The 57,671-nt window shown below is 41.7% G+C and carries 55 protein-coding genes (2 of these 55 only partly in view); 26 read left to right on the top strand and 29 right to left on the bottom strand.

Annotated elements, in window-relative coordinates; all coding sequences use genetic code 11:
- Together CLV32_RS12215 and CLV32_RS12210 are read left to right on the top strand one after the other, a co-directional pair.
- On the top strand, positions 1-826 hold the 3' portion of the coding sequence (locus CLV32_RS12215) for a hypothetical protein (protein ID WP_133555909.1). Its footprint begins 188 nt before the window's first position; only the last 826 of its 1,014 coding nucleotides appear in the window; its start codon lies beyond the left edge, outside the window; it ends in the stop codon at positions 824-826.
- A complete protein-coding gene (locus CLV32_RS12210) occupies positions 826-1,899 on the top strand; it encodes an acyltransferase family protein (protein ID WP_133555907.1) in 1,074 nt (357 codons plus the stop codon). Before CLV32_RS12215 ends, CLV32_RS12210 begins: the two co-directional genes overlap by 1 nt.
- 82 nt (positions 1,900-1,981) lie before the next feature.
- On the opposite strand, the gene infB is transcribed toward CLV32_RS12210, so the two are convergent.
- The 3 genes from infB to rimP all read right to left on the bottom strand — a co-directional run bounded on the left by infB (position 1,982) and on the right by rimP (position 6,872).
- A complete protein-coding gene (infB, locus tag CLV32_RS12205; RefSeq protein WP_133555905.1) occupies positions 1,982-5,020 on the bottom strand; it encodes a translation initiation factor IF-2 in 3,039 nt (1,012 codons plus the stop codon).
- Positions 5,021-5,169: 149 nt separating this feature from the next.
- Positions 5,170-6,405, bottom strand: coding sequence for a transcription termination factor NusA (nusA, locus tag CLV32_RS12200; RefSeq protein WP_133555904.1), 1,236 nt, complete (start codon positions 6,403-6,405; stop codon positions 5,170-5,172).
- Positions 6,406-6,407: 2 nt separating this feature from the next.
- On the bottom strand, positions 6,408-6,872 hold the full coding sequence (gene rimP / locus CLV32_RS12195) for a ribosome assembly cofactor RimP (protein WP_133555902.1): 465 nt from the start codon (positions 6,870-6,872) through the stop codon (positions 6,408-6,410).
- A 490-nt stretch (positions 6,873-7,362) separates the two neighbouring features.
- Between rimP and CLV32_RS12190 the strand changes: the two genes are divergently transcribed.
- The gene (locus CLV32_RS12190) at positions 7,363-8,205 is read left to right on the top strand and encodes a hypothetical protein (protein ID WP_133555900.1); all 843 of its coding nucleotides are present in this window, start codon (positions 7,363-7,365) and stop codon (positions 8,203-8,205) included.
- Here CLV32_RS12190 and CLV32_RS12185 read toward each other — a convergent pair.
- Positions 8,191-8,625: a hypothetical protein gene (locus CLV32_RS12185; protein WP_133555898.1), complete on the bottom strand. Its 435-nt coding sequence runs from the start codon at positions 8,623-8,625 to the stop codon at positions 8,191-8,193. The genes CLV32_RS12190 and CLV32_RS12185 overlap by 15 nt on opposite strands.
- Positions 8,626-8,642: 17 nt before the next feature.
- Here CLV32_RS12185 and CLV32_RS12180 point away from each other — a divergent pair, with 17 nt between their 5' ends.
- Positions 8,643-8,993 carry a phage holin family protein gene (locus CLV32_RS12180; RefSeq protein ID WP_133555896.1) on the top strand — a complete coding sequence of 117 codons (351 nt, stop codon included), beginning with the start codon at positions 8,643-8,645 and terminating at the stop codon, positions 8,991-8,993.
- Between the two features lie 40 nt (positions 8,994-9,033).
- Here CLV32_RS12180 and CLV32_RS12175 read toward each other — a convergent pair whose 3' ends face one another.
- The 3 genes from CLV32_RS12175 to panC all read right to left on the bottom strand — a co-directional run bounded on the left by CLV32_RS12175 (position 9,034) and on the right by panC (position 11,524).
- Complete coding sequence (locus CLV32_RS12175) at positions 9,034-10,173, bottom strand: acyl-CoA dehydrogenase (protein ID WP_133555894.1); 1,140 nt, start codon at positions 10,171-10,173, stop codon at positions 9,034-9,036.
- A 116-nt stretch (positions 10,174-10,289) separates the two neighbouring features.
- Positions 10,290-10,640, bottom strand: a complete 351-nt coding sequence (gene panD / locus CLV32_RS12170) for an aspartate 1-decarboxylase (RefSeq protein ID WP_133555892.1) — start codon at positions 10,638-10,640, stop codon at positions 10,290-10,292.
- 44 nt (positions 10,641-10,684) lie between these two features.
- Complete coding sequence (gene panC / locus CLV32_RS12165; protein WP_133555889.1) at positions 10,685-11,524, bottom strand: pantoate--beta-alanine ligase; 840 nt, start codon at positions 11,522-11,524, stop codon at positions 10,685-10,687.
- A 151-nt stretch (positions 11,525-11,675) separates the two neighbouring features.
- Here panC and CLV32_RS12160 point away from each other — a divergent pair, with 151 nt between their 5' ends.
- The 3 genes from CLV32_RS12160 (at position 11,676) to glmS (ending at position 15,880) form a co-directional block, all read left to right on the top strand.
- Positions 11,676-12,500, top strand: a complete 825-nt coding sequence (locus CLV32_RS12160; protein ID WP_243732299.1) for a glycogen/starch synthase — start codon at positions 11,676-11,678, stop codon at positions 12,498-12,500.
- A gap of 20 nt (positions 12,501-12,520) precedes the next feature.
- The gene (locus CLV32_RS12155; protein WP_133555885.1) at positions 12,521-13,972 is read left to right on the top strand and encodes a DUF4270 domain-containing protein; all 1,452 of its coding nucleotides are present in this window, start codon (positions 12,521-12,523) and stop codon (positions 13,970-13,972) included.
- A 69-nt stretch (positions 13,973-14,041) separates the two neighbouring features.
- Positions 14,042-15,880 (top strand): glutamine--fructose-6-phosphate transaminase (isomerizing), encoded by a 1,839-nt coding sequence (gene glmS, locus CLV32_RS12150; RefSeq protein WP_133555883.1) that lies wholly within the window; start codon positions 14,042-14,044, stop codon positions 15,878-15,880.
- A 91-nt stretch (positions 15,881-15,971) separates the two neighbouring features.
- On the opposite strand, the gene CLV32_RS12145 is transcribed toward glmS, so the two are convergent.
- Positions 15,972-16,394: a single-stranded DNA-binding protein gene (locus CLV32_RS12145; protein WP_133555881.1), complete on the bottom strand. Its 423-nt coding sequence runs from the start codon at positions 16,392-16,394 to the stop codon at positions 15,972-15,974.
- A gap of 4 nt (positions 16,395-16,398) precedes the next feature.
- Complete coding sequence (mutY, locus tag CLV32_RS12140) at positions 16,399-17,451, bottom strand: A/G-specific adenine glycosylase (protein WP_133555879.1); 1,053 nt, start codon at positions 17,449-17,451, stop codon at positions 16,399-16,401.
- A gap of 170 nt (positions 17,452-17,621) precedes the next feature.
- Here mutY and CLV32_RS12135 point away from each other — a divergent pair, with 170 nt between their 5' ends.
- The 4 genes from CLV32_RS12135 to radA all read left to right on the top strand — a co-directional run bounded on the left by CLV32_RS12135 (position 17,622) and on the right by radA (position 22,104).
- Entirely contained in the window at positions 17,622-17,924 is a 303-nt protein-coding gene (locus CLV32_RS12135; RefSeq protein WP_133555877.1) for an HU family DNA-binding protein, read from the top strand.
- A gap of 6 nt (positions 17,925-17,930) precedes the next feature.
- Positions 17,931-18,797 carry a tetratricopeptide repeat protein gene (locus tag CLV32_RS12130; RefSeq protein ID WP_133555875.1) on the top strand — a complete coding sequence of 289 codons (867 nt, stop codon included), beginning with the start codon at positions 17,931-17,933 and terminating at the stop codon, positions 18,795-18,797.
- Between the two features lie 257 nt (positions 18,798-19,054).
- Positions 19,055-20,605 (top strand): Rne/Rng family ribonuclease, encoded by a 1,551-nt coding sequence (locus CLV32_RS12125; RefSeq protein WP_133555874.1) that lies wholly within the window; start codon positions 19,055-19,057, stop codon positions 20,603-20,605.
- A 122-nt stretch (positions 20,606-20,727) separates the two neighbouring features.
- Complete coding sequence (gene radA, locus CLV32_RS12120; RefSeq protein WP_133555872.1) at positions 20,728-22,104, top strand: DNA repair protein RadA; 1,377 nt, start codon at positions 20,728-20,730, stop codon at positions 22,102-22,104.
- 321 nt (positions 22,105-22,425) lie between these two features.
- Here radA and carB read toward each other — a convergent pair whose 3' ends face one another.
- Both carB and CLV32_RS12110 read right to left on the bottom strand, forming a co-directional pair.
- Positions 22,426-25,242 carry a carbamoyl-phosphate synthase large subunit gene (carB, locus tag CLV32_RS12115; protein ID WP_133555870.1) on the bottom strand — a complete coding sequence of 939 codons (2,817 nt, stop codon included), beginning with the start codon at positions 25,240-25,242 and terminating at the stop codon, positions 22,426-22,428.
- A 190-nt stretch (positions 25,243-25,432) separates the two neighbouring features.
- Entirely contained in the window at positions 25,433-25,750 is a 318-nt protein-coding gene (locus CLV32_RS12110; RefSeq protein WP_133555868.1) for a carboxypeptidase-like regulatory domain-containing protein, read from the bottom strand.
- A gap of 291 nt (positions 25,751-26,041) precedes the next feature.
- On the opposite strand from CLV32_RS12110, the gene pnuC reads away from it, so the two are divergent.
- The 5 genes from pnuC (at position 26,042) to CLV32_RS12085 (ending at position 31,796) form a co-directional block, all read left to right on the top strand.
- A complete protein-coding gene (pnuC, locus tag CLV32_RS12105) occupies positions 26,042-26,665 on the top strand; it encodes a nicotinamide riboside transporter PnuC (protein ID WP_133555866.1) in 624 nt (207 codons plus the stop codon).
- A complete protein-coding gene (locus CLV32_RS12100) occupies positions 26,658-27,179 on the top strand; it encodes an AAA family ATPase (protein WP_133555864.1) in 522 nt (173 codons plus the stop codon). Before pnuC ends, CLV32_RS12100 begins: the two co-directional genes overlap by 8 nt.
- A gap of 241 nt (positions 27,180-27,420) precedes the next feature.
- Positions 27,421-29,808 carry a TonB-dependent receptor gene (locus tag CLV32_RS12095; protein ID WP_133555862.1) on the top strand — a complete coding sequence of 796 codons (2,388 nt, stop codon included), beginning with the start codon at positions 27,421-27,423 and terminating at the stop codon, positions 29,806-29,808.
- A gap of 11 nt (positions 29,809-29,819) precedes the next feature.
- Positions 29,820-30,452 (top strand): thiamine phosphate synthase, encoded by a 633-nt coding sequence (locus CLV32_RS12090; protein WP_133555860.1) that lies wholly within the window; start codon positions 29,820-29,822, stop codon positions 30,450-30,452.
- 66 nt (positions 30,453-30,518) lie between these two features.
- Positions 30,519-31,796, top strand: a complete 1,278-nt coding sequence (locus CLV32_RS12085; RefSeq protein WP_133555858.1) for an MFS transporter — start codon at positions 30,519-30,521, stop codon at positions 31,794-31,796.
- Here CLV32_RS12085 and CLV32_RS12080 read toward each other — a convergent pair.
- The 9 genes from CLV32_RS12080 to CLV32_RS12040 all read right to left on the bottom strand — a co-directional run bounded on the left by CLV32_RS12080 (position 31,793) and on the right by CLV32_RS12040 (position 39,226).
- On the bottom strand, positions 31,793-33,541 hold the full coding sequence (locus CLV32_RS12080) for an ABC transporter ATP-binding protein (protein WP_133555856.1): 1,749 nt from the start codon (positions 33,539-33,541) through the stop codon (positions 31,793-31,795). The two genes, CLV32_RS12085 and CLV32_RS12080, sit on opposite strands and share 4 nt — an antisense overlap.
- A 90-nt stretch (positions 33,542-33,631) precedes the next feature.
- Positions 33,632-34,195: a ribosome recycling factor gene (frr, locus tag CLV32_RS12075; protein ID WP_133555854.1), complete on the bottom strand. Its 564-nt coding sequence runs from the start codon at positions 34,193-34,195 to the stop codon at positions 33,632-33,634.
- A gap of 23 nt (positions 34,196-34,218) precedes the next feature.
- Positions 34,219-34,935, bottom strand: a complete 717-nt coding sequence (gene pyrH, locus CLV32_RS12070) for a UMP kinase (RefSeq protein ID WP_133555852.1) — start codon at positions 34,933-34,935, stop codon at positions 34,219-34,221.
- Positions 34,936-34,958: 23 nt separating this feature from the next.
- A complete protein-coding gene (gene nagA / locus CLV32_RS12065) occupies positions 34,959-36,080 on the bottom strand; it encodes an N-acetylglucosamine-6-phosphate deacetylase (RefSeq protein ID WP_133555850.1) in 1,122 nt (373 codons plus the stop codon).
- A gap of 64 nt (positions 36,081-36,144) precedes the next feature.
- On the bottom strand, positions 36,145-36,981 hold the full coding sequence (gene tsf, locus CLV32_RS12060; RefSeq protein ID WP_133555848.1) for a translation elongation factor Ts: 837 nt from the start codon (positions 36,979-36,981) through the stop codon (positions 36,145-36,147).
- Between the two features lie 101 nt (positions 36,982-37,082).
- On the bottom strand, positions 37,083-37,904 hold the full coding sequence (rpsB, locus tag CLV32_RS12055; protein ID WP_133555846.1) for a 30S ribosomal protein S2: 822 nt from the start codon (positions 37,902-37,904) through the stop codon (positions 37,083-37,085).
- 18 nt (positions 37,905-37,922) lie between these two features.
- A complete protein-coding gene (rpsI, locus tag CLV32_RS12050) occupies positions 37,923-38,309 on the bottom strand; it encodes a 30S ribosomal protein S9 (RefSeq protein ID WP_133555844.1) in 387 nt (128 codons plus the stop codon).
- Positions 38,310-38,325: 16 nt separating this feature from the next.
- Positions 38,326-38,769: a 50S ribosomal protein L13 gene (gene rplM / locus CLV32_RS12045; RefSeq protein ID WP_133555842.1), complete on the bottom strand. Its 444-nt coding sequence runs from the start codon at positions 38,767-38,769 to the stop codon at positions 38,326-38,328.
- 94 nt (positions 38,770-38,863) lie between these two features.
- The gene (locus CLV32_RS12040) at positions 38,864-39,226 is read right to left on the bottom strand and encodes a hypothetical protein (protein WP_133555840.1); all 363 of its coding nucleotides are present in this window, start codon (positions 39,224-39,226) and stop codon (positions 38,864-38,866) included.
- A gap of 72 nt (positions 39,227-39,298) precedes the next feature.
- Between CLV32_RS12040 and CLV32_RS12035 the strand changes: the two genes are divergently transcribed.
- From CLV32_RS12035 to CLV32_RS12020, 4 genes are read left to right on the top strand one after another with little or no spacing between them, the layout of a single operon-like run.
- Positions 39,299-39,505, top strand: coding sequence for a YtxH domain-containing protein (locus tag CLV32_RS12035; protein ID WP_133555838.1), 207 nt, complete (start codon positions 39,299-39,301; stop codon positions 39,503-39,505).
- 7 nt (positions 39,506-39,512) lie between these two features.
- Positions 39,513-40,907, top strand: coding sequence for an MBL fold metallo-hydrolase RNA specificity domain-containing protein (locus CLV32_RS12030; protein WP_133555836.1), 1,395 nt, complete (start codon positions 39,513-39,515; stop codon positions 40,905-40,907).
- Between the two features lie 9 nt (positions 40,908-40,916).
- Positions 40,917-41,984 (top strand): mechanosensitive ion channel family protein, encoded by a 1,068-nt coding sequence (locus CLV32_RS12025; protein WP_133555834.1) that lies wholly within the window; start codon positions 40,917-40,919, stop codon positions 41,982-41,984.
- The gene (locus tag CLV32_RS12020) at positions 41,926-42,717 is read left to right on the top strand and encodes a class I SAM-dependent methyltransferase (RefSeq protein WP_317130249.1); all 792 of its coding nucleotides are present in this window, start codon (positions 41,926-41,928) and stop codon (positions 42,715-42,717) included. The genes CLV32_RS12025 and CLV32_RS12020 overlap by 59 nt, the downstream gene beginning before the upstream one ends.
- Here the strand turns inward: CLV32_RS12020 and pepT are convergent.
- Entirely contained in the window at positions 42,714-43,967 is a 1,254-nt protein-coding gene (gene pepT / locus CLV32_RS12015) for a peptidase T (protein ID WP_133555833.1), read from the bottom strand. The two genes, CLV32_RS12020 and pepT, sit on opposite strands and share 4 nt — an antisense overlap.
- Before the next feature lie 33 nt (positions 43,968-44,000).
- On the opposite strand from pepT, the gene CLV32_RS12010 reads away from it, so the two are divergent.
- From CLV32_RS12010 to CLV32_RS12000, 3 genes are read left to right on the top strand one after another with little or no spacing between them, the layout of a single operon-like run.
- Positions 44,001-44,711, top strand: coding sequence for a hypothetical protein (locus CLV32_RS12010; protein ID WP_133555831.1), 711 nt, complete (start codon positions 44,001-44,003; stop codon positions 44,709-44,711).
- 6 nt (positions 44,712-44,717) lie between these two features.
- Complete coding sequence (locus CLV32_RS12005) at positions 44,718-46,466, top strand: M14 family metallopeptidase (RefSeq protein WP_166641940.1); 1,749 nt, start codon at positions 44,718-44,720, stop codon at positions 46,464-46,466.
- Between the two features lie 2 nt (positions 46,467-46,468).
- Positions 46,469-47,086 carry a rhomboid family intramembrane serine protease gene (locus CLV32_RS12000; RefSeq protein WP_133555828.1) on the top strand — a complete coding sequence of 206 codons (618 nt, stop codon included), beginning with the start codon at positions 46,469-46,471 and terminating at the stop codon, positions 47,084-47,086.
- Here the strand turns inward: CLV32_RS12000 and CLV32_RS11995 are convergent.
- On the bottom strand, positions 47,069-48,034 hold the full coding sequence (locus tag CLV32_RS11995; RefSeq protein ID WP_133555826.1) for a hypothetical protein: 966 nt from the start codon (positions 48,032-48,034) through the stop codon (positions 47,069-47,071). The genes CLV32_RS12000 and CLV32_RS11995 overlap by 18 nt on opposite strands.
- Before the next feature lie 79 nt (positions 48,035-48,113).
- Between CLV32_RS11995 and CLV32_RS11990 the strand changes: the two genes are divergently transcribed.
- Entirely contained in the window at positions 48,114-49,148 is a 1,035-nt protein-coding gene (locus tag CLV32_RS11990; protein ID WP_133555824.1) for a dipeptide epimerase, read from the top strand.
- Here CLV32_RS11990 and CLV32_RS11985 read toward each other — a convergent pair.
- On the bottom strand, positions 49,129-49,323 hold the full coding sequence (locus tag CLV32_RS11985; protein ID WP_133555822.1) for a DUF6358 family protein: 195 nt from the start codon (positions 49,321-49,323) through the stop codon (positions 49,129-49,131). The two genes, CLV32_RS11990 and CLV32_RS11985, sit on opposite strands and share 20 nt — an antisense overlap.
- 8 nt (positions 49,324-49,331) lie before the next feature.
- Complete coding sequence (locus tag CLV32_RS11980; protein WP_133555820.1) at positions 49,332-49,646, bottom strand: rhodanese-like domain-containing protein; 315 nt, start codon at positions 49,644-49,646, stop codon at positions 49,332-49,334.
- A gap of 186 nt (positions 49,647-49,832) precedes the next feature.
- Here CLV32_RS11980 and CLV32_RS11975 point away from each other — a divergent pair, with 186 nt between their 5' ends.
- Positions 49,833-50,918, top strand: a complete 1,086-nt coding sequence (locus CLV32_RS11975; protein WP_133555818.1) for a DUF4407 domain-containing protein — start codon at positions 49,833-49,835, stop codon at positions 50,916-50,918.
- A 16-nt stretch (positions 50,919-50,934) separates the two neighbouring features.
- The gene (locus CLV32_RS11970; RefSeq protein WP_243732298.1) at positions 50,935-52,251 is read left to right on the top strand and encodes a M20/M25/M40 family metallo-hydrolase; all 1,317 of its coding nucleotides are present in this window, start codon (positions 50,935-50,937) and stop codon (positions 52,249-52,251) included.
- On the opposite strand, the gene CLV32_RS11965 is transcribed toward CLV32_RS11970, so the two are convergent.
- The 5 genes from CLV32_RS11965 to CLV32_RS11945 all read right to left on the bottom strand — a co-directional run.
- Positions 52,235-52,738 carry a GNAT family N-acetyltransferase gene (locus CLV32_RS11965; RefSeq protein WP_133555816.1) on the bottom strand — a complete coding sequence of 168 codons (504 nt, stop codon included), beginning with the start codon at positions 52,736-52,738 and terminating at the stop codon, positions 52,235-52,237. The genes CLV32_RS11970 and CLV32_RS11965 overlap by 17 nt on opposite strands.
- Positions 52,735-53,298, bottom strand: a complete 564-nt coding sequence (locus CLV32_RS11960) for a thiamine pyrophosphokinase (protein WP_133555814.1) — start codon at positions 53,296-53,298, stop codon at positions 52,735-52,737. The genes CLV32_RS11965 and CLV32_RS11960 overlap by 4 nt, the downstream gene beginning before the upstream one ends.
- A 12-nt stretch (positions 53,299-53,310) precedes the next feature.
- Complete coding sequence (locus CLV32_RS11955) at positions 53,311-54,432, bottom strand: multiheme c-type cytochrome (RefSeq protein WP_133555812.1); 1,122 nt, start codon at positions 54,430-54,432, stop codon at positions 53,311-53,313.
- 91 nt (positions 54,433-54,523) lie between these two features.
- Entirely contained in the window at positions 54,524-56,308 is a 1,785-nt protein-coding gene (locus tag CLV32_RS11950) for a cellulase family glycosylhydrolase (RefSeq protein ID WP_133555810.1), read from the bottom strand.
- A 25-nt stretch (positions 56,309-56,333) separates the two neighbouring features.
- Positions 56,334-57,671, bottom strand: the final stretch of a protein-coding gene (locus tag CLV32_RS11945) for a glycosyl hydrolase family 28-related protein (protein ID WP_133555808.1). 1,650 nt of this gene lie beyond the right edge of the window; the window shows 1,338 of its 2,988 coding nt (coding positions 1,651-2,988); the start codon falls outside the window, past its right edge; it ends in the stop codon at positions 56,334-56,336.

Here is a 57,671-nt window from a genome sequence, read left to right as displayed (position 1 = left end):
CTATACCACTCATCTAGAGAATCAAGAAAAGAATGTAGTTGTAATGCCTGAGACTTTCCTCCCGCCACTATATCAAAAGGAATTCTCCAGGATGCAGAAAGTAATCTGGTGGCTAAGTGTACCCTATTACTTTGAGTGCCTTGAGCCCTGGAAAGCAAGAATCAGCAAGAAAAAGTTTTACGGCATCAAGTCGTTTCTCAGTCCCTCGAAATACCCACCTTTACCAACACTCGGGCGCATCAGCAAAATGCCGGTTTATAACATCAGACATTCCTTTTTTTCAGAAAGCTTTCTGAAGGAAAACCATGTTCCTATAGCAGGAAAGATTTCTGATTATATGAATCAGTCTTTTTTCGACAAGTTTAAACCTGACACGAAAAGAGAAAATCAGGTATTATATAACCCTAAAAAAAACGGTGAATTCTTAAACCAGATCATGGATGCCAGTCCCGATATCAATTGGGTTGCTGTAGAAAACCTGAGTCCCACAGGTGTAGCAGAGCTCATGAACACGAGTAAGGTCTATGTTGACTTCGGATTCCATCCTGGAAAAGAACGCATGCCAAGGGAAGCCTGTATTATGAAATGCTGTATGATTATCGGTAAAGACGGATCAGCAAAATACGCAGAAGATATGCCTATCCCGGAACTGTACCGCTTCGAAAAAGATCAAAATAAAATCCCGGAGATTATAAACCTAATCAGGAATTGCTTGTCCAACTACGATGAGCATATTAAAGCCTTTGAGCCCTATCAACAGGAATTAGCCGAAGAAGAGACAACTTTTAAGGCCGATATTGCCGCCCTGTTTTTAAAAACCCAATAATGACTGAATTAAAAAAACAAAAAAACTACGATTTCATAGATAGCATACGCTTCATATCCATGATTGGTATTGTAATGGAGCATAGTACCCTATTCTGGGGGAAACACTACACGATACTGCACGATCAGATCATCCAGACGGTCAGTCTTCAAGTGTTTAAATTTGGAACAATTATCTTCTTCTTACTGTCGGGTTTCCTCATCGGAGATAAATTTGCAACCTATAATTCCAAAGAGTACATGAAGCGCCGGTTCGACAATACGTTCAAGCCCTGGTTATTCTGGTGTTTCATGATGTTATTTCTTACTTATCTGGATATGTATGTCCGGTATGCCAAGTTTGGAGATCCGGATCTTATTACAAATCCTGTTCCTGTATTCTTTGAGAATATCGTGCATATTACCATGTTTACGGCATACTGGTTTATCCTGAACTTTATGATCTGTATCGGTACCTTACTTTTATTCCGTAAATATATCCACTCAAACATTTTTGGCGCTATATTGGGCCTCTTATCCTTATTGTACTCACTTAACCTATATGTACACTGGTTCCCTACGGCTCATACTATTGCCTTCCTCGGCTTCATATTCTACCTTTGGCTTGGGTTCAAGATCAACGTTCACTATGATAAATTCGTTGCCTTTATAAACCGCATCAGGTTATTGCCAATACTGCTGCTTGTAGTCCTCACCTTTACCGCCGCATGCTGGGAAAGTGTCCACTTAATGGATAGCATACCGGATGACCCGTTCAATACCTTGCGTTTATCCAATATTATCTATTCTCTTGTTGCCTTCGTTTTCCTGTTTAAATATGCAAATCTGCCCTTTATTTCAAGATTAAAACCACGTCAAACCACTTTTGGTATCTATCTTATACATCAACTTCTTGTATTCTATCTGCTACCTTTGATCTTTAAGCCATTGGGCATTAGTAATGAACAGGACTCTATCTGGTTTCTCGTTGCACTGCAGTTTATCCGATTTTTCATCGTGTATGCCGGAGCCTATGTTCTTGCCTTGGCGATAAGCAAATTACCAAAAGGCGCCAGGTGGGTTATCGGTCAATAGTTACCGTTTCTCATAAACATATCGCAAAAAAAAGGGGCTTAAGTTTATCACTTAAGCCCCTTATATTTTAACGCTGTTTATTTTACAGCTTACGTTTTACTTCAACCTGTTCGTAGGCTTCAACGATATCGCCAACCTCAATGTTATTGAAGTTCTGGATATTCAATCCACACTCATAACCTCTGGTTACTTCTTTCACATCATCTTTATAACGTTTCAGTGAAGCAAGCTCTCCAGTGTAGATAACCACACCATCTCTTACGATGCGAATCTTACTATTACGGGTGATCGTTCCGTCAAGGACCATACAACCTGCAATGGTACCCACCTTAGTAATTTTAAAGGTATCGCGGATCTCCACGTTAGCCGTGATTTTCTCTTCGAATTCTGGAGCAAGCATACCTTCCATCGCCGCTTTGATCTCATTGATCGCATCGTAGATGATGGAATACAGACGGATGTCAATTTGTTCCGCTTCTGCAAGCTTACGCGCTCCTGGCGAAGGACGTACCTGGAAACCAATAATAATCGCATCAGATGCCGAAGCCAGCAATACATCAGATTCTGAGATCTGACCAACCGCTTTACTGATGATATTGATCTGGATCTCTTCAGTAGACAGTTTCAATAATGAATCCGATAGGGCTTCAATTGATCCATCCACGTCACCTTTCACAATCAGGTTCAGTTCCTTGAAGTTTCCGATAGCCAAACGACGACCGATCTCATCAAGGGTAATATGTTTCTGTGTACGCAGACCCTGCTCACGCATTAACTGCAGACGTTTATTAGCAATCTCTCTGGCCTCAACCTCATTCTCCATCGCATTGAACTTATCACCTGCTGTTGGAGCGCCTTGCATACCCAATACCTGTACTGGTACCGAAGGACCTGCTTCTTCTACTTTCTGACCACGCTCATTGAACAATGCCTTAACACGTCCGCTGTAGCTACCGGCAAGGATAGGATCTCCTACTCTTAATGTACCGGCCTGAACAAGTACTGTAGTAACAATACCGCGTCCTTTATCCAATGTAGCCTCAATTACGCTACCTGTAGCACGTTTATCAGGATTTGCTTTTAAGTCTAATAACTCAGCTTCAAGCAATACTTTTTCTAATAACAGATCAACGTTCAATCCGCTTTTACCTGAGATTTCCTGCGACTGGAATTTACCACCCCAATCCTCTACCAGGATATTCATGATAGACAGCTGTTCGCGGATTTTATCAGAGTTTGCACCCGGTTTGTCAATTTTAGTAAAGGCAAATACCAAAGGTACACCTGCAGCCTGTGCGTGGTTGATGGCTTCTTTTGTTTGAGGCATCACCGCATCATCCGCTGCAACAACAATGATTGCAATATCGGCTACCTTGGCACCCCTTGCACGCATCGCCGTAAAGGCTTCGTGACCCGGTGTATCCAGGAAGGTTACCTGTTTGCCTGTTGGCGTTGTTACCATATAGGCACCAATGTGCTGGGTAATACCCCCGGCTTCACCAGCTACCACATTTGCTTTACGGATATAATCCAGCAATGAGGTCTTTCCGTGATCGACGTGACCCATAATGGTTACTACAGGAGCACGAGGTAACAAATCGTCGGCATCATCTTCCTGCTCAATAATACTATCGCTTTCATCATCTGGTTTAACGAATTGAATTTCGTAACCAAACTCATCAGCAACAATCGTTAACGTTTCCGCATCCAGACGCTGGTTGATGGAAACAAACATACCAAGGCTCATACAGGTACCAATAATTTTGGTAACTGGTACATCCATCATGCTGGCCAATTCGTTGGCCGTTACAAATTCAGTAACCTTAAGTACTTTGGATTGCAGTTCATGCTCCATTGCAGCCTCTTCAGCTGTCATGGCTACATCGTCACGTTTCTGACGACGTAATTTAGCACGCTGTGCAAATTTACCAGATTTACCAGCACCACTTAAACGTGCAAGCGTTGCTTTGATCTGATCTTGTATTTCTTTTTCCGTAGGCTCTTCCTTAGGTCCTCCAGGCGTGTTCGGCTTGGCATTTCTGAAGTTAGGTCTGTTGGCAGTATTGTTTGTATTGTTTCTGAAATCCGGACGGTTGGTGAATGTTGGTGCACCAGCTGGTCTGGCTGGGGCAGCCTGACCTGGCGTTTGTGTTCCCGAAGGGGCACTCTGTCCAGGATTTCCCTGACCTGGCATTCCAGGAGTCTTTTTGCGTTTACGCTTACGTTTCGCTTCAGCACTTTCGCCAGAAGAGGCTACCGGAGATGACTTACGTTCAGGTGTTACCGGCAAAGTAATTTTACCAATAATGTTTGGACCTGACAGTTTTACAGAACGTGCTTTGATAACCTCAGTTTCCTCAGGTTTATCAACTTTAGGCGTTTCAGCTACAGGAGCTGGAGTTACCGGTGTAATTGGCACGGTTACCGGAGGTGTTACAGCCGCTGGGGCAGGCACAACAGGTTTTGGTGCTTCTTCAACCGGTTTCGGTGCTTCAGCTACAGGAGCTTCAACAACCGGAGCTTTTTCTACAACAGGTTCTGGTGCAGGAGCTGGTTTAGGAGCTTCTACCACTACTGGTGCAGGCGTAGCTTCCTGCTGTACCACTGGAGCAGCTGCAGGCTCCTCTTTTTTAACATGACGCCCTTTATTCAGATCGTTCAGGTCTATCTTACCCACGATTTTCACGCCTGGTAAAACACCTTCTTCAACCTTTTCTTCTTCCTGTTTAGGTGCTGCCACCGGCTCAGCAGGTGCTGGCTTTGGAGCCACCACTTCTTCTTTTGCCTTTTCTACAGGAGCAGAATGTGCGTTCAGGTTTTTGACCAGAATGCCTTCATTCTCAAAATCAACGTTTTTTCTAGGCGCTTCAGCAACTCTCTCAGTTACTTCAGGTTCATCACGACGAATTTTACCTATTACAATTTGATTGGCTTCCTCTTTTACGATTTTATCTCCCTGAAACTCTTTCAACAATGCATCATACATGTCTCTTGAGAGTTTAGTATTGGGTTTATTCTCCACAGAAAAGCCTTTCTTCCCTAAAAACTCTACGGCCGTAGCTATCCCGACGTTAAGTTCCTTAACTGCTTTAAATAAAATTATTGGTTTGTCGTCTGACATTGATATCCTATTTTTTTCTTAATTCTTATACAAAAGTAACGTTTATTCTTGTTTATTTCATGTGTATGTCATTTGTTTTTAAATCCCACATGCATCCGTGATTTTCATAATCTCTATGATATTTTAATCAGGTTCAACTCAATATACGCTTATTCAAATTCTGACTGCAAGATACTCACCACTTCTTTAATGGTTTCTTCTTCCAGGTCAGTACGTTTTACCAGCTCATCAATTGACAAGGCAAGTACGCTTTTTGCTGTATCACATCCAATGGCTTTAAGCTCATCAATGATCCAGCTATCGATCTCATCCGAGAATTCTTCGATATCCACATCTTCATCTTCTTCACCAGCTTCGCGGTATACATCAATTTCATAGCCAGTCAATTTACCTGCCAATTTAATGTTATGTCCGCCTCTACCGATAGCCAAAGAAACCTGATCTGGTTTCAGATACACCGAAGCATGCTTGGTTACATCATCTAATTTAATAGATGTGATTTTAGCAGGGCTCAATGCACGTGTTATATATAAAGACACATTGTTTGTGAAATTGATCACATCAATGTTCTCATTTTTCAATTCTCTAACGATACCGTGGATACGTGATCCTTTCATACCTACACAGGCACCTACAGGATCAATTCTGTCGTCATAAGATTCAACAGCCACTTTAGCACGCTCTCCTGGCTCACGAACAATTTTCTTGATCGTAATCAGTCCGTCAAAAATCTCAGGAACCTCGATTTCGAACAAACGTTGTAAGAACTCTGGGGCAATCCTTGAAATGATGATCTTAGGCGTAGCGTTAACCATATCAACTTTGGAAATTACCGCACGAACGGTATCCCCTTTTTTGAAATAATCAGCTGGGATCTGCTCTGTTTTAGGCATCATCAGCTCGTTGCCCTCATCATCAAGTACTAAAGTTTCCTTTTTCCATACCTGATAAACTTCGCCGGTAACGATCTCTCCAACTCTGTCTTTGTATTTTTTAAAGATCTCGTCTTTCTCTAATTCCAATACTTTGGAAACTAAAGTCTGACGGGCAGCAAGGATTGCCCTGCGGCCAAAACTCTCTAAAGTAATCTGCTCGATGTGCTCATCGCCAACTTCCAGATCAGGATCGATTTTTTTGGCTTCTGCCAATTCAATCTCCAGATCATCATCCTCAGAGAAACCATCTTCCATTACTGTTCTTGTACGCCAGATCTCCAAATCCCCGTTATCCGGGTTGACAATTACGTCGCAGTTCTCATCAGTACCATATTTTTTACGCAACATACTGCGAAATACCTCTTCCAGGACACTAATCACTGTAGGACGGTCGATATTCTTGAAGTCTTTAAACTCCTGAAATGAATCGATTAAGTTAATATTGCTCATTTTTATTTAAATGAAATTAAAACCTTTGTTTCTGTTATCTGATCAAAATTCAGACTGGTTTCTACCAGCTCTGCCTTTTTACCCTTTTCTTTTTTACTCTCCTGGATCACAATAGCATTGTCATCCACCGACAGCAATTTGCCTTCTTTTTGTGTCCCGTCTTTCAGTTTGATACCCAGATCGCGACCAACATTCTTGCGGTATTGACGCGTTAACTTTAAAGGCTCGCCCACACCAGGTGAAGACACCTCCAAGTTATAAGCCTTTTCTATGGTATTTTCTTCCTCGAGATGAAATCCAACATGCCTGCTTATTGCTGCACAATCCTGGATACTAATGCCCTCATCACCATCAACGTGAATAATAAGTTTATTGTTTGGCAGCATTTTTACTTCCACCAAAAACAATTCCGGCCTATCCGAGATCTTTTCTTCAATTAACTCCTTTACTCTATTTTCTACCTGCATAACCAAATGAGAATAAAAGCAAAGAGGGGACATCTGTCCCCTCCTAACCGCTATTACACTGCAAATCTACAAATTATTTTTGAAAATTAAAAATGATGCCCGAGAAGTTATGATCAGAAGACACTGATTGTGTTACGGTTTAAGTAAGGGAGACCAAATTTATCCCACTATACAGTAAATACGCGAACAGAATTGATATAAAGGGAAATCTGCAGTTACAGTTGGTTGAAAATCCACGAAAAACGCACAAAGCCCTATAAGGGAACTACGCGGGGAAATCTGACGGATAATTCTGGCAGGCGAAATTTATGCAGGTCCACACTGAGTCCACAGTAAGTCCACAGTGAGTCCACCGATTTATATAAAAAACGTGGACTTACCCTGGAGTCATATAGCAATCAGTATGGATTTAATAAAACTTGTACCCGAACTAAAAAATACGTATATTGATCTCATAATTAACTAAATAGAGCATGTAAAACACATTACCATGGCAAAATTTGACGGAAAGCACTTACGTGGATTATTGGGTCCATTTATCTTTAAAAAAACTAAAAAGGGTAGCGTAGTAAGTACAAAAGCAGAAAAAGTAAGGCAAACAGAAGAGACAAAAAAAAGTGCCAGCTTTTTCGGCGGCGTAGCTTCTTTTGCCAGAGTGCTCCGAACAATGATGAAACCGGTAGGAGTTCAGGATACTGGTCTGATGAACCGACTCAACAAAGAACTTCTGTCTGTACTTTTGCAATGCTATAATAAGCCAACTAAAACTTTTAATTTTACGAACACGCACTTCAAAAGATTAGAGGGCATGGACCTGAACAGCAATTCTTTGCTAAAAGAAAATCTATGGGACTTGCCCGGTTACAGTAAAAATGAAGACCAGCTCATCATCAGTGTACCAAATATCACACCTGGAAAAAACTTGAGCTTTCCGAACGATGCCCTATTTTGTGAACTCTATATCCAACCCATACAGATTGACCTGAACGGCGGATATTTTAAGAAAATGGATGCTATACGGATTGAGATTTCCTTTTTTGATGAAGTTGTTTCCGCGCAGGAATTTAATGTCGAGCTATTTCCAGGGACGTTATGCATAGTTGCTGTTGGGCTTAATTATTTCAAGAAAAATGTTGACAGGTATATTGACTTGAACAACCTGGATTTTTCACCTGCAGCATTTGCCTATGCCGCAATGCATGATGGTGTATTTGCAGAGGTAGTACATGAGCGGGTTACCACAGAACTGGAAGAGGGTTCGTCAGTCACTAATACAGTATTCTGGAGCAAGGAACATCAAGGTTTCCCCATACAGCAATTACCTGTGCAATAACTGTTCTGAGGGTTTTACCGCATAATTCATCCGCCCTTTCAGCACATTTCCAACACCGGCAAAGCGGCTGTTCAGGTAAGTGCTGACCAGATAATCGCGACCTTTAACAAAGGCGTGTTCCGGCATAAATACGACCGAACTGTCCGTTACCAACACTCGCCCTGCTATCGGGGTTTCCATAATCGTACTGTCGGATTCCGAAGGAGTCTGTACAACAGAGATTAACTGATTCTTTAAAGAGTCCGTGGTCGTATCACTTTTAAGTTGATAAAGTCCGTCCTGATCAATGTTAGTTACAACGATCGCAGTACTGTCAGAAGAAAACTTGATTAAAACCGGCTTATTATTTGCTGAGAAACAAGAAGACAAGCTATATGATATAGCAAGGAGACACACATATTTCTTCAGATTACTAAGCATAAACAAAATTAAACATTATGAGATTGATTATCGAAATTTTATTGATGGGCCTAGCGGTATTTCTCGGCGCAAGACTGGTTCCCGGCGTACACATAGACGGCTACGGAACGGCTATCATTGCGGCCATCCTTATTGCGCTTGCAAATGCAACGATCGGATTTATTCTGCGGATCCTGACCTTCCCGATTAATTTTCTAACCCTCGGACTGGTTTCCTTTATCATTACCGTGTTGATGATTTTATTGGTTGATAACCTGATGAGCGGGTTTTCTACAACGGGATTCTGGGCAGCAGCATTCCTGGCAATTGTTGTGGCATTAATCAAGGCACTATTTAATGCGATTGCCGGATCGCCGGAAGACCGTTAGAAGTAACGGGTGCATTTAATAAATATGCACCCGTTAAATTTTATTTAAGGACCTCTCTAGAGATTACCATCTTCTGGATCTCTGAAGTACCTTCATAGATTTGTGTGATTTTAGCATCGCGCATTAACCTTTCTACATGATATTCTTTTACAAAACCGTATCCGCCATGAATCTGAACAGCTTCAACAGTTACGTCCATTGCGACTTTAGAAGCATATAATTTTGCCATAGAGCCCGCAAGCGTATAGGGCAAGCCTTGGTCTTTAAGCCATGCGGCCTTGTACACCAGCATCCTGGCTGCTTCAATCTGTGTAGCCATATCGGCCAGCTTAAAGGCTATAGCCTGATGCTCTGCAATAGCTTTGCCGAATGATTTACGTTGTTGCGCGTAGGCAAGTGCAATTTCATAGGCACCAGCAGCAATTCCAAGTGCTTGTGCTGCAATTCCGATACGCCCGCCTTCAAGCGTCTTCATCGCGAATTTGAATCCAAAACCGTCTTCACCGATACGATTTTCCTTAGGTACCTTCACATCGTTAAACATCAATGAGTGTGTGTCTGATCCGCGGATACCGAGTTTATTTTCTTTCGGCCCTATAGTAAAACCGGGTGTACCCTTTTCTACAATAAAAGCGTTGATTCCCCTGTGTTTAAGTGATTTGTCTGTTTGCGCAATAACAAGATAAGTAGAGGCTGTGCTGCCGTTGGTAATCCAGTTCTTAGTTCCATTAAGCAGGTAGTAATCGCCTTTATCTTCAGCTGTTGTTTGTTGTGATGTTGCATCAGAACCAGCTTCAGGCTCTGATAAACAGAAAGCGCCGATCTGCTGACCGGAAGCCAAAGGTTTCAGGTATTTTTCTTTTTGGGCTTCGGTACCATAGGCCTCTAAACCGTAACATACCAAAGAATTATTTACAGAAACAACCACGGACGCTGAGGCATCAATTTTGGATAGCTCCTCCATTACCAATACATAGGAAAGCGCATCAAGTCCGCTTCCATTGTATTTTTCGTTCACCATCATACCCAGAAAACCCAGTTCACCGAGTTTCTTAACCTGTTCTGCAGGGAACTTCTGATGTTCATCGCGCTCAATTACACCAGGCTTCAATTCGGTCTGTGCGAAATCACGCGCAGCCTGCTGGATCATCAATTGTTCTTCACTTAGTTGAAATTGCATAATATAAGTATCTATAAAATCCGTTTTGCCAAATTTAGTATTTCTGATTGGAAATACTATGGATGCATAGCAATTTTATAGAATAACTTCCCTGCAGCTAAACTGAGTACGTTAAATTACTTCAAGAGGTGGTTATTATCGTCTGGGAATACCAGAATTGGATGGTACGCTTTTGCTTCTTCTATTGGAAGAGAACCATAAGACATGATGATCAGAATATCGCCAACCTGAACTTTCCGTGCAGTAGCACCGTTCAGACAAACTGTTCCTGTGCCTCTTTCACCTTTGATCACATAGGTTTCAAAGCGTTCGCCATTATTATTATTTACGATTTGAACTTTCTCATTAGCAATGATTTGTGCGGCATCCATCAGATCTTCATCAATGGTAATGCTACCCACATAGTTCAATTCTGCCTGCGTTACTCTAACGCGGTGTATTTTCGATTTTAAGATCTCGATAATCATTTGGCAAAGTTAGGTAAAGTTTTAACTGATTATTGTAAAAAAGTTCAGCTCAACAAGATGTTGTCGATCAGCCTGGTCTGTCCCACCTTCGCGGCAACGAGTGCAACAATGTTTTGAGCGTTTTTATCCGACTCAGGCAGTAAAGTTTCTCCATTCGCAATCGTGAAATAATCCAGTTCAACACCGGGAGTAGCAGAAATCATCGTTTCTGCATCAATCAGCAATTCTGCGATCGGTTTAGTGTCGAAATTTTCATGCACATAATTTAAGGCCTTGCTTAAAATTAACGCATGCTGCCGGTCGGCCGCAGAAAGGTGAATATTTCTGGAGCTCATAGCCAACCCATCATCCTCACGTATGATAGGACATGAGAGGATCTCGAGTTTTAAGTCGAAGTGTGCTACCATCTGGCGGATCATGAGGATTTGCTGAAAGTCTTTTTGTCCGAAGCAAGCGATATCAGGATCTACGGCATCAAATAGTTTTTTTACAATTTGCGTTACTCCCTGATAATGTCCTTTTCTGAATGCCCCTTCAAGCAGGAACTCAGCCGGACCAAGATCTATATGCCAAGTTTCGGGTGTCGGGTACATTTCAGCTACTGCTGGCATGAATACGATATCACAACCAGCAGCCTCAAGCATCTGAATATCGTGCTCAAGTGGTCGGGGATATTTTTCCAGATCTTTTGGATCTGTAAATTGGGTGGGGTTTACAAAGATGCTGCAGACTACCACATCGGCTTTCTGCTGGGCAAGTTCGAGCAAAGAAATATGTCCCTTATGCAGTGCGCCCATAGTTGGCACCAATGCAATTTTCTGCGCAGCGGATTTAACCGGTTTGAGCAGCATCTGTAATGCCGCTATCGTGTTTATAACTTTCAATCTAACGTATAAAGTTTACTGCCCCAAAGTTGGGTATTTATCTATTCCCAACAAAACATCTTGCGCAAGATATTGATAAATGTTATAATTTTGCTTATCTTTGCCCCTTGATTATCTTTTCTTTAACATAATTTTATTTACGAATATGGAGATGGCAAAAACGAAGCTACTGATTGTTACACACGAGATGTCGCCTTTCCTCGAACTCACCAAAATTTCAGAAATTACCCGTCAATTACCACAGGCGATGCAAGATAAAGGATTTGAAATCCGCATCCTGATGCCTAAATTCGGAAACATTAATGAGAGAAGGAATAGATTACACGAAGTTATCCGCTTATCGGGGATGAACATTGTAATTGACGACAACGACAATCCATTAATCATTAAAGTTGCTTCAATTCCTGCCGCACGTATGCAGGTTTACTTTTTGGATAATGAAGATTATTTTCACCGTAAATATGTTTTCAGAGACAAGGAAAATAAGTTTTACGAGGATAATGATGAAAGGACTATTTTCTTCTGCAAAGGCGCATTAGAGACTGTTAAAAAATTAGGTTGGGCTCCAGATATCATACATTGCCATGGCTGGATGACTTCACTTGTACCTGCTTACATTAAAACTTCTTACAAAAACGACCCTACTTTTAAAAACTCAAAGGTTGTTTATTCCGTGTATGAGGATTGCTTTTCAGAAACCCTGAATGCAGATCTGCACAAGAAAGCCGTAATGAACGCGATGACTGCTGACGACACTAAAATGTTCGAAAATGCAAACTGCAGTACGATGCACATCGGTGCAATTACTTACTCTGACGCCGTTGTTTTAGCAGACGAAAACATCAGTGATGATGTGTTAAAATTTGTTAAAGATTCCAATAAGCCAACTTTAGCTTTTAATTTAACCGAAAATTTCGAGAACTTCTATTCATTATATGAAGAGATCTCGGACGAAGAATTGATTTCTATAGCTTAAACTGGTATTATTAATAACATATGAAATTTAAAAGACTAGACTTATTAACCCTGTTGATAAGTCTTTTTATTTTTGCTTCCTGCAAAAACTCAAGCACAATTGGTTTAGATCTTGACCCCGCAACTGCTATTCAAGGCAAACTGATTGACTCAGTTACGGTAACAACAAGAACTGTAGCTGATCAACCAGCAACATCTGCCGGACTAACAACTTACCCTTTTGGTTACATAACCGATCCAACATTCGGAACTTCTGAAGCATCAATAGCTATGTCGGTTGGATTGCCGTCTTCAGCAGCGTATGATTTCGGTACAAATGCAGTGGTAGATTCTGCCATATTAGTACTCCCTTATGCGACTTCGGGTTTTTATGGCGACTCAACATCGACCTATAGCATCGATGTACATCAATTAAAATCTGACATTACTGATGCTGGTGCAGCAGCTTTCAAGACCGACAAAAGTTTTGCGTACAATACTACGCTTTCAGGATATCCTGATGGTGTATTCGGAAATTATACCGGCTCGGTTAAACCAAATACTCCATTCAAAGTTACGGCTATAGTATCTGGCGGTATAGACACATTAGTAGCTGTACCTGCGCAGATTCGCGTTAAACTTGACAAGGCATTCATTCAAAACAATATTGTGAATCTGGGTACAGCATCGCTGATTAATAATGCAACTTTCACCAATAACTTTAAGGGGTTGCACCTGAGTCTGAATAAAAGTAAGTCGACAGGTAAAGGCGGCATCATGTATTTCAATTTCTCTGGTGGAACTTCTCAACTGGAAGTTTATTTCAAACGTCAGAATTCGACTACCGCAACTGTTGTTGATACTGTTCTTGCCAGTTTCCCAATCTCATCTTCGACAGCGCCTGTTGCAGCTACAGTGAGTCATAATTACACAGGTACTGATATTGCCAAACAATTAAGTACGCCAACAGTACAATACCAGTCAACCTATATCCAGGGTCTTACTGGAGTGAGGAACAAAATAAGTTTCCCTTACCTGGCCAGTTTCATTAAGAATCTGGGTGGTAAAGTTGTGATCAATAAAGCTGAACTCGTTTTAGATCTAAGCTCAGGCACTGATATTGCCCCATTTTATCCGGCAACAGTTCTGGCTCTGTACACAACAGATCTTGCCGGCGCGCGGGTAAACATCCTTGATAACCAGGCACCAACAACATCGGTAGCAAATCCAAACTATCTCTCTAATTTTGGTGGTGGTTACGATGCAACCAATAAGAATTACACGTTCGTCATAACAAGCTACCTGCAGAGTTTATTAGATGGGAAGACCGTGGATTATGGCACTTATATCGGCGCCTCATCAACGAGTATTCTGCCGTCTTCAACAACCTACCTTCAGCCTCCGGTTACTTCTGCTGATCGATCCGTAATTGGTGCTTTCGGAAATGCGACCAATAAGGTTAAACTAAATATTTACTACACTAAGATTAATTAGTGAATTAATTTTACTTTTACAGACCCCTGGTATTAATTTCCCGGGGGTTTTTATTTTAAATACTTTTTTATGTGCGGAATAGTTGGTTACATCGGTTTCAGGGAAGCCTGGCCATTAGTGATTAAAGGTTTAAAAAGGCTGGAATACAGAGGTTATGACAGTGCAGGTATTGCATTGATCGGAGACTCAGGATTGAATATCTATAAAAAAGCAGGCAAGGTTTCCGAGCTGGAGAACTTTTCCGTGGGAAAGAATCTAAGCGGCACAATCGGTATTGGCCATACCCGCTGGGCAACTCACGGTGCTCCTTCCGACAGGAATTCGCATCCACATACTTCCAACAGTGGTACTTTGTCTATCATACACAATGGCATCATTGAAAATTATGCTACACTAAAAGAAGAATTGCTCAAACGCGGCCACTTTTTCAATAGTGATACTGATACAGAGGTTCTCATTCATTTGATTGAAGAGATTTACAAAAATGATGACGTAGATCTTTTAGAGGCGGTGAGACTAGCGCTGAATGAGGTAACAGGAGCCTATGCGATTGTCGTAATGGACCAAAATCAGCCTGATCAGCTTATTGCGGCAAGAAAAGGTAGTCCGATGGTGATTGGTGTTGGTGAAGATGAATATTTCATTGCTTCTGATGCAACGCCAATTGTAGAATACACCAAAAATGTAATTTATCTAAATGACAATGAAATAGCCTTTGTAAAAAGGGATGAATTATTGATTAAACGCCTGGATAATGTAGTGCAGACTCCTTATATCCAGGAACTGGAGATACAGTTGGAATTGCTTGAAAAGGGTGGCTTTGATCACTTCATGCTGAAAGAGATTTATGAGCAGCCACGTTCTATCCGTGACTGTATGCGTGGTCGTATTTACCCGAATGAAGGTTTTGTTCAGCTTGGCGGCATTAAGGAGTATGCAGAAAAGCTAAAAAACATTGACCGTATTATTATTGTAGCCTGTGGTACATCATGGCATGCCGGCCTTGTTGGGGAATACCTGATTGAAGAGTATGCACGCATTCCTGTTGAAGTAGAATACGCATCAGAGTTCAGATATAGAAACCCTATTATCACGGAGAAAGATGTAGTAATTGCGATTTCTCAATCGGGAGAAACGGCAGATACCATGGCAGCCATAGAAATGGCTAAAGAAAAGGGAGCTACTATTTTCGGTGTATGTAATGTAGTGGGTTCTTCTATTCCCCGACTTACTCATGCTGGTGTTTACACACATGCCGGCCCGGAGATTGGCGTAGCTTCAACGAAAGCATTTACCGCACAGGTAACTGTTTTAACGTTGATTGCTTTTTACATGGCACAGCAGAAAGGTACAATTACAAAGGCAAAGATGGTAGAGCTGCTAACAGAGCTTGACCTGATCCCTGAGAAGATACAACGCGCACTGGAGTCTAACGACCTGATTAAAGAAATTGCCGCTAAATTCAAAGATTCCAGAAACTGCCTGTTCCTGGGGCGGGGCAGCGGCTTCCCTGTGGCATTAGAAGGCGCATTAAAGCTGAAAGAAATCTCCTATATACACGCTGAAGGTTATCCCGCGGCAGAGATGAAGCATGGTCCTATTGCACTGATTGATGAGGAAATGCCTGTTGTAGTTATCGCAACTAAAAACTCTTCTTACGAAAAAGTAATCAGCAACATTCAGGAAGTAAAAGCAAGAAAAGGTATTGTGCTCGCCATTGTCACAGAAGGCGACACAGAAGTTAAAAAAATGGCGGATTACGTGATTGAGATACCTGATGCCAGTGAAGCATTTTTACCATTGCTGGCCACTATTCCTTTACAATTACTTTCTTACCACATCGCAGTGCTTAGAGATTGTAACGTAGATCAGCCTAGAAATCTGGCTAAATCTGTTACGGTAGAGTAATTAAAACTCCAATATTTAAAAAAAGGCCCCAATAAGTTTTCGACTTTTTGGGGCCTTTTTTACGGATTATTTTTTTCTTAAACTGTTGTGTTTAAAATGGAAGATCACCCTCAACACCACCCACATCTATAAAGTCACGTTCGTGTTTGGGTGCAACATGGGTAGTAGGTGTATTTTCAAAATCACTCTTACGACCGAGTATGGTGAAGTTTTCGGCTACCACCTCTGTGACATATCTTTTGACTTTTTCCCGGTCTTCGAATGAACGCGTGCGAAGTTTTCCTTCAATGTAGACTAGTTTTCCCTTGGTCAGGTACTTGGATGCAACTTCAGCAAGCCCTCTCCAGAGCACAATATTATGCCATTCTGTTTGCTCTATACGCTTACCGTCTTTATTATAGGTTTCGGAGGTTGCCAGTGGGAAACTGGTTACGGTGACGCCACCCTCCAGGTGCCGGGTTTCGGGATCTTTTCCCAGGTGCCCGACAAGGATTACTTTGTTAATACCTGACATGTGTTTATACTTTGGTTATGTAGTTGCTTATAAAATTACTGATCATAATAGGCTGTGGAAGTTCGTTAAACTCATCCAGCGAAACCCATTTAATAGTTGCTTTATGATTAAAGTTAATCATAAAATTTTCTAAAACAAAAAATTTAGCATATATTGTTTGGTGTGTCAATAAATGCTTTACTTTTTGTACCGGACGGATAACGACCTCTTTACCAAACATTTCCTGAACTTGAATTAAAAAATCAATATCCGATAATTCAGTCTCTGAAATCGTTTCAAACATTGGCAAATCATGCAAATGTTGCCAGATATCCCCTGCACCTCTCCTGTTCACCAAAATCTCTCCATCTACCATACAAACAAAGTAATTAAAGAATCTGTTTCGTTTTTTTACTGTCTTTAATTTTACAGGGAGATCCTGAACCTGTTGATGAGCGTAAGCCCAACAACCAGTCTGCACCGGACAAATTGCACAATCAGGTGATTTGGGTTTACATTGCAAAGCGCCAAACTCCATGATGGCTTGGTTATACACAGCAGGATTCTGTCCGATAACGAGTGAGCGGGCAAGCGCAGTAAATTCTTTTTTACCTGCCGTACTGTTAATGGGTATGGAGATACCATAGAACCTGGATAAGACCCGGAATACATTCCCATCCAATACCGCTTGTTGCTCGCCTGTAGAAAAAGAACTGATTGCGGCCGCCGTATATTCGCCCACCCCTTTAAGTTGAATGAGATCTGCATAATTGCCTGGAAATACGCCATTATGGCCCTTTATTACCTGTTGGGCTGTTGCATGCATATTACGCCCTCTGGAATAATAGCCCAGTCCTTGCCAAAGTTTAAGGATTAATGTTTCAGGCGCATTGGCGAAATCATGGACGGTCGGAAAATGTTCAAGGAATTTGTTAAAATACGGCAGCCCCTGCTCTACGCGGGTTTGTTGAAGAATAATTTCCGAAAGCCAGATCACATAAGGATCGGTTGTATCACGCCAGGGCAGGGCTCTTTTATTGTTGTGATACCATTTCGTTATTTCCTCTTGAAAAATCATAGCTACAAAAGTACAGCCTAATTAACTATAAATCGTAAAACTTGCATTTCTCTGATGGTTCAAACTTCAAATAAATCATCTTTTATTTTCCTATCTCATTAAAAAGCAATACTTTTGCAACCCCAAAACACTTATAATATTTAACACACAACAAATTAATAATAGAAAATATGACTAAGGCAGATATTATTTCAGAAATATCAACTAAAACAGGAATTGAAAAAGTAGATGTACAAGAGACCGTAGAGGCGTTTTTCAAAGTGATCAAAAACAGCATGATCGGTGGAGAAAATGTATACGTTAGAGGGTTTGGAAGTTTTGTTGTAAAAAAGAGAGCACAAAAAACTGCGAGAAACATTTCTAAAAACACTGCTATCATTATCCCTGAGCACTTTGTACCTAGCTTTAAACCAGCAAAAGTGTTTGTAGATAAAGTTAAAAACAACACAAAAAAACTTAGCGTAGAAGCATAATCAGCTATGATGACCAATATCCGTACTAAACAAATCATCTTGATATCAGCAGTAGTATTGCTGATCGCGTTTTTGTTTACTAGAGATATTAAAGGTCTGGTAAAGCCTAAAGAACAGACTACAAATGTTCCGGCAGCGGGGCAACTTACTACACCTGCAGCTGCAGAAATCAGCCTTTCTGAAGTTTCTACCGAAGGCAAGAATGTCATTAATGAAAATCTTGCCAAAGAAATTACAGCACTGGAAAATGATTTCAAGACAGCTAAAGGAAATGATCAGGTAGAACTGGCAAAAACATTGGCTCAGAAATGGGATGATGTTGAGCAATTGGTTCCTAGTGCATTGTATCTTGAGGTGATCGCTGATCAGCAAAAGACATTGCAGAGCTGGTTAGCTGCCGGCGGCAAGTTTATGAAGGCATACGACAATACTAAAGACAGTTTAATGCAACCTAAGTTGCTTCAAAAAGCCAATACAGCTTACACTGCTGCGATGGCAATTGATTCGATGAGTCTGGAAGCAAAAACAGGTTTAGGTATTACCGTAGTGGACGGAATGGGCGCGCCAATGCAGGGAATTGCCATGTTACTGGATGTTGTAAAGAGAGATCCAAAAAATGCCAAAGCCAACATGAGCCTCGGTATTTTCGCGATCAAATCCGGTCAGTTCGACAAAGCTATTATCAGATTTGAGGACATTGTAAAGGTTAAACCTTCTCCCGATGCTTATTTTTACCTGGCCACCTCTTATGAGAACCTGGGCAAGAATAAGGAAGCTATTGATGCTTACTTAAAAAGTAAGAAACTTGCAGGCAATCCGACGTTATCTAAATTCATAGATAAAAAAGTGACTGAGCTGAAAGAAAAAATTTAATCAACAGATTTATAAAAATATTTAAAATTTAAAATTATGCCAAGCGGTAAAAAAAGAAAAAGACATAAAATGGCAACCCACAAACGTAAAAAACGTTTAAGAAAAAACAGACATAAGAAAAAATAGTATTTTTTCTATGAATTACTGGTAACCATATGTGTTATGAATTTTCATGACGTATATGGTTATTGGTGATGTTTTTTATTTTCAGTCCATGTGTTAAATAAGGTATTCATATACCTTGAAATCTATAGCTTTTGGTAAAGGAATTAATTATCGATTCAACTCCTACGGGAGTAACCATAGCTTTGATTGAAGACAAACAACTTGTAGAGCTTCATAAAGAACACATTAACAACAACTATGCTGTTGGCGATATATATTTAGGTCGGATAAAGAAAATTATGCCCGGCCTGAATGCTGCGTTCGTTGATGTGGGCTATGAGAAAGATGCATTTTTGCATTATTTTGATCTTGGCCCTCAAGTTCAGTCTTTAATAAAGCTGACAAAAATTAAGCGTAATGGATCTGTTAGCGGGACACTGTTAGACAATATCAAACTGGAAGCCGATATTAATAAGGCAGGTAAGATATCTGAGGTAGTGTTTAAAAACATGATCATACCGGTTCAAATAGCTAAGGAGCCCATCTCGACCAAGGGTCCACGATTGAGCTCTGATCTATCTATCGCCGGTCGCTACATTGTATTGGTACCTTTCTCCAATGTAATTTCCATCTCCAAAAAGATTAAAAGCAATACAGAACGTAATCGTTTAAAGAAGATTATCGAAAGTATAAAGCCTAAAAATTTTGGCGTTATCATCAGAACGGTTTCTGAAGCCAAAGGAGTTGAGGAATTACAAAAAGACTTACTGGATTCTATTGCAAAATGGGAGAGTTTCATTAAAAAGCTTCCTGATGCAGAACCATCCAAACGTGTCTGGGGAGAAATGGACAGAACGTCGACCCTGATCAGGGATATCCTGAGCACCGACTTCACCAATGTATACGTGAACGATCTGAATCTTTTCGAAGATATCAAGTCGTATGTACACCAGATCTCTCCTGAGATGGAGAAGATTGTTAAGCCGTACAAACATAAAGAGCCGATCTTTGAGCATTTTGGCATAGAGAAGCAAATTAAAAATGGCTTCGGTAAAACTGTTAACCTACCCGGTGGTGCCTATTTAGTTGTAGAACACACGGAGGCTTTGCATGTTATTGATGTAAACAGTGGTAACAGAACAGCGAGTAAAGAAAACCAGGAAGAGAATGCGCTTCAGGTGAATAAAGAAGCTGCTAAAGAAATTGCCCGTCAACTTCGTTTGCGGGATATGGGTGGTATTGTGGTCATCGATTTTATCGATATGCACAAACCCACCAACCGAAAAATGCTGTTCGATTATCTGCGCGAGCTGATGATCCTGGACAGGGCCAAACACACTATTCTGCCGCCAAGTAAATTTGGATTGGTTCAGATCACACGCCAGCGTGTGCGCCCTGAGATGAATATTGTGACCAATGAAAAATGCCCTACCTGTGATGGTACCGGGGAGATCAAAGCAAGTATTGTTTTGATGGACGACATAGAGAATAACCTGAACTATATTTTGCAGGAACAGAATGAAAAGAATATCACACTTTGTGTGCATCCTTACATCGAAGCCTACATCAAAAAGGGAATTATTTCCCTGCAATGGAAATGGTTCTTCAAATTTGGTCAGCGCATCAAAATTAAAGCGGTATCCTCCTATAACTTAACGGAGTTTCATTTCATGTCTGCTAAAGACGAAGAGATCAAGCTTTAAAAAGGGTAAAAAATAAGCAAAAGGGCGTTTGGTATCACCAGACGCCCTTTTGCTTTTTAAGGATTTATCTCAGGCGGAACCGTGCAAATTCACTAAATTAGCAGTACTAAAAACTAAATATTTTGGCTAAAACTAAATCAGCATATTTTTGTCAGAGTTGTGGATATGAGTCCGCAAAATGGTTAGGTAAATGTCCTTCGTGTAACCAATGGAATACTTTTGTAGAAGAGGTTATCGAGAAGGCCGACGCCAAGGTTCCGAGCTGGAAGACCAGCAACAATACAACGAGGTCTAATAAACCGAGCCAGATCAGCACCATTACTTCGTCGGAAGAAGAGCGGATGCTCACCGGCGACCAGGAGCTTGACCGGGTACTGGGGGGTGGACTTGTTCCAGGGTCTGTAACACTGATTGGTGGGGAACCTGGCATTGGTAAATCTACACTGATGCTGCAACTCGCATTGAACATTGACGGCAAAAAGGTATTGTATATTTCGGGCGAGGAAAGCGAACAGCAGATTAAAATGCGTGCACAACGGATTACTGAAGTTCCTAAAGCAGATTGTTATATACTAACAGAAACGTCCACTCAGAATATTTTTAAACAGATCGAGGTGCTGGAGCCACAGATCGTAATTGTAGATTCAATTCAGACCTTGCATTCTGCACATATCGATTCTACTCCGGGCAGCGTGTCACAGGTACGCGAATGCACAGCAGAGTTACTGAGATTTGCCAAAGAAACCGATACTCCGGTATTCCTGATCGGACACATCACGAAAGATGGCGCAATAGCTGGGCCTAAAATACTGGAGCATATGGTCGACACCGTGCTACAATTTGAGGGCGACAGGCATCATATCTACCGTATTCTGCGTTCTATCAAAAACAGATTTGGTGCAGCGGCAGAACTGGGAATTTATGCAATGAATAACACAGGTTTGCGCGAGGTGTCCAATCCATCCGAAATATTATTGTCACAGCGCGACGAGGAACTTAGTGGCATTGCCATTTCAGCAACCTTAGAAGGCGCCAGACCGATGCTGATAGAAACTCAGGCATTGGTAAGCACCGCGGCCTATGGAACGCCTCAGCGCTCTGCCACAGGCTTTGACACAAGACGCATGAACATGCTTCTTGCTGTGCTGGAAAAAAGATGCGGTTTTAAGCTGAGCGCTAGAGATGTATTTCTGAATATCGCCGGAGGAATTAAAGTTGAAGACCCCGCAATCGATCTTGCTATTGTAGTTGCAATAATCTCGTCTCATGAGGACATCGCTGTTTCCTCAAAAAATTGTTTTGCAGCCGAGGTAGGATTATCCGGAGAGATCAGGGCAGTTAACCGGATTGACCAGCGGATCATGGAATCCGAGCGTTTGGGTTTCGATAAGATTTTTATTTCAAGATATAACCTGAAAGGGCTTATAATGGATAAATATAAGATTGAAGTAGTTGGAATTAGCAAAATTGAGGATGTATTTGCTATTCTTTTCGGCTAAATATATGGAGAACAACACTTTGCCTGTAGAATCAATTCCATGTATTTTCCACACAACGGGGAAATATTTCTCGTTAATTTTATTTGGTAAATAACAAATATATTTTATACATTTGATTAACAGGCATTTACAATAGGCAGCATTTATGGTTCGCTAATTGTATATATCTAGATGTTCTGGTCCAGAAATGGATTTTAACGTAACAATAGGGATGATTATCCTCGTTAGCGCAAGTTAACGAGGATTTTTTTGTGTCCGTTTACCGGCATTAAAAAAGCCGCTCCAAAAATGGAAGCGGCTTAAGTATATAGGTTTGGTTTATTACTTAGATAAGTACATTGATTTATCTTTAACCAATTTACGGAAGTAAGGATCCTCCAGGTCTTTGATAAAACGAATAGACTCCCCTGTCGATTTCATCTCTGGTCCGAGTTCCTTGGTTACTTCAGGGAATTTATCAAAAGAAAACACAGGTTCTTTGATCGCATAACCTTCCAGTTTACGAACAATGGTAAAGTCTTTCAGTTTATTTACACCCAGCATCACTTTTGCAGCGATATTGATGTAAGGAACATCGTAGGCTTTAGCGATAAAAGGAACGGTCCTAGATGCCCTTGGATTGGCTTCGATCACATAAACCTTTCCATCTTTAACAGCGAACTGAATGTTCAGCAATCCTTTTACATTTAATGCTCTCGCAATCTTTTTAGAATAAGCTTCCATATCTGCGATCACCTGATCAGAAAGACTGAATGGTGGCAATACAGCACTTGAATCTCCAGAGTGGATACCTGCAGGCTCAATATGTTCCATTAGCCCTACAATGTGTACATCATCACCATCAGAGATAGAATCGGATTCCGTTTCTTCTGCACGATCCAGGAAGTGATCGATTAAGACTCTGTTTCCAGGGAGATCGCCAAGCAATTTCACTACAGCTTTTTCCAGGTCTTCGTCGTTGATAACGATGCTCATCCCTTGCCCGCCCAATACATAACTTGGTCTTACCAGTACCGGATATCCCACTTCGTTGGCAACAACAATAGCTTCTTCAGCATTTTCGGCAACACCATATTTAGGGTAAGGGATTTCGAGTTCTTTCAAAAGATCTGAGAAGCGACCACGATCCTCAGCGATGTCCATATCATTGTATGATGTACCGATAATCTTTACACCCATCTGGTGTAGCTTTTCAGCCATTTTCAGGGCTGTCTGACCACCTAACTGCACGATTACTCCGATAGGGTTTTCAAGCTCAATAATTTCCCTTACGTGTTCCCAGAATACAGGTTCAAAGTAAAGTTTATCAGCGATATTAAAATCAGTAGAGACGGTTTCAGGATTACAGTTGATCATGATTGATTCGAAACCACTTTCTTTGGCAGCAAGCAAACCATGTACACAGCTATAATCGAATTCGATACCCTGACCGATCCTATTTGGACCAGAGCCCAATACAATCACCTTCTTTTTGTCGGAAGGATGAGACTCATTTTCCTCTTCAAATGTAGAGTAGTAATAAGGGGTTTTTGCAGCAAACTCAGCGGCGCAGGTATCTACCATTTTATAGACCCGTTTGATACCAAGCGATTTTCTGCGCTCATACACTTCATCTTCTGTTACGTTGCCTAAAAGGTAAGCGATCTGGATATCAGAGAATCCTTTTTGTTTAAGTGTAAAGAAGAAATCTTTAGGGATATTATTTAACGAATAACGTTTCAGTTCAGTTTCCAGGTGTACCAGATCCTGAATTTGCGCAAGGAACCATTTATCGATACGTGTTACTTTACGGATCGATTCAAGTGGCACACCCATGCTCATTGCATCTTTTATCAGGAACAAACGGTTCCAGCTGGCATGTTCAAGACCATGCATGATCTCATCGATGCTTCTGTTATGTTTGCCATCGGCACCCAGTCCGGCACGACCAACTTCCAAACTCTGGCAAGCTTTCTGAAGTGCTTCGATAAAGCTACGGCCGATAGCCATAACCTCACCTACAGATTTCATCTGCAGTCCGAGTTCCATATTGGCTCCTTTGAATTTATCAAAGTTCCATCTTGGTATTTTAACAATCACATAGTCCAAAGTCGGCTCAAAATAAGCAGATGTTGTTTTTGTGATTTGATTTTCAATTTCGTCAAGGTTATATCCTATCGCCAGTTTTGAAGCGATTTTTGCAATTGGATAACCTGTAGCCTTACTGGCAAGCGCAGAAGATCTTGATACCCTCGGGTTGATTTCGATTGCAATGATTTGATCGTTATCTGGGTTTACTGAGAACTGTACGTTACAACCTCCAGCAAAAGTCCCGATGGCGCGCATCATCTTGATTGCCTGATTACGCATATCCTGATAGCAGCGATCAGACAATGTCATTGCAGGCGCTACGGTGATAGAGTCACCTGTATGAATTCCCATTGGGTCAAAATTCTCGATAGAGCAAATAATGATCACATTGTCATTACTATCGCGCAGCAGTTCCAGCTCATACTCTTTCCAGCCTAAAACTGCTTGCTCTACCAGCACTTCATGTGTTGGAGAAGCTTCCAGTCCGCGTTTAAGCGCAGCATCAAATTCTTCTTTTTTATGCACGAAACCACCACCGGATCCACCCAAGGTGTATGATGGCCTGATCACAAGTGGATATCCTATTTCCTGTGCAGCTTCTTTACCTTCCAGGTAAGAGTTGGCAATTTTAGAAGGTGCAACGCCAACACCTATGTCAACCATCAGCTGTCTGAAAGCTTCACGGTTTTCTGTTTTTTCAATTGCAGCAACATCTACACCGATTACCTTTACATTATGTTTGGCCCAGACGCCACGTTCCTCAGCTTCTTTGCAAAGGTTTAGTGCAGTCTGTCCACCCATAGTAGGCAAAACAGCATCAATGTTTCTTTCAATCAAGATTTGTTCAATAGAATCTACAGTCAAAGGACGCAGATAAACGTGGTCGGCAATAACCTTATCCGTCATGATTGTTGCAGGATTGGAATTGATGATAGATACTTCAATTCCTTCTTCCTTTAAAGATAAAGCTGCTTGTGAGCCAGAATAATCAAACTCACAGGCTTGTCCAATAATGATTGGACCCGAACCGATAATTAATACTGAGCGTATGGAGGTGTCTCTAGGCATAAGGCTGTTAAATGGTAGCGAGATTTTCTATGCTATAAAGAAAAGATCCCAACTGTTCTGTCGGGATGCAAAGTTACGCTTTTAGCCTAAATAAATGTGAGAATTTTTCAAAAACCGTGATAGCAGAAAAAGCTGCCTTAAAAAGGCAGCTTCCGCTATATTTGACATATATAATTTTGCTTTTTTACGTCTATTGCAAAAGTTTAACGGCACCAACGTCTGTAGTGCTTCCTTCCACAACAGCAACAGCCTCCACAGAAGTGTCTTTATACGGCGCGATACCCTTAAACCATACCGTATAAGTGCCGGGCTTTACCTTGCTGAGCATGAAGGCGCCAGTATTAATTTCAGCGCGCACAGTGTCACGACCGGAGATAGCCATTACCACTGATGCCCCTTCTGCAGGGACTACCGTACCCTGAATCGCACCGTCTTTAGCAGACTGAAATGCAAAAAGACCTGCCATCAATCCAACAGCGGCCAGAAATTGTATGCTTAGCTTTTTCATCTTTTATAGGTTTAGTATCGAGGATAACAACGTATGCGGGTGATTGTTTGATCGTCAGCCAAAAGTCAGGAAGTACTTTTATCAGAAAACACAAGGATATAGCATACTATCTGCAACTATTTCCCGTTTTTACATTGAATATGTTTGATAATCCTTCGGGATTTGAAACGGCCCTCTCCCATTAAGAGGGATTCTTCATAAAATAGTTTGTTTGGTTTATTAATCCGGCAGGAATCATTTCCTTGCCGGATTTTTTTATTGCTTTTTACGTGAGGATATTTACTTTTGGGCATGTTGCTATTTATTGATCTTGTGAAAGACAGCCTGATCCAATTCTTTACGCAAACCGGCTGGCTGGAATGGTGCGGTGTGTTCACGGGCATACTCTGCGTTTGGCTGGCAGCAAAAAACAATATTTATAACTGGCCGATAGCGATTATCAGCGTACTGATCTATATTGTTATCTTTTACGAAAGCAAGCTTTATGCAGACATGGGTTTGCAGTTTTATTTCTTCGCGATGAACCTATATGGCTGGTACTTCTGGAGCAGAAACAAGGCAAGTGGCGAAAGTACAAGTCCTGTGTTATGGATCACTAAGAATGAAGTAGTCTTATCCCTTCTCGGCGTGGTTATTTTTACTGCTGCCCTTGGCTTTCTTTTAAAACAACATACAGATGCAGCATTCCCCTTTATCGACAGCTTTTGTACTGCCTGCAGTCTGATTGCACAGATTTTTTTGGCGCGTAAAGTACTTCAGAATTGGTTAATCTGGATTTTCGTAGATCTGATCTATGTTGGCGTCTATGTGTCAAAAGACTTGTATGCGACAGCTATTATGTACGCATTATATGTATTTATTGCCACCAGGGGTTACCTTGACTGGAAAAAAACATACCGAACACAACATGATTAAAAAAATCGCCATCGTTGGCCCCGAAAGCACCGGTAAGTCAACCATCACACAGCAACTGGCCAAACACTACCAGACACTATGGGTGGCAGAATATGCCAGATATTATTGTGCAGCGCTAACTGGCCCCTGCACCTTGCAGGATGAGATCAACATGTTTCATGGACAGGTAGCCCTGGAAGAATCTGTTTTATCTATGGCCGAAAAAGACTTCATTTTCTGCGATACTACTTTTGTAACGGTAAAAATCTGGAGCGATGAGATGCTGGGTGCAACGCCCCAGATCGTTCTGGATGCCCTACCTTTAAAACCATACGATCTTTACTTGCTAATGGATATCGACCTGCCCTGGCAGGAAGACCCGCTACGTGATTTCCCACACTTGCGTGAACATTTTATGGCGATCTGGCATAAAGAGCTGAAGGCCCTTAATGCAAATTATGTCGTTATTGGCGGGATTGAAACACGCTTTGATAATGCCGTTGCTGCAGTAGATTCTTTCCTCTCCGAAAAGTAGAATTTTGTAGCATAGCCACAATTTAAATTTATTTAATACATTTGCAACATCAAAAGGGGTGCCTTGTTTGGTTTACGAACACAAAAAAAGGCTGAGATCATACCCATTACTTCGCAAAACACAAAAATGCGAAAGTATGCACCTGATCCGGATAATGCCGGCGGAGGGATTGGAGTTATGGAGTTTAACTGTACTGTAGGTACCCCTGCTTACAGCTGGTTTAACGAAAAAAGTTATTAAATTGAAAAAGTTATTAATTGCAGCTATCGCTGTATTGCTATTGCCTTTTGTGGCAAATGCACAGTTCTCTATCAGCGGTACCGTTTCCCAAAAAGGAAGCACTACCCTGTTACCTGGTACAACTATCCGTATCAGAAATACGTCGAACGTTACCAAGACCGACAGTCAGGGTCATTATGACTTAAGCAACCTGAAAGCCGGAACCTACACCATCATTGCAAGCTACGTTGGTTTCAACACCGTTCAACAAACACTGACCTTACAAGCTGACCTTAACCTGAACCTTGAACTTTCTGCCGCCGCATTCCTGGCCGACGAAGTAATTGTGAATGCTACCCGAGCAAACGAGAAATCTGCTACGACCTACAAAAACCTGAGTAAAGAGGATATCCGCCAGAACAATTTTGGCCAGGATCTTCCCTTTATCCTTAATAATACACCTGGTGTGGTTGTAACCTCCGATGCCGGTGCAGGCGTAGGTTATACAGGAATCCGCATCCGCGGTAGCGATGCTACGAGAGTAAACGTAACATTGAACGGTATTCCGTATAACGACAGTGAAAGTCAAGGTACCTTCTGGGTAAATATGCCCGATTTTGCTTCCTCAGTAGATAACATTCAGATTCAACGTGGTGTAGGTACATCAACAAATGGCGCCGGTGCATTTGGTGCCAGTCTGAATATCCAGACCACAACGCCATCTGCCGAACCTTATGCAGAACTCAATAATACTTATGGCTCTTTCAATACCTTGAAAAACACCGTAAAAATTGGTACTGGCTTGATTGACAATAAATTTAGCTTTGACGGCCGTTTATCACGAATCAAGTCTGATGGTTTTGTAGATCGCGGAGCGTCAGACCTGAAATCGTATTTCTTATCGGGCGCTTATCAAGGTGAAAGAGACGTATTACGCATCAACGTGTTTGCCGGAACAGAAAAGACGTATCAGTCATGGAACGGGATATCTGAGGAAACCTTGCTACAAGGCGACAGAACCTATAATTCTTTTACGTATAAAAACCAGACCGACAATTACTGGCAAAATCATTACCAGATGTTATACGCCCACCAGTTTTCCGATCAGTTCTCTTTTAATGGAGCACTACATTATACCAAAGGAAGAGGTTATTATGAAGAATATAAGGAGGGGGAATCTTTTTCGGCTTATGGCCTGCAAAATGTAACAGTTGGCGGCACCGTAATTGAGGAAACAGATCTGATTCGAAGAAGATGGCTGGACAATAACTTTTATGGTGCTACTTACAATTTTACCTATAAACCGTCAAATGCTTTAAATATTACTCTTGGTGGCGCCTATAATAAATACAATGGTGATCACTTTGGAGAAATCATCTGGGCACAATATGCTTCTAACAGTGTTTACGGTAATCACTATTACGACAATACAGGTAAGAAGACCGACTTCAACGTGTTTGGAAAGATCGTTTACAGTCCTGTTGAACACTTAAGTCTGTTTGCAGATTTGCAATATAGAAATGTTGATTATAGTGTGTTGGGTACCGAGAAAGCGCTAAATCAATTAAATATTAAAGACAACCTTGGTTTTTTTAATCCCAAAGTAGGTGCTACCTATTTCTTGAATAAAGAAAGCAATATTTATGCATCCTTAAGTGTAGCCAATAAGGAACCAATCAGGGATGATTATGTGAATGCTGCTGTTGGTGAATTGCCGAAATCAGAGCGGTTAAACAATATTGAGCTGGGCTATCGCATTAAAAAAGAACGTTTCAATGCAGGACTGAACGTTTACGGAATGTTTTACAAAGATCAGCTGGTGCTTACTGGCAAGCAGACCGATGTGGGCGAACCGCTACGTCAGAACGTAGACCAAAGCTACAGGCTGGGTGTGGAACTGGATGCTTCCTATACGATCAGTAAGCAGTTTGCAGTTAATGCAAATGCTGCACTAAGCAGAAACAAGATTAAAAACTATCTAGATTATCTGTATGAGTATGACGACAATTACAACGTAATTAATACTGTTACCACACCTTATAAATCTACAAACATTTCGTTCTCACCATCAGCAGTACTCTTTGGAGAGCTGGTTTACAAACCTATTTCAGGCTTCGCTATTGCCTTGCAAAACAAATATGTTGGCAAACAATATCTGGATAACACACAAAACGAAAGCAGAAAGCTTAAAGCCTATTACGTGGGTAATTTCCGTGCAGGCTATGACTTCACCGCCTTTGGCATCAAGAATATCAATCTGGGTCTATTGGTCAACAACATTTTCGACAAAAAATATGAAAGTAACGGATATACTTACGGCTCTATTTACCAGGGTGTGGCATCGTATTCCAACTTTTATTTTCCGCAAGCCGGGACAAACTTCTTATTATCCTTAAATTTGAAGTTCTAACATCAGCATCCATGAAAAAGTTCATCGAAAAGTTCCAGTTTATTACGCATGACATTCCTACATTGACGCATGTTGAGCAGGCACAGACCGCTTGCAGTGCAGGCGCAAAATGGTTGCAGTACCGCTGTCTGACTAAAGACGATGCGGCATTGCTCGAAGACATTAACCAGATTGCTGAAATATGTGATGATTGGGGCGCTACGTTGATTGTTACCGATCACGTACATCTGAATGGCAAGGCCGATATCCAGGGCTTTCACATGGAAGATATGGATGCAGATTTTATAAAGCTTCGCGGGGAACTGGGCGAAGCGATCACCATTGGTGGATCTTCCAATACGCTGGAAGGATTGCTGCGACTTGCAGCTGAGGGTGTAGACTATGCTGGTTTTGGGCCTTTTAGTGTAACTACAACCAAGCCTAATCAGGCCGCCTTGCTTGGTGTTTCTGGCTATGCTGATGCAATGCAGGTACTACGAGACAAAGAGATCAACTTGCCGGTGTTAGCTGTAGGAGGCGTACAACTGGAAGATATTGAGGACTTAATGGCTACGGGGGTATTCGGTATTGCTGCTTCTGCAGCAATTAATCAGGCTCCTGATATGGAGGAGGCCTATATTGCTTTCTATAACAGGATCAGATAGATATTTTTAAAAACAAATGTTATTTCCAAGGCCTGCATCATTTACATTTGTTAAAAATCTAAAGTCTTGGAAGAAGAGTCCGTTTTTATAGAAAAGAAAGATCCCTATGCTGCGTTGCGGTACAAAGAATTCCGCTCCTATCTGGGTATGCGCTTCTTTTTTACTTTTGCCTATCAGATGCAGGCCGTTATTATCGGTTTTCATATTTATCACCTGACCAAAGATCCACTTGCCCTTGGTTTTGTAGGACTTTGCGAAGCTATTCCTGCCATTAGCGTGGCCCTTTACGGCGGGTATATAGCTGATAAATCTGAAAAAAGGATGCTACTCCTTAAAATCTTTCTGGGTGTTTTTATCTGTTCGTTGATTATGCTGGCCGTTACGAGTCCGCAGATGCATAATTACGTCCCAGTCAGTTATATTGTACCCATCATGTATCTTACAATTTTTGGTGTGGGGCTAGCGCGTGGATTTTTTGGTCCGGCAACTTTTTCATTAATGGCAGAAATCATCCCGAAACATCTCTACCCGAACTCAAGCACCTGGAACAGTTCTAGCTGGCAGGCGGCATCTATTTTGGGTCCGGCTGCCGGAGGATTGATCTACGGTTTTTATGGCATAACGGTCACCTATATCATCATCATCATTTTCGTCGCAATTTCGTTGGTCTGCATCTTTTTCTTTAAGCCGCATCCACCAAAATACGTTCCTAAAGAAAGTATCATTAAGGCGCTGACAGAAGGTGTGAATTTTGTATTTAAAAACAAGATGATGTTGGGTGCGATGAGCCTCGATCTGTTCTCTGTATTTTTTGGAGGGGCTGTGGCATTGCTACCGGTCTTTGCAAATGACATATTGAAAGTGGGATCTGAAGGCCTTGGCTTTATGCGTGCGGCGGCGTCTGCAGGAGCTGTAATTACCATGCTTGCTATGACACGTTTTTCGCCTATGGAAAAGCCTTGGCGCAACCTCCTGATCGCCGTTACCGGATTTGGCACCAGTATTATCTGCTACGGGTTATCAAAGAATTTCTATGTTACATTGATGTTCCTCTTCCTCGAGGGGTCTTTCGACAGCGTAAGCGTAATTATCCGTTCAACGATCATGCAGTTGCTCACCCCAGACCAGATGCGTGGCCGGGTATCTGCAGTAAACACCATGTTTATCGGATCTTCAAATGAGATTGGTGCTTTTGAATCCGGCCTTACTGCTAAGCTGATGCGCACTGTGCCGGCCGTTGTATTTGGTGGGAGCATGACGATCCTTGTTGCAGGCATTACCTACTTCAAAACAAAATCAATGACAAAGCTAAGCTTACAGGAAATTAACGAACAGGTAGATTAGTCTTCTACCCGCTCGCCTACTTGTTGACGCCACATGGCATAGTATAATCCTTTCTCTGCAAGCAGTTCGGCATGTTTACCCTGCTCAATGATGTGACCCTTCTCCAACACATAAATACGATCTGCGTGACGAATTGTGGATAGCCTATGGGCAATCAGAATTGTCATGTGACTCGTTTGCTCAGAGATATCCCTGATTGTAGCTGTGATCTCCTCTTCAGTTAATGAATCCAATGCAGAGGTTGCTTCATCAAACACCAGGATATCTGGTCTGCGCAATAAAGCACGGGCTATAGAAAGACGTTGTTTCTCTCCACCTGATACTTTGACACCACCCTCACCAATTACAGAGTCCAGGCCATGCTCAGCCCTGGATAACAAGTTCTGACATGCTGCCTGTTCCAGTACGCGCATGCATTCTTCATCGCTTGCTCCAGGACGTACAAACTGCAGGTTCTCTCTGATTGTACCAGAGAACAACTGTGTATCCTGGGTTACGAACCCTATTTTCTCCCTCAGTTCATCCAGGTCGATATTATCGCTTGACGTGTCATTATAAAGAATCTCTCCTTCCATTGGCTTATAAAGACCAACGAGCAACTTAACGAGCGTTGTTTTTCCGGAACCTGAAGGGCCTACAAAAGCGATAGTTTCTCCGTTATGTGTATTGAACGAAATATCGGTTAACGCATTGGTACGTCCGGTAAGGTGTCTGAACGCAACACCATCAAAAGCAAGTCTACTTACCTTATTAAGTCTTACAGGGTTTTCAGGTTTGATATCGATTGGGGTACTCAGAATTCTTTTAAAATTACCGAGTGACACTTCTGCTTCTCTCCAGGCAAGGATCACATTTCCCAACTCCTGCAAAGGACCGAAAAGGAAGAAAGAATAGAACAGAAAAGAAAAATACTGCCCGGCAGAAATGGTGTTTTCAAAGATGAGAATGAGCAGCACTACAACCATTACACTCCGTACAAAGTTCACGGTAGTACCCTGAACAAAACTCATACTTCGAACAAATTTTACTTTTTTCAATTCCAGTCCGAGGATTTTATAAGTTGTTTTATTTAAGCGTTCTATTTCCTGGTTGGCTAGTCCGAGACTTTTTACCAGCTCTATATTGCGCAGGGATTCGGTCGTAGAACCGGCCAGTGCCGTTGTTTCTGCAACAATAGTTTTCTGAATGGTTTTAATTTTCCGACTCAGGAACCAGCTTACAAAACTAATGATAGGAATAGCAGAAAAATAGATCAGCGTAACTTTATAGCTCACGGTAACGGAGTATACAATTACGAAGATCATTCCGATCAGGCTGACAAAAAGAATACTGATAAATGCGGTAATAAACTTTTCACTATCCAGGCGTACCTTTTGCAGGATCCCTAATGTTTCTCCGCTACGCTGATCTTCAAATACCTGATAAGGAAGTTCCAGCGAGTGCTTCAAGCCATCCGCATACATCCTTGCTCCAACTTTCTGAACAATGATGCTGGTAAAATAATCCTGAAAATTTTTGGCAATCCTCGATACCATGGCAGCGCCAACGCCCAAACCAACAAGGCCAAGTACGCCCCATACAAACTGACTTCTGGTCAGCACATCTTTCTTTTCAATAAAATGGTCAACTATCCGGCCTGTGATATATGGATCGAGCAATGAGAAACCGATATTTATAGAAGCAAGTACCAATGCGATGATCACAACCCATTGATGTCTTTTAAGGTATTCTAGCAGTAAATTCATTTTAATTTTAGAAGTTTGGCCTGCAAAAATAAAGAAAGGGAATACAGCATATGCTATATTCCCTTTTAATTACAACCATATTATAATAGGTTATACGGTCATGATATCTTTCTCTTTTAACTCAGCGTGTTTATCAACTTTAACGATGTAGGCATCCGTGATTTTTTGCACTTCACCTTCACCCACTTTGATCTCATCATCAGACACAGCCTCGGCTTTTAGCTTTTTGATTTTTTCGTTCGCATCTTTTCTGATGTTACGTACAGTTATACGACCTCTTTCAGCTTCTTCCTTTACTTTCTTAACCAGGTCTTTTCTACGTTCCTCAGTTAGTGGCGGAACAACAAGACGAATTACCAAACCATCATTTTGCGGATTGATGCCGATATTGGCTTCCATAATAGCACGTTCGATAGGCACCAGCAGGTTTTTCTCCCAAGGTTGAATAATCAGCGTGCGCGCATCAGGTGTATTGATACTGGCCACCTGACTCAATCCTGTCGGGCTTCCATAATAATCAACCATAATCCCATCAAGCATACCTGCGCTGGCTTTCCCTGCACGAATTTTAGTCAGTTCAGACTCACAGTGGATAATTGCTTTATCCATGCTCGCCTGTGCATCTTGTAATTGTTTTTTTATGAGGTCATTCATACGATATATGTTTCTTCAAAAAATTAGTTTTGTTTAACTTTCACCAGTGTTCCGATAGCTTCACCTTTAGCAATCTTCATCAGATTCCCGGTTTTGTTCATATCGAAAACGATAATAGGCAATTCATTTTCTTCACAAAGTGTAAAAGCGGTCATGTCCATTACGTTCAGACTTTTCGAATATACTTCTTTGAAAGAAATCTCATTATATTTTGTTGCTGTAAGATCTTTCTCCGGGTCCGCAGTATAGATCCCATCCACACGTGTTCCTTTCAGTACCACATCTGCTTTAATCTCAATGGCGCGGAGCGCTGCAGCTGAGTCCGTGGTGAAGTACGGATTTCCCGTTCCAGCACCAAAGATTACAACACGACCTTTTTCAAGGTGTCTTACTGCACGGCGGCGGATAAATGGTTCGCAAATCTGTTCCATCTTAATCGCAGTCAGTAAACGTGTCTTTAATCCTACTTTCTCCAGGGCGTCCTGCAGGGCCATACTGTTAATTACCGTTGCCAGCATTCCCATGTAATCTGCCTGTGCACGGTCCATACCAGACTTTTCTGCACTTAATCCCCTGAAGATGTTACCCCCACCAATAACGATCGCTATTTCCAGACCCTCGTCGTGAACGGCTTTAATTTCTTCTGCGTACTGCCTAACACGCTCGTTGTCAATACCGTACTGTTTATCGCCCATCAGCGATTCGCCACTTAGTTTGAGTAGGATCCTTTTATAATTCATGACTTCAAAAATAACTATTTGTTTTAATTATTGGTGATCAAATGTTCAACTCCTCTGAACATGATTTTCTGTAGTTTAAGATCTGCGTTGAGCAGCATTAAATTAGCTTGTTTGCCAACGCCAATATTACCCATCGTTGTATCAAGTCCAAGTACTCTTGACGGGTACAAACTTGCCATCCGCAAGGCTTCGGGCAGTGTAATCCCCGCATATTCCACGCAGTTTTTTATGGCCTGCAGCATTGTTATTGCTGATCCCGACAGGGTTCCATCTGGCATGACAAATTTACCATCCTCCAAACTGTGCTGGTAGGCTCCGGTATCGCATGGCGTCACTGCATCTGTAATGAGGAACAAGCGTTCGCCCATTAGTGTTTTAGCAAAGCGCAATACTTCAAAATCTACGTGCATGCCGTCAGCGATAATACTTGCCATAGCACTTTGATGGTTGAGTATTGCCGTGGGTAGATTTGGCGCTCTATGGTGTATTGATGGCATTGCATTGAACAAATGGGTTGTAGTTGTGATCCCGTTGTTATAGGCTGCTGTTGCCTCATCAAAATTGGCATCACTATGTCCTAGCGAGAGCACTACACCCTGATCCAGCAGATATTGTATTACTGCATCATCCTGCAGCTCGGCAGCAATGGTCATCATTTTAACCACGCCATCGGCGCGCTCCATCAACGTTTTAACTTCGTCTAGCGTAGCCTTCTTTACATAGGCCCCGATATGTGCGCCCAATCGTCTAGGGTTAAGGTAAGGCCCTTCCAGGTGTAATCCAAGAAAGGTTTTTGCCTCTGCACGATAGGCTTTGGCTGCATCTATGGCCTGATTAAATACTTCGGGTGCATTTGTTGCCAGGCATGCCAGAAAACCGGCGTGACCTTTATCAAGCAGATCCTGATCCATTTGGCGCAAGGTATCCACTGTAGGAAAGGCAGAAAAAAGTTTACCTCCACTTCCATAGATCTGGAGTTCTATGCATGCTGAAGCAACCAAGGCTTGCTGCGCATCAATGATCTGACATCCTTGTGGGATATCTTGATCTGCTACCAATCCAGTAATAACACCCTTATCGATTAGAATTGACTGCTGTTTCAAAACAGCATCATCATAGAAACTACAGTTGGTTATCGCGATCATGTCCGGGAATTTATGTCAAAAAAAAAGCCCCTTAAATAAGGGACTTTCTAATATTTATTGCTGATTAAGCACCTAACTGAACGCGTTTGAATGCGGTAACAGTTAAACCTTTCGCCACACCATTTAAGAATGCGCGAACATCTTTAGAAGAATCTTTAACAAACTCCTGATTTAATAAAGTACTGTCTTTGTAGAATTTGTTCAATTTACCAGCAGCAATTTTCTCAACCATTTCTTCAGGCTTACCTTCAGCACGGATTTGTTCTTTAGCGATTTCAGTTTCACGCTCGATAGTAGTAGCATCAACGTCTGCTTTATCTAAAGCAACCGGGTTCATTGCAGCAATTTGCATAGCTACATCTTTACCAGCTTCTTCAACACCAGCAACGTCCTGGCTTAAAGCAACCAAAACACCCAAACGGTAGTTACCGTGGATATAAGGAACAACTTTATCACCCGTTACAGTTTCGAATTTAGAGATACCGATTTTTTCACCGATTTTACCAGTGTTTTCAACGATGATATCAGAAACTTTTTGTCCATCAACTTCAAGAGCTAACAACTCTTCAACGTTAGCAGGATTTTTCTCAATAGCAAGATCAGTGAATTTGTTTGCCAAAGCAACGAAGTCAGCGTTTTTAGCTACGAAATCTGTTTCGCAGTTCAATTCAACAACAACACCACGTTTACCGTCTGCTGTAGCTTTAGCGATAACAACACCTTCGTTAGAATCACGATCTTGTCTGCTGGCGGCAACTTTAGCACCTTTTTTACGCAAGTAATCAACTGCGGCTTCAAACTCGCCGTTAGCTTCGATTAATGCTTTTTTGCAATCCATCATACCGGCACCGGTTTGTTGGCGTAATTTGTTTACATCTGCTGCAGTAATTTGTACTGACATTTTGTTCTATTTTTAAGTTTTCAATTAAAAAATAATGGGTTGTATATTATGTAGTTGTAAGCAGAACCTGCAACACATAATAGACAACCCAAATTCAATTATTAAGCTTCGCTTGAACCGTCTTCTTCGGTTTCAGCAACTTTTTTTCTTCTTGCACCTGGTGCAGCAGCTTCTGGAGCATCAGCAGCGGCTTTAGCAGCTACAGCTTCCTTTTCTGCTTCATCATCCTTTTCACGTTTACGCTCATCTAAACCTTCTTCGATTGCTTTGATGATTACATCAGTAATTAAAGAGATAGATTTAGTAGCATCATCATTCGCCGGGATAGGGAAATCAATGTTTGAAGGATCAGAGTTTGTATCAACCATTGCGAAAGTTGGAATGTTTAATTTCAACGCTTCGCTAACAGCGATGTGTTCTTTTTTAACGTCAATTAAAAAGATTGCAGCTGGTAGACGGTTTAAGTCTGCGATACCACCTAAAAGGCTTTCTAATTTAATACGCTCACGTTGGATCATCAAACGCTCTTTCTTAGAAAGAATAGAGTAAGTTCCGTCTTTAGTCATCTTGTCGATGTTAGACATCTTTTTGATTGACTTACGTACAGTTTGGAAGTTAGTTAACATACCACCTAACCAACGTTCAGTTACGAAAGGCATGTTTACTTTTTTTGCCTGATCAGCAACGATTTCTTTAGCTTGTTTCTTAGTAGCTACAAAAAGGATTTTACGTCCTGATTTTACGATTTGTTTAATCGCTGAAGCAGCTTCTTCAGTTTTAGTTAAAGTTTTATTTAAATCTATAATGTGGATACCATTGCGCTCCATGAAAATGTAGGGCGCCATTTTTGGGTTCCATTTACGGGTAAGGTGACCAAAGTGTACACCTGCATCCAATAAGTCTTGATATGTTGTTCTTGCCATTGTGTTGTCTCCTTAAGATTAACGTTTACTGAATTGGAATTTCTTACGTGCTTTTTTACGTCCTGGTTTCTTACGCTCAACCATACGCATATCACGGGTCATTAACCCTTTAGCGCGTAATGCTGGTTTTTTCTCAGCATCTAATTCAACAATAGCTTTAGCGATAGCTAAACGAACAGCTTCTGCCTGGCCTTTAATTCCACCACCAGCTACGTTTACAGTTACATCATATTGACCGATCAATTCAGAAACTTCGAATGATTGGTTAACGATATATTGCAAAGGTAATGTTGGGAAATATACTTTGTGATCTTTACTGTTTACAGTAATTGTACCGTTGCCCTCTTTCATATAGATTCTTGCAACAGCAGTTTTTCTTCTTCCTGAAGTGTTAGTAACTGACATTTCTTTCTTCCTTTAATTAAAGTGTAATGGTTGTTGGTGATTGCGCTGCGTGAGGATGCTCAGAACCTGCATAAACAAATAGGTTGGTGTATAATTTAGCACCAAGTTTTGTTTTAGGTAACATACCACGAACGGCTTTCTCGATAACACGTGTTGGGTGTTTCGCCATTAACTCTTTAGGAGAGATGAAACGTTGACCACCTGGATATCCTGTGTATGAGGTATAAACCTTATCACTGAATTTATTTCCGGTCAATTTAACCTTGTCTGCATTGATAACGATTACATTATCGCCGCAGTCTACGTGTGGGGTGTACTCAGGCTTGTTTTTACCACGGATGATCATTGCGATCTTCGATGACAAGCGCCCCAAAATCTCGCCTTGTGCGTCAACAACAACCCACTGTTTGTTAACAGTTTTTGCATTGGCAGAGACAGTTTTGTAACTTAACGTATTCACTTGCTTGTATTTAATTTGTTAAACAATTATATTTTTTCCCCAAATTTTAGGGACTGCAAAGATAGTGTAAAATGTGTAATTGTCAAATAGTTGATCAATTATTTAATGATCTTTTGATAAAAAACATCAAAAGCGCCAGGATGCTAACACCAAATAACCCGCTAAATATTGTTAAAAGCACACTATCCGTTGAGTAATAAGCGTGTGCGATACTATCTGCCATAATGTGCCAGCCACTATACAACAGGAAAATTGCAAAAATAAACGACTCAGCACCGCAAAAATAACTTACAATGCGGTACAAAATACCCGATGCATCTTTGCCTACCGCACATAAAAGCGCAAAAATCACGACCATGAACGATCCCGAAATGGCAAATCCCCCGCCCGCCTGCAGGAAAAGCAGAAAGTATGCCGCAGCAAAAAAAAGATTGAGGTATGCGAGTCTGGTGAGCATAGACAACAAAGTTCAAAATATCAGAACTATTTACAAGCTGATTTGTTAGTTTCCTAGTTAAATACTTGAATTATGACAAAAGAAACGAAAATAATAGCGGGCGTATTAGCCGGGGCGGCACTTGGTGCAGCGGTAGCTTTAATCTTATCAACAGATAAAAACGACGAAATAAAAAACAATATCTCAGACTGGTTTTCCGATCTGTTAGATTCTTCAAAAGATAAACTTTCTCATGTTGCAGACACTGTTAAAGATTCTATCTCGAAAGCAGGGCTGTAAATAACGAATGAAGATTGCATTTCACGGTGCTGCCAGAGCTGTTACAGGCAGCAAGCACTTAATTACGCTCAGCAATAAAACACAGATATTATTAGATTGCGGCATGTTCCAGGGCATGGGAGATGTAACTGAAAAGCTGAACAGCTATTTCGGATTTGAGCCTAAAAACATCACCTACATGGTTCTTTCGCACGCGCACATCGACCATGTAGGTTTGTTACCACGACTTGTTGCCGAAGGCTTTGAAGGAAGGATCTTCAGTACGCCGGGCACGATGGACCTTGCGCGTATACTTTTACTGGATTCCGCAAAGATACAGGAACAAGATGCAGATTATGCGCAGCGTAAAAACCGTGGCTCAGAAATTGAAGAACCACTTTATACAGAAGAAGATGTAATCAAGACCCTGAGTCAATTTACGGTAATAGATTACAACGAGGATTTTGAAATTGATCCCCGTATTACGCTTCGGTTCACTGATGCCGGCCACATTCTTGGGAGCGCGGCGGTACATCTTAACATCCTGGATGAAGGTAAAGAAACTCGAATTACATTTAGCGGCGATGTTGGACGTTATGGCGACTTACTACTGAACAGTCCGCAGACCTTCCGCCAGGCAGACTACATTCTGCTTGAATCTACTTATGGTGATACGCTTCATAAGGACCTTGAGCCCATAGAGAATATGTTGCTGGAGATTATTAATGACACCTGCAATATCCGAAAGGGGAAAGTCATTATACCTGCCTTCAGCGTGGGTCGTACACAGGAATTATTATACGCCCTAAACTCCCTCGAACTCAAAAACAAATTGCCGGATGTTCCTTACTATGTAGACAGTCCACTTTCTCTTCAGGCTACTCAGGTTTTGAAGAATCATCCGGAGGTATATAATAACGGAGTAAAACAAGTATTAAAAGTTGACGACGATCCTTTCGCTTTTAAAGGGCTTAAATTTATTGAGCTTGTTGAAGAGTCCAAAGCGCTGAACAATGACCCGCGCCCCTGTGTGATTATATCTGCTTCGGGAATGGCCGACAGCGGGCGGGTGAAGCACCACATCCGTAATAACATTGGCAATGCAAAGAATACCATTTTGATGGTTGGTTATGCAGAACCGAGGTCATTGGGAGGTAGATTGGTATCAGGCGCAAGGACGGTTGATATCTTTCACGAACAATATGACGTCATTGCAGATGTTAAGTCCATCCGGTCAATGAGCGCACATGGTGATTATGAGGATTTATTGCATTTTATGGCTTGTCAGGATCCCGAACAAGTAAAACAAGTTTTCCTGATTCATGGCGAATATAACGTACAACAGAACTTTGCTGAAAAATTAAAAGACAAAGGATTTAAACATATTGCCATTCCACAATATCATCAGGAATACGAAATTTAAACTCAGCTTATGGAATATATAGACGATTTTTTCGGTTATCCTATTCCCCAATTCGTACAGAACCTCATTCTTGCTGCAGCAGCAATCCTATTCGGCTTGCTGCTTAAATTTATACTCAGAAAGACCTTTTATTTTCTGGCCAGAATATGGCCGAATTTTCTGATTAACTCCGTAATCCGGAGGATGAACAAGCCCGTAGCATTCTTTTTACCTTTGTTTTTTCTGAATATCGCACTGGCGTTTATGGTAATGAAACCATACCTGGCTAAGCAGATCGATCGTTTACTGGAAATCGCATTGACCGTCAATTTCGCCATACTCCTTATTGCTACAATTAAGGTACTGGAGGACTATTTTTACCATAAATATGACCTGAACAAGGAAGACAATCTAAAGGAGCGAAAGATCAGGACCCAGCTCCAGTTTGTCCGTAAATTCATTATATCACTAATTATTCTTCTAACGGCATCTATAATCCTGCTAAGTTTTGAGAGCATGCGGAAAATAGGGAGTGGTCTACTCGCTGGTGTGGGTATTGGTGGTATCATCATTGGTTTTGCAGCACAGAAGTCGCTCGGAAATTTACTGGCAGGCTTTCAGATTGCCTTTACACAACCCATTCGTATTGACGACGTGCTTGTGGTTGAGGGTGAGTGGGGCCGCGTAGAAGAAATTACGTTAACTTATGTAGTACTTAACATCTGGGATCAGCGCAGGCTTATCCTTCCCATTACTTATTTTATAGAGAAGCCCTTTCAGAACTGGACACGAGTCTCTTCAGAACTGCTGGGCACAGTGTTCCTATATTTTGATTATACAGTACCTATCCCAAAACTACGAGAACAACTTACCATGTTGTTGAGCACCCATCCGCTCTGGGACAAACGTGTAAATGTTGTACAGGTAACGGACAATAAGGATACTACGGTAGAAGTGCGCTTTTTAATGAGCGCGCGGAATTCTTCTCAGGCCTTCGATCTGCGTTGTTTTGTCCGCGAAGAAATGATTGCCTTTGTACGTGAAAACTATCCGGACGCACTTCCAAAAACACGTCTGGATTACAAAGCACATCCTTAAAGAGCTATCTTTGGAGGCTATGGATATTTTCGGTAAAGCACTACAGGATGAGTACAGCAGAGATGCTGCCTACAGGGATGATAATCACGATATTTTATGGTTACACAATTCGTACGGGGAACCTGAAGAAATGCCTGTAGATATCTTTTTCAGAACTGAGGAAGAAATGCCCGAACTTGAATTAATTGCACTACAACATTGCAAAGGCAAAACACTGGATATCGGTGCCGGCGCGGGAAGTCATGCTTTGTTACTTCAGCAGAAAAACATCCCGGTCGTGGCGCTGGATATTAGCAAAGCTGCCATACAGATTATGCAGGACAGAGGTGTTGAACATACTATAGAAGCCGATTTATTTAAACTGCAGTCTGATCCTTTTGACACGCTTTTGTTATTGATGAATGGCATAGGAATTACTGGTAGTCTGGACGGTTTCAGGACTTTTCTAAATCAGGCCAAACAGTTATTAAACCCCGGCGGGCAGCTTATCTTTGATAGTTCTGATATTTCTTACATCTATGAAGATACAGAAAAACCTACCGATCGCTACTTCGGACAGGTTGCTTATCAATACGAGTACCAGGGACTAAAGGGTGAATGGTTCAACTGGGTTTATCTGGATCAGAAAACGTTATTTACAATAGCTGAAGCCTGCGGGTGGACTGCTGAACTTCTTTTTGATGATGGTGAAGATCAGTATCTCGCCAGGCTTCAGCCGAAGGATTCTATCTAGGCTTTTTCTTCCCAGATGGACGCAATATTAACAATTGTCTGTACTGCCTTTTCCATATCCTGTATAGCTACCCATTCCTGTTTACCGTGAAACGCATGCTCACCGGCGAAGATATTTGGACAAGGGAGGCCCATCAGCGACAAGCGAGATCCATCTGTACCTCCACGGATACTCTGTTTCAATGGTTTAACACCAGCACGCTCAATGGCCAATCTAGCATATTCTATTACTTGCGGATATTGATCCAAAACCTTTTTCATGTTGCGGTATTGCGTCTCAATTTTAAGCGTATAGGTGGTTCCCGGATAGTTTGACACTACATCTTTAACTATGGTTTCCAGTGTTATGCCATGCTGAGCAAGCAATTCGTCGTCAAAATCACGCAGAATAAACCCCGCTTGTGCCTGTTCTACATTTCCATGAATCTGTACCGGATGGATAAATCCTTCTTTTCCCGATGTTGACTCCGGAGAAAGCTTATCTACCGGAAGTGCATGGATTACCTCGCTTATAATTTTAATTGCACTCTGCATCTTGCCTTTGGCAAAACCAGGATGTGAACTTACACCGTTTACTACCAGCGTAGCGCCATCAGCAGAAAAAGTCTCATCCTCAAGAGAGCCTAATGTCTCTCCATCCACAGTATATGCAAATTCAGCCCCCAATTTCGTCAGATCTACATTGTCTACGCCCCTACCAATTTCTTCATCGGGCGTAAACAGAATTTTAATTGCCCCATGCCTGATATCGGGATTCTCTAAGAGAAAAGCCGCAGCTTCCATGATCTCCGCTAAACCAGCTTTATTATCTGCGCCTAGTAACGTGGTTCCACTTGCTGTTATGATATCGTTACCGATCTGGTTTTTAAGATCTTTATGTTCGGACATACGCAGCACAACGGTGGCATCATCTGGCAAAACAAGGTCTTCCCCCTGGTAGTTGGCATGTATAATAGGCTTTACAAATTCACCGCTACAATCTGGAGATGTATCCATATGAGAGCAAAAACAAATGACCGGCACTTGCTTATTTGTATTAGAAGGAATCGTTGCATATACATAACCGAAATCATCAAGATGCGCATCAGTAATTCCCAATTCAAGGAGTTCTTTCACGAGCACTTTCCCAAGGTTTTTCTGCTTCTCCGTTGAGGGACTTGTGGTTGATTCAGGATCAGATTGCGTATCTATCTGCACATACTTTATGAATCTGGATGCGAGGGATTTGGTTTTATTTTGATATTTTAGCATAATTGTAAAAAAACAAAGGTAAATAAAGTTCGCTTGAGAAAAACTTACATAATTCTGCTCTGTATATTTCTAAGCAGTGTAGCTTACGGACAAAATAACTTTTATAAGTTAGGAATTGGTGGCGGTGCAGGAATAACCCGTTCATTTACCGATGTGGCAATCCATGGTGATGCCCCCGCCATCTATGGAACGTTTGACTATTTCATGACTCCTTACTTAAGCTTTGGTTTAGAGGGGCAGGCAGGTAAGATAAAAGGGGGCGACAGGATCAGGGACTATCATAAACGTGAGTTTACTAATTCTTATAAAGCTGCAACACTGAATGCCAAAGTTTACCTGGGTATGCTTACCGACAGGGGATATCAAACGAGCAGACTGGCTGAGTTTTTCAAGGGTCTGTATGTTGGTGTTGGAATTGGCGTACTGGTTAACAATATGACAGATATTGTGCGGGTTCAACCTGCTGGCGGCATATTTGCCGGGGGTTATGTATTTCCGGGCCGCGACAATAGCAAGGAGATTCTCCTTCCCGCAAACCTAGGCATTAACTTTTATTTCAAGGATAACTATGGTTATGAACGTTTCGTACTCAATTTGAATCTTCAGGGGTCAATGTCCCTTGGCGAAGGCATGGACGGTTACGACGACACTACGGCGATCTTTAAAAATAGAAGTCCTGACATCTACGCTTTCGGTTCCGTTGGTCTCAAATACAGATTCGGTCCTGAAGGTTATCATAAATAAATCAACATGTTCAGCATAAAACGCTTATTAACGCTATCGCTGCTTTGGCTGGCCTTGCCTGCTATTGCTCAGGAAACACCATTTGAGAAAAGTAAAAAAACAGAAACAGCAACGTATCCTCAGGTTATTGCGTATTATAAACAGCTGGCAAAACAATACCCCCAATCAAAGTTAATTACATACGGCCCGACAGATTTCGGTGAACCGCTTCACCTTTTTGTATTATCAAAAAGCAAAGTCTTTGACCCTGCACTGCTCAGACAACAGAATAAAAGGGTGTTGCTGATTAACAACGGCATACATCCAGGAGAACCCGAAGGTATTGATGCCAGCATGATGCTTGCGCGCGACCTCCTTAAACAAAACACACTTCCTGAAGATGTGGTAATCTGCATCATCCCACTGTATAATATAGATGGCAGTTATAACCGTAGCGGAACCTCAAGAGCAAATCAGAATGGCCCTGTAGCCTACGGCTTCAGAGGAAACAGCAGAAATCTGGACCTTAATCGTGACTTCATTAAAACAGACTCCAGGAACTCTGCAAGTTTTCAACAAATTTTTAACACCTGGCAGCCGGAGATATTTGTAGACACACATACCAGCAATGGTGCGGACTACCAGTACACTATGACCTTAATCCCCACACAAAAAGACAAGCTGAATCCGATTCTCTCAGGATACCTCACAGGAACCCTGGTTCCAGACTTGTATAGTCACATGGCTGGAAAAGGTTATGAGCTCATTCCCTATATCAACTCCGTTGGAGAGACGCCTGAATCTGGCATCACAGGTTTTCTAGAACCACCACGTTTCTCTACAGGATACGCTGCATTGCACAATACTATTGGATTTATGCCAGAAACCCATATGTTAAAAAGCTTTGATAAGCGCGTAGACGCGACCTATAAACTTTTGCAGACCTACATCACCATTGTGCAGCGAGATGCCAAAACAATCGGAAGTAACAGGAAAAAAGCAGATCTGGCCGTTGCTCAGCAAATGGAATTTGGGCTAGAGTGGAAACTGGACCAGAATGCCGTAGACAGCCTTACCTTTAAAGGATATGAAGCTAAGCAGAAGCCTAGCGAGGTAAGCGGCGCAGATCGCCTATACTATGACAGAGCAGATCCCTATACGAAAAAGATTAAAAGCTGGAACAGCTTTGTACCTTCCACAAAAGTCAATAAACCCGTTGCCTACATCATCCCACAAGCCTGGGGCCGTGTTATCGAGCTACTAAAGATAAATCACGTAAAATTGGCAAGACTTACTGAAGACAGTAAGGTTCCTGTGGACGTTTACTATATTAAAGATTACAAAACGATGCCTGGTCCTTTTGAAGGACATTACCTGCACTCGGCCGTAAAGCTTGAAACAGTAAAGCGGAATTTGCAATTTTATGCAGGAGATTACGTTATCTACGTAAACCAGCCTGAAAACAGGTATATCATCGAGACATTGGAACCTCAGGCCACAGATTCTTTTTTCAACTGGAACTTCTTCGATTCTATATTGGGGCAAAAGGAGCACTATTCAGCTTATGTTTTTGAGGACACTGCAGCACAAATCCTTAAAGACGACCCATCGCTGAAAGCTAAACTAGACCAGGAAAAGCTGAATAATCCGGCCCTGGCCAAAAGTGGAAAGGCACAACTGGAATTTGTTTACAAGAACTCTGCCTGGTATGAGCAAACCTTTATGCGATATCCTGTAGGCAGGTTAACGGAAAACTTTAAATTAAGTATAAATTAAGCATGGAATTTATTAACGAGACACCTGTAGCGGCCCTGATTCTAATTTTTACCGTTGTTACCAGTCTGTATGCATTTAACGACGCTGGCTTATATGGTAAGTTTATGCTGCATCCTTACAGTGTTTACAGAAAAAGCAAGGTATACACGCTTATAACCAGCGGATTGATACATGCTGACTACATGCATTTATTCTTCAACATGTTCACTTTTTATATGGTTGGCTTTCAGCTGGAAAGAATGGTGGGACACTGGCAGTTCGCCCTGATTTATTTTGCAAGTCTAATTTTCAGCGACATCCCTTCAGTGCTCAAACACAAAAACGACTTCTGGTATAACAGCTTAGGAGCCTCGGGTGCTATCAGTGGAGTATTGTTCAGTTTTATTTTGTTCAAGCCCCTCAGCAAATTCTACATCATGTTTATCCCAATCGGGATACCCGCGGTAATTTTCGGTGCGCTATATTTGATCTATTGCGCTTATGCCTCTAAGAACTCCAGAGATAACATCAACCACGACGCACATTTCTTTGGTGCACTTACCGGAATCATCATTACTATTCTGATCGTACCGGGAATTGTCCCTCATTTTTTGCAGATGCTATTAGGTGCCGGGCAATAACGGTGGGTGAAAATAGCTCAATGGTGCTGTAGGGTCCTTAATGATTTCAAACAGCGTATGCCCCCAGGGCTTCCAGAAATTCTCCAGCACCTGACCATAGGTCTTGTTCTGCCAATGGTCAAAGAGCGGCTTATTCAGTGTACCCCTTAAAGGCATGGCATCAATGTAAACGGAGCCTTCAACAGGCATAATGGCATATTCAGGCAACCTGTTAAACAGGTATGCCGAGTAAAAAAAGCGCGCACACAATTCCTCATATTGCTCCTCCAGTAATGGAATACCTGCAATCTGTTCCAGGATCTCGCCGTGGAATTTCTTATTGGTTCCATTATCCTGCAGACAGGCAATAATCCCGAAGTCCTTCAGCTTCAAAGAAAAAGTAAGTGTGTTGATTTCATCCCGGAAACTAAAATAATGATCTTGCTCTTTTAGCGGAACAACGACGATGGACCATGGTGTAAAGTCTTCAAAAACAACAGAGGTGTAGATGCCCTGGATCATGGCATTCAGGTTACCAAATTTATGCATTAGTCCCTGCGACATGTTTACTCCATCATTACTCAGCTGCTGCAGACCAATGGCGGCATTCATTTCGATGTAAATCAGACTGTACATAAATTTACCAATCCACCTGAAGAGATCAACCTCATCCAGTTGAGAAACTGCAGTATATCCTCCAGCAAAAGCAGTGGCTATCTTTCCTTCCAACGGTTCTATAAAATGTTCCTGAACTTCATTATTAACAGGAACTTTCAAGGTATTGTACGCACGGATACTTTCATCGAGCAACTTGATTTGTTCATTGCCCGTGAAGTTAGCCATTGCCAGAAGCCAGTCTGGCAACACGTTAACATTTGTTACCGGCGACTTAAACGTATCACCGCTTAAAAAGCAGTTTTTATACCTGAAATCGAAGTTTTTGAAGGGTTGGTATATTGCGTTATCCATAGAAAATGCAATATTAGGTATATTATTTTTACATTCACCGAGCCGTTGATTTTTTAACTTTGATATTACTTAGTCCATTATGAAAGCTACCTACATCTCTTATAACCTGGAATTAAAACATCCTTTTGCTATTGCAAAGTTTAGCAGAACGAGTACGCCATTGGTATTACTTAGGTTGGACTACGAGGGTAAGACAGGTTATGGTGAAGCTTCTATGGTACCGTACATGGGAGAAAGTCCCGAATCTGCCAAAAACTTCCTGGAGCAGGTAGACTGGAAACGCTTCAGCTTCCCTTTTGATTTTGCAGACATGGTGACCTACCTGGATCAGATCAGTCCGGGTAATCCAGCAATTAAAGCTGCTATAGATATCGCATTGCACGACCTTACTGGCAAGCTTTTGGATAAGCCGTGTTATCAGCTCTTTGGCGCTGATCCTGCAAAAATGCCTGTTACATCCTATACCATTGGGATTGATACACCAGAAGTACTCCGGGAGAAAGTTGCAGACGCCAAAGACTTCAAAGTGCTTAAGATTAAATTGGGCAGGGATAACGACAGGGAACTGATCAGGACAATAAGAAGCGTAAGTGATCTCCCCCTATATGTAGATGCCAATCAGGGCTGGCACGATAGAAAAAAGGCTATCGACGATGTGTATTGGCTGCATGACCAGGGTGTTGTATTGATAGAACAGCCGATGGATAAGAATGACCTTGAGGGCAACGCCTGGCTTACTGGCCGCAGTCCAATTCCGATTCTTGCTGATGAGGCAGTCCAGCGGCTGGCAGATATGGATCAGCTCCGCGGTGCCTATCATGGCATCAATATCAAACTGATGAAAAGTGGTGGCATGTTTGAAGCCCATCAGATGATAGAAAAAGCACGTTCTTTTGGGATGAAAATTTTGATAGGCTGCATGAGCGAAACCTCAATTGCAACACTTGCAGGAATTGCCCTTGCACCGCTTTGTGACTGGGCCGATTTAGATGGACCGTGGCTTACAAAAAATAATCCCTTCAGCAACCCGCACTTCGTTAACGGCAGATACGAATTGAAAGACCTCCCAGGTTTAGGTCTGGAAGGTCCGAATACTACATTGTTTTATCCTTGATAGAACGGCGCAGATCTCTGATCAGGCGAATCTTAAGATAAATAAAGAAGGCGCCCGTTACTATAAAAAGGGCCAGAGCGGCATGATTTTCGTTTTTCATCGCCCATTTAAGTCCGATGATTGAAAGAATGATGCCCAGATAAAAAAACACGTTCAGTGCTATTTGCTTTTTCATAGCTGTACTTAATAAACTGGCATATTTGGGTCATAAGCCTCAGCCCAGGCAAGAATACCACCTTTGAGATTGTACAAGTTAGTAAAACCCAACTGTTCTAACTGCATCACTGCCGCCGCACTCCTTTTTCCACTTCTGCACTGCATAATCACAGGCTTATCAGTCGAGATTTTGTCTGACTCAATCAAGATACCACCCAAAGGGATATTCTCTCCTTCAAGATTGGAAGTCTCATATTCAAAAGTCTCCCTAACGTCGATCAGCTGGAAATCTTCCTTGTTGTCAATTTTTTGTTTAAGTTCTTGTACTGTAACTTCTTTCATATCTATAGCGTATTATACTGTAATCGAATTAATAGCCTGCCCCTCAGGCAGGATCAAAGATAAACAATAAAAATAATACCGCTGTTGAGCAAAAAGACGAATCCGTGTCAATTTTTAGCAGGACGCTCTGTAACAAGTGTGTATGCCGCGCGTTTAATGGATACGCTTTCTTAACTTTGATTTATCATGAACGCCATTACACGTTTTTTTTGGTTTTGCTCGGGTGTACATCAGGATACACTGGAGAAACATCCTACCGAGCATAATAAATATTTTGGTATCGGTGCCACTATTTTTTTTACAGGACTTTTCGCTGCATTATCAGGCGGCTACGCCATGTACTTTGTTTTCAAGGGAGATACCGCAGCTGTTCTGTTTGCTCTATTTTTTGGGCTGATCTGGGGTTTAGCTATCTTCAATATGGATCGCTATATCGTTGCCAGTATCAATAAAAATGCTTCTTCAGGAAAACAGATTGCTCAGGCAACACCGAGGATTTTATTGGCCATCATGATCGGCATGGTTATCTCAAGACCTTTGGAACTTAAGATCTTTGACAAAGAGATTAAGGAGCGCCTTAAGGTAAGCTACCTGAACAACCAGCGCTCAAAAATCGATACGCTTAACAATGCTTTTAACAACAAGTACACTATCGAAATTAAAAAGTTAAACGAGACAAAAGCCCAGCGTGATTCGCTGATGAACACAGTTAAGGCCGACCGTCAGAAGCTAAACTTTGAGATTTTCGGTAATAAAACAGCGGAGACCTCGGGAAAAATGGGCTATGGTTCTTTTGCCAAGCGAAAGGAAACTGAACTGAAACAACGCGAGGGAAATCTGGACACTTTAAATGCAGGCATTCGGAATATGGAACGTTTTGTTGAGGGGAGAAAACAATTTGACGGATTATATAGTGAACGCCTGTACACTGGAAAACAATTAGACAGCCTCACTAACATTGCTGGGTTTGCTGACAGGAACTGGGCGTTGGGTCAGCTTAGTTTCAATACGAACGGTACACGAGATGTGAACACATCCTTAGCAGTTACTTTTATAGGATTGCTCTTTATATTTTTCGAATGCTTACCCGTGTTTGTTAAAATGATGAGCAGTAGGGGCACTTATGACCGTGCTATTGAGCATATAGAAACTGCGCAAAACCATATTTCGGAGAAAGACCGCGACTACGAGATTGAGGTTGTTGATGGCGTACATCCAACCCGGGTAGACATAGGGATAGACCGCAAAAAGAGGAGATTACACGAAGACTAAACTAATACTAAACCAAATGATGAAAAGACTACCATTTGCCTTGCTCGCATTCTGCCTGGCAAATAACGTACAAGCACAGGATATTGATAAAATTATTACCAAGCCCTATGTTGATGGATTGATCAAGACCTTGAGTGCTGATGACATGCAGGGTCGAGGATCTTTTACTCCAGGAATCGATAAGGCGGCTACTTTTATTGAGCGACAGTTCAAAGAGATCGGCCTAAAGCCGCTGGCAGGCGCAAAAGGGTTTAGGCAAACCTTTCCTGTATTCCGCATGAAACCACAAAGCGTAACTGTCAAGTTGAATAATCAGGATATTGCGCCTGAGAACATCCTTGTAGCTGGCAGCTCTGCGGCAGAGACTAAATTTGATCTGACCAATGGCGATGGATTTATAAGATTGAATCCCGGACAGTCTCTACAACAGCAATTGAGGACTTTAAGTCGGACTAAAAAACGCCAAATAGTACTGGTGGATCAGAAATTCACTGAAGATTTCAGAAAATTGAAAGCCGCACCATCTCGGGGAAGTATTGTTGACGAAACAACGCTTAAAGACCCTAAAGGCCCCGCGCTGGTATTGGTGTTGACCGCAGACACAGTAGCTTCAGGCTTTAATGTTGCCATCAAGAATAGCGCAGAAGAGTTATCACTGTTTAATGTTGCCGGTATGATTCCGGGCAAATCGAAGGCTAAGGAAATAGTTGTATTCTCGGGTCATTATGATCACTTGGGAATCGTAAAACCAACCGATCAGGATAGCATCGCAAACGGGGCCGATGATGATGCTTCTGGTACAACCGCAATGATTGCGTTAGCTAAATATTACAAAAAATTAAAGAACAACGAGAGAACCCTGATCTTTGTAGCATTTACCGCGGAGGAAATAGGTGGCTTTGGCGCAAAGCATTTTTCGCGGGGACTAAATCCCGACGACGTAACGGCGATGTTTAACATCGAGATGATCGGTAAAGACAGTAAATTCGGTAAAAACACAGCCTTCATTACTGGTTACGAGAAGTCGGATTTCGGTGCCATCCTTCAGAAAAATCTTGCAGGAACACAATTCACTTTTCACCCGGATCCATATCCCGCACAACGTTTGTTTTACCGTAGTGACAATGCTACCTTGGCTGCATTAGGTGTGCCGGCACATACAATTAGCACAGATATGATCGATATAGATAAGTTATATCATACAGTGAATGATGAGTATGAGTCATTAGATACAGATAATATCCTTGCGACCATCAAGGGCATAGCAAAAGCTGCCATCACGATTGTTAAAGGAACAGATACACCTACGCGGATACCTAAACTGGTAGAATAGGCATTACCATCACATAATCATTCATCTGGAAACCGTTGCCAATTTCAATGTCAACGGTTTCTTTTATTTTAAAGCCTGCACGTTCATAGAAATCTTTGGCTTTATTTGCCCTGTTTACGTTTAGCTCCAGCATTTTTCCATCCACATCCCGAATGCGATCTACCACTTCATTGATCAGGAATTTGCCAACTCCCTGCCCATGTACTTCAGGAAGGACATATAACTTATGGAGCTTAAAAGTTCTCAGCTCGTGATCTATGACAGAATAAGCAGCAAAGCCGACAGATTTCTTCATGATCTCTGCAATGAGAAAGGTATGGCCTTCACTGAGCTGCTCAAGTAAAGCACCTTCGTTGTACATCTTATCCAGCATATAGGTTACCTGCTCGGCACCAATAATTGGGACATAGGTAGGCTCCCAAGTGGTCCTGGCAATCTCCCTGATCACAGGAATATCTTGTTCTGTAGCCTTTCTCAGCGCAATCATAATTTCTCGGTAATAAATAAATAAGAAGTACTGAACGTAAAGTCTATAAATCCATCCTTGACCACAACAAATTCTCCCTGTTCATTCTGGAGCAGATTGCTCGTTTCAAAGTATGCCGTTAGCGGGATACTAAATACCGTGTGTTGTGGCTTCCAAACACTAAAGCCCGACTTCACGGGGTAACTTTTAGAATCCGGTGTAAATACCACGATATTGATCAGATTAAAATAATAATCAAGTACTTTGAGATCACTATTCCGATCAATAATATTTACAGCGGGGTACTTTTCTGTCACCAGATAGTTGAGCACACCAGAAATATCATCATGCATTGTATTGACTACCTTGGTACTTTCCTGGATAGGATCATTTACTCCCGGGTTAAATACGACATCGACCTTTAAGCCAAGGCTTATCACTTTCTCGTACTCCGATGCATGCACCAGCAACGTTGGACTCCATTCTAAAAGCTGACCCAGATATTCTTCACTAAAATCGCCCAGTCGGTGGATATACAACGCTGGTTCTTGCTTTTCTCTTACAATATGGTGTGAGGACATAAACAAAAGTAACTATTTTCCAGCAGAAGTATAGATTGCAATATGGTGGGTTCGCAGGAGATAGGGGCTGACTTTTGTAGTACGTGCAGCCTGAAAACTAATGAGTTTGGATGTTTGTTTAGGCATATGACAATCTATACAATTAGTCTTAAGCATGCCTTTCCTAAGGGTTTCTACGCTATGTTTCTGCGTTTGGTGGCAACTGACGCACCGTTGAGAATAAATGCTGAGATTACCTTTTAATTCTTCGTGGGTATTATGACAGGAATTGCAGGTCATATCCTTGCTCTGGATAAAACATTTACTTTTAGCAAGCATTTGGCTCTGATTTCCATGGACATCCTCTTCGAGCTTAGCAAATGTGGCTCTCGAGTTCCTATAATAGTCTGACAGGTTATCACCGGGCTTAAAGGCAAAGGTAGAGCGGTCTACCGTTACATCATTTCCGGAATGACAGATCGCACAGGCATCGTTCTTCTGTTTGCGTGTAAGGTTCTGGTATAATACTATATATTTTGCCTTTTTTACCTCCGGACTGTCGAGGTGAAAGGCAACATGCTGACCTGCGGGGCCGTGGCAGCGCTCACAATCTATTCCGTAGACCAGAGATTTGGCATCAAGATCCTCCCCTACAGTCAATGCCCCAGTTTGCACTACCGTTTTATCTACAAACGACGCATGGCATTCCAAACATCTAGAGCCTATAGGACGTTCAAAATAGACCATATTTGTTGGAAAACCCGGACTGTTTGCCCATTGGTTAACCTGCCGAAAATATGAGAGTGGCAACTGGTTTAACCTGCTGCCTTCCCAATACCCATAGGTATACGCTCTTTTTCCAGATCCTATGGCAAGATCAAACTTCCGGGCGATGGTTTCCTTGCCATCAAAATAAGCAACCTGATACATTCCCCCTTCACGTTTTTCAACCACCAGCTTCAATCTGTCATTAAACTCATATACATTTGACCCGGGCATTTGTCCATGTGTCAAATCGTCTGTTGTTATTGCCTGCGTAGTATTATGATGTGGATTATGAAGATATGCATCGTAAATTGAGGTATGGCATTTCCGACAGGTTTCTGCACCTGCAACAGCATCCTTTTTCACAGGCTCCCGTTTTTGGAAATCCATACACTTGGCGAATACAATTACAAGCGTAACCAGGCATACAAATACAACCAGCAAACGTTTTTTTCCCCTCAATTTGTGTTAATTTATGGTGTTACTCAAACTTAATTGTACTTAGATTAAAGCCACCTTTATCGACATAAATTCTGAGCACCTGCTTTCCTGACTTTAAGTTAAGCTTTTTTGTGGTAACAGTTCCAAATGTCTTTGAATTTCCTGAAGCAGGTATGGCAAGGGCTTTGACAACATTTTTTCCGTCTATAGAGACTGATATGCTTCCGCCTTCCAGGTCGGCAGCGGCACCCAATACAAGGCTATAGTTGCCTGCTTTAGACACGTTAATACTATATTGCAGCCATTCGCCGTCTTCGATGCTATTTACATAGTATTGTTCATATTTTGTCGAGTCTTTTGCTATATCTACTCCATCATTCCTGTAAATCCTACCCCGATTTCCCGCCGTTGATTTACCTGTGGCACTGCGGAAATCAGCGGTATCCTTATCAAAATATGCCACGCCATTTCTCCCCAAATCGTAATCTACAGCATTCAAAGTTGTATTTTTTTGAATCCTATTCGCTTTAAAAGGTTTAGCAGCTGCTGAGTGTGGCTGACGCATCATCGCATCAATAACATCTCTGTGTATGATTGTATTTTCCAATCTGGTGTAAGCAGCAAGTTCCATCAGACCGCTATAAGCATTACTTTCCTTAGGCTTATTTCCACGGCCATTCATATAAGCAACCACGCTGTTATAATTTGGATTGGATTTTATTTCTAGTGGATTGTTTGCTCCGATTTTTTTGAGTGGCCACCATGACCATCCAATATTATTCTTTTCGAATAAACTGATTGCCTGGGTGAACCAAACGTTAGAGTTTTCTCCCGTTTCGCCCAACCAGATCGGAACGTTGTTTTCCGTTCTTGCCTTCAACATTCCTGATATAGAAGCCTGATCGTTATAATTCCAGTATTTGTGAAAACTGAGCGCCATGTTATTGTCCCACAATGGATAAATACCATTATAGTTATTTCCCCAGCCATTACCTTCTATGATGATCATGTGTTTCTGATCTACAGTACGGATAGCTTTGGTGATATCCACCATTAATTTGCGTAAGGGTGCGTTCACTTTTTCCTGAGTACCATTTTTATCCTTATCGGGATTAGAGAAACCCCAGTTTGGCTCATTGATAATATCATAAGCTCCGATCCATGGCTCATTTTTGTACCGCTCTGCAAGTTTCAGCCAAAGGGCAATTGTTTTCTGCTGGTCAGCTTCGTTTTCCCATAGAGATGGCTTACTAGCATCACGGTCGGAAATATTTGTATCATTACCCTGTCCACCAGGCGCAGCATGCAAATCGAGAATCAGGTACATCTGATTGGCCTTGCACCATTTTAACAAACTGTCTGTTAAGGCAAATCCTTTTTCCAGCCAGGTATTTTGCCCTTTTACAGGCTCTTTACCTGAGGGCAACGTATACAGGTTAAAATGCATTGGGAGCCTTACCGAATTAAAGCCCCATCTTTTCAACGAATCAATATCAATCTTCCTGGTGTGGTTAGAAAGCCAAAGGTCGTAAAATTCCTGAGTCTGTTTTGCTCCCATTAAGTCTTCAATACGTTCCCTGATTTTATACTGTTGACCATCTTTATTAATTTTCAACATATAGCCTTCCTGGAGCATCCAGCCGCCAAGCCCCATACCTCTAAGCAAAACGTTTTCGCCTTTTTCGTTCACGATTTTTTGGCCGTTAGCTTTTAGGAAGCCCTGTGCTTTAGCACCTATCCCATTAGATATCAATACAAATAAAAATAAAATTAGTTTGTTTACTGTTGACACCTGTTGGCTGTGTTTCTGTATAATCTGAGACATATCGTTTAATGTTTGGTTCTAGGATTTAAGGATTGATACTGTATAAAGATGTACGTGTAGTAATAAATAAGGTTTTGCCCTCAGATCCGCCAAAGGCCAGGGTAACCGGACGCTCGGGCACATTAATCTGTCTGATCTGTTTTCCTGAAGGATCAAAAACGTAAATTTGTCCGTCAGCAACATACAAGTTACCAGTAGCATCAGCAGCTGAACTATATTCACCTTTTTCTACAAAATATTGCAAATCTGAAAGGTATCCCTGCTGGTCAACGGCGAGTTTCACTGTTCGCTTATCATATTCATCCGTTGCATAGACTAATTTTCCGGGGTATGCCTCAATAAGGTTATTGGAACGTGCCAGGTCATAGACTATAGGGATAATAGTGACACCGTCTGTTGCTACAAACATTTCCTGTGGCTTATTTACTGTTACGGTATTAAAGTCGTGGAAATCGCGCCATCTGTTAGCAGGATATAGTGCTTTATAAATATTTTGTACGGAACCCATTGGCGCCTTTTTAAGCAATTGAATACTTTCCTCTGGATTTTCCGGATCAATGGAATATGCCCAAACACCATATCCAGAATTACCATAACCACCAAAAGAGGTTCCACTGGCATCTGCCGGCGTAGGAAAAACCTCTGGCTTCCCATCACTTAGAAAACCTGGTCTCGGTTGGTATTTAAAAACAACAAGTAAGTTGTCATTTTTATCACAAGCGAGCGAAAAAGGTTCCCAGGGGAAATCTGCAAGGAGACTCAGCCTTTGAGTTTTAGCAGACCATTTATATATTCTACGCATCCTGGATTCGCCGAAGTAAATATTGCCCTTACTATCTTTACAGATGCCGTCGGCAAACTCAAATCCTTTAGCGAGCAGTTGCATTCCGCATATTTGGCCCTTGGCCGGAGTTAAGCTATCAACAAACAGTCTCACAAATTCCCAGGGTCTTACTTCTGTGCCCGATGTAATATCATAAACTGGTGCGGTTGCGGTATATTTAGTTTGACTGTAGTTGTGTACATTCAGAAATTCTATATTTTTGGATGACCAGCTTCTGATCGAATATGGTGCTGGTGTATTAATTCTGATTACCCTAAACATATAGAGGTTTGCAAAAACCATGTTTTCGCAAGATTCCAGCTCGAGTGGTAGCACATCGGAACTCTCACGGCTCTCTTCTTCCAGTTGCAGTGCATACACTTTCCAGTTGGAAACGTTCTTAAAACGCACTTCATTTCTGACATGGTGCTCAACAGACATGGCATATATTCTTGAAGGCGTAGCGGTATTGGAAACAAAGATTCCTGATGTAGCAAATGTACTTGCTGTCCAGATATTCTTAAACACACCTCCGCCGCC

This window comes from Pedobacter duraquae (genome assembly GCF_004362245.1).
Classification (GTDB): Bacteria; Bacteroidota; Bacteroidia; order Sphingobacteriales; family Sphingobacteriaceae; genus Pedobacter; species Pedobacter duraquae.
The sequence above is the reverse complement of the archived record's forward strand: the minus strand, read 5'-3'. Positions and strand labels throughout refer to the sequence as shown.

What these genes read in the sequence shown, in the direction of transcription:
- CLV32_RS12210 (WP_133555907.1), top strand. Translation starts at nt 826, where the DNA reads ATGACTGAATTAAAAAAACAAAAAAACTACGATTTCATAGATAGCATA.
- infB (WP_133555905.1), bottom strand. Translation starts at nt 5,020, where the DNA reads ATGTCAGACGACAAACCAATAATTTTATTTAAAGCAGTTAAGGAACTT.
- nusA (WP_133555904.1), bottom strand. Translation starts at nt 6,405, where the DNA reads ATGAGCAATATTAACTTAATCGATTCATTTCAGGAGTTTAAAGACTTC.
- rimP (WP_133555902.1), bottom strand. Translation starts at nt 6,872, where the DNA reads ATGCAGGTAGAAAATAGAGTAAAGGAGTTAATTGAAGAAAAGATCTCG.
- CLV32_RS12190 (WP_133555900.1), top strand. Translation starts at nt 7,363, where the DNA reads ATGGCAAAATTTGACGGAAAGCACTTACGTGGATTATTGGGTCCATTT.
- CLV32_RS12185 (WP_133555898.1), bottom strand. Translation starts at nt 8,625, where the DNA reads ATGCTTAGTAATCTGAAGAAATATGTGTGTCTCCTTGCTATATCATAT.
- CLV32_RS12180 (WP_133555896.1), top strand. Translation starts at nt 8,643, where the DNA reads ATGAGATTGATTATCGAAATTTTATTGATGGGCCTAGCGGTATTTCTC.
- CLV32_RS12175 (WP_133555894.1), bottom strand. Translation starts at nt 10,173, where the DNA reads ATGCAATTTCAACTAAGTGAAGAACAATTGATGATCCAGCAGGCTGCG.
- panD (WP_133555892.1), bottom strand. Translation starts at nt 10,640, where the DNA reads ATGATTATCGAGATCTTAAAATCGAAAATACACCGCGTTAGAGTAACG.
- CLV32_RS12160 (WP_243732299.1), top strand. Translation starts at nt 11,676, where the DNA reads ATGGCAAAAACGAAGCTACTGATTGTTACACACGAGATGTCGCCTTTC.
- CLV32_RS12155 (WP_133555885.1), top strand. Translation starts at nt 12,521, where the DNA reads ATGAAATTTAAAAGACTAGACTTATTAACCCTGTTGATAAGTCTTTTT.
- glmS (WP_133555883.1), top strand. Translation starts at nt 14,042, where the DNA reads ATGTGCGGAATAGTTGGTTACATCGGTTTCAGGGAAGCCTGGCCATTA.
- CLV32_RS12145 (WP_133555881.1), bottom strand. Translation starts at nt 16,394, where the DNA reads ATGTCAGGTATTAACAAAGTAATCCTTGTCGGGCACCTGGGAAAAGAT.
- mutY (WP_133555879.1), bottom strand. Translation starts at nt 17,451, where the DNA reads ATGATTTTTCAAGAGGAAATAACGAAATGGTATCACAACAATAAAAGA.
- CLV32_RS12135 (WP_133555877.1), top strand. Translation starts at nt 17,622, where the DNA reads ATGACTAAGGCAGATATTATTTCAGAAATATCAACTAAAACAGGAATT.
- CLV32_RS12130 (WP_133555875.1), top strand. Translation starts at nt 17,931, where the DNA reads ATGATGACCAATATCCGTACTAAACAAATCATCTTGATATCAGCAGTA.
- carB (WP_133555870.1), bottom strand. Translation starts at nt 25,242, where the DNA reads ATGCCTAGAGACACCTCCATACGCTCAGTATTAATTATCGGTTCGGGT.
- CLV32_RS12110 (WP_133555868.1), bottom strand. Translation starts at nt 25,750, where the DNA reads ATGAAAAAGCTAAGCATACAATTTCTGGCCGCTGTTGGATTGATGGCA.
- pnuC (WP_133555866.1), top strand. Translation starts at nt 26,042, where the DNA reads ATGTTGCTATTTATTGATCTTGTGAAAGACAGCCTGATCCAATTCTTT.
- CLV32_RS12100 (WP_133555864.1), top strand. Translation starts at nt 26,658, where the DNA reads ATGATTAAAAAAATCGCCATCGTTGGCCCCGAAAGCACCGGTAAGTCA.
- CLV32_RS12090 (WP_133555860.1), top strand. Translation starts at nt 29,820, where the DNA reads ATGAAAAAGTTCATCGAAAAGTTCCAGTTTATTACGCATGACATTCCT.
- CLV32_RS12080 (WP_133555856.1), bottom strand. Translation starts at nt 33,541, where the DNA reads ATGAATTTACTGCTAGAATACCTTAAAAGACATCAATGGGTTGTGATC.
- frr (WP_133555854.1), bottom strand. Translation starts at nt 34,195, where the DNA reads ATGAATGACCTCATAAAAAAACAATTACAAGATGCACAGGCGAGCATG.
- pyrH (WP_133555852.1), bottom strand. Translation starts at nt 34,935, where the DNA reads ATGAATTATAAAAGGATCCTACTCAAACTAAGTGGCGAATCGCTGATG.
- nagA (WP_133555850.1), bottom strand. Translation starts at nt 36,080, where the DNA reads ATGATCGCGATAACCAACTGTAGTTTCTATGATGATGCTGTTTTGAAA.
- tsf (WP_133555848.1), bottom strand. Translation starts at nt 36,981, where the DNA reads ATGTCAGTACAAATTACTGCAGCAGATGTAAACAAATTACGCCAACAA.
- rpsB (WP_133555846.1), bottom strand. Translation starts at nt 37,904, where the DNA reads ATGGCAAGAACAACATATCAAGACTTATTGGATGCAGGTGTACACTTT.
- rpsI (WP_133555844.1), bottom strand. Translation starts at nt 38,309, where the DNA reads ATGTCAGTTACTAACACTTCAGGAAGAAGAAAAACTGCTGTTGCAAGA.
- CLV32_RS12040 (WP_133555840.1), bottom strand. Translation starts at nt 39,226, where the DNA reads ATGCTCACCAGACTCGCATACCTCAATCTTTTTTTTGCTGCGGCATAC.
- CLV32_RS12035 (WP_133555838.1), top strand. Translation starts at nt 39,299, where the DNA reads ATGACAAAAGAAACGAAAATAATAGCGGGCGTATTAGCCGGGGCGGCA.
- CLV32_RS12030 (WP_133555836.1), top strand. Translation starts at nt 39,513, where the DNA reads ATGAAGATTGCATTTCACGGTGCTGCCAGAGCTGTTACAGGCAGCAAG.
- CLV32_RS12025 (WP_133555834.1), top strand. Translation starts at nt 40,917, where the DNA reads ATGGAATATATAGACGATTTTTTCGGTTATCCTATTCCCCAATTCGTA.
- pepT (WP_133555833.1), bottom strand. Translation starts at nt 43,967, where the DNA reads ATGCTAAAATATCAAAATAAAACCAAATCCCTCGCATCCAGATTCATA.
- CLV32_RS12005 (WP_166641940.1), top strand. Translation starts at nt 44,718, where the DNA reads ATGTTCAGCATAAAACGCTTATTAACGCTATCGCTGCTTTGGCTGGCC.
- CLV32_RS12000 (WP_133555828.1), top strand. Translation starts at nt 46,469, where the DNA reads ATGGAATTTATTAACGAGACACCTGTAGCGGCCCTGATTCTAATTTTT.
- CLV32_RS11995 (WP_133555826.1), bottom strand. Translation starts at nt 48,034, where the DNA reads ATGGATAACGCAATATACCAACCCTTCAAAAACTTCGATTTCAGGTAT.
- CLV32_RS11990 (WP_133555824.1), top strand. Translation starts at nt 48,114, where the DNA reads ATGAAAGCTACCTACATCTCTTATAACCTGGAATTAAAACATCCTTTT.
- CLV32_RS11985 (WP_133555822.1), bottom strand. Translation starts at nt 49,323, where the DNA reads ATGAAAAAGCAAATAGCACTGAACGTGTTTTTTTATCTGGGCATCATT.
- CLV32_RS11980 (WP_133555820.1), bottom strand. Translation starts at nt 49,646, where the DNA reads ATGAAAGAAGTTACAGTACAAGAACTTAAACAAAAAATTGACAACAAG.
- CLV32_RS11975 (WP_133555818.1), top strand. Translation starts at nt 49,833, where the DNA reads ATGAACGCCATTACACGTTTTTTTTGGTTTTGCTCGGGTGTACATCAG.
- CLV32_RS11970 (WP_243732298.1), top strand. Translation starts at nt 50,935, where the DNA reads ATGATGAAAAGACTACCATTTGCCTTGCTCGCATTCTGCCTGGCAAAT.
- CLV32_RS11965 (WP_133555816.1), bottom strand. Translation starts at nt 52,738, where the DNA reads ATGATTGCGCTGAGAAAGGCTACAGAACAAGATATTCCTGTGATCAGG.
- CLV32_RS11960 (WP_133555814.1), bottom strand. Translation starts at nt 53,298, where the DNA reads ATGTCCTCACACCATATTGTAAGAGAAAAGCAAGAACCAGCGTTGTAT.
- CLV32_RS11955 (WP_133555812.1), bottom strand. Translation starts at nt 54,432, where the DNA reads ATGGATTTCCAAAAACGGGAGCCTGTGAAAAAGGATGCTGTTGCAGGT.
- CLV32_RS11950 (WP_133555810.1), bottom strand. Translation starts at nt 56,308, where the DNA reads ATGTCTCAGATTATACAGAAACACAGCCAACAGGTGTCAACAGTAAAC.